This is a genomic window from Treponema pallidum subsp. pallidum str. Nichols (assembly GCF_000410535.2).
GTDB classification, from domain to species: domain Bacteria; phylum Spirochaetota; class Spirochaetia; order Treponematales; family Treponemataceae; genus Treponema; species Treponema pallidum.
Genome location: NC_021490.2, coordinates 340,172 through 397,842, shown reverse-complemented (window position 1 = coordinate 397,842; position 57,671 = coordinate 340,172). Strand labels below are relative to the sequence as shown.

General features: G+C 53.3%; 49 protein-coding genes and 3 tRNA genes (2 of these 52 running past the window's edge). 15 read left to right on the top strand and 37 right to left on the bottom strand.

The genetic code is table 11. The features are described from left to right. From tilS to ispE, 4 genes are all read right to left on the bottom strand, one after another. Nucleotides 1-259: the 5' end (the start) of a tRNA lysidine(34) synthetase TilS gene (gene tilS / locus TPANIC_RS01830; protein WP_010881821.1), read on the bottom strand. It extends 1,175 nt beyond the left edge of the window; the window shows 259 of its 1,434 coding nt (coding positions 1-259); its start codon is at nucleotides 257-259; its stop codon lies off the left edge, out of view. 59 nt (nucleotides 260-318) lie between these two features. Beyond that, nucleotides 319-909: a 50S ribosomal protein L25/general stress protein Ctc gene (locus TPANIC_RS01825; RefSeq protein ID WP_010881820.1), complete on the bottom strand. Its 591-nt coding sequence runs from the start codon at nucleotides 907-909 to the stop codon at nucleotides 319-321. Nucleotides 910-949: 40 nt separating this feature from the next. Beyond that, a tRNA-Gln gene (locus TPANIC_RS01820) sits at nucleotides 950-1,022 on the bottom strand. An 8-nt stretch (nucleotides 1,023-1,030) separates the two neighbouring features. After that, on the bottom strand, nucleotides 1,031-1,906 hold the full coding sequence (ispE, locus tag TPANIC_RS01815; protein ID WP_014342793.1) for a 4-(cytidine 5'-diphospho)-2-C-methyl-D-erythritol kinase: 876 nt from the start codon (nucleotides 1,904-1,906) through the stop codon (nucleotides 1,031-1,033). On the opposite strand from ispE, the gene TPANIC_RS01810 reads away from it, so the two are divergent. Beyond that, nucleotides 1,880-2,296, top strand: coding sequence for a hypothetical protein (locus TPANIC_RS01810; protein WP_010881818.1), 417 nt, complete (start codon nucleotides 1,880-1,882; stop codon nucleotides 2,294-2,296). The two genes, ispE and TPANIC_RS01810, sit on opposite strands and share 27 nt — an antisense overlap. Nucleotides 2,297-2,363: 67 nt before the next feature. Here the strand turns inward: TPANIC_RS01810 and bamD are convergent, their stop codons facing one another. From bamD to rpmB, 8 genes are all read right to left on the bottom strand, one after another. Further along, nucleotides 2,364-3,914 carry an outer membrane protein assembly factor BamD gene (gene bamD / locus TPANIC_RS01805; protein WP_010881817.1) on the bottom strand — a complete coding sequence of 517 codons (1,551 nt, stop codon included), beginning with the start codon at nucleotides 3,912-3,914 and terminating at the stop codon, nucleotides 2,364-2,366. Then, a complete protein-coding gene (locus TPANIC_RS01800; protein WP_010881816.1) occupies nucleotides 3,911-4,246 on the bottom strand; it encodes a hypothetical protein in 336 nt (111 codons plus the stop codon). The genes bamD and TPANIC_RS01800 overlap by 4 nt, the downstream gene beginning before the upstream one ends. Then, a complete protein-coding gene (locus TPANIC_RS01795; protein ID WP_010881815.1) occupies nucleotides 4,246-7,071 on the bottom strand; it encodes a chromosome segregation SMC family protein in 2,826 nt (941 codons plus the stop codon). The genes TPANIC_RS01800 and TPANIC_RS01795 overlap by 1 nt, the downstream gene beginning before the upstream one ends. 303 nt (nucleotides 7,072-7,374) lie before the next feature. Next, entirely contained in the window at nucleotides 7,375-7,809 is a 435-nt protein-coding gene (locus tag TPANIC_RS01785) for a response regulator (RefSeq protein ID WP_010881814.1), read from the bottom strand. Nucleotides 7,810-7,821: 12 nt separating this feature from the next. Next, nucleotides 7,822-8,286 carry a chemotaxis protein CheX gene (locus tag TPANIC_RS01780; RefSeq protein WP_010881813.1) on the bottom strand — a complete coding sequence of 155 codons (465 nt, stop codon included), beginning with the start codon at nucleotides 8,284-8,286 and terminating at the stop codon, nucleotides 7,822-7,824. A 21-nt stretch (nucleotides 8,287-8,307) separates the two neighbouring features. Next, complete coding sequence (locus TPANIC_RS01775; protein ID WP_010881812.1) at nucleotides 8,308-9,675, bottom strand: CheR family methyltransferase; 1,368 nt, start codon at nucleotides 9,673-9,675, stop codon at nucleotides 8,308-8,310. Then, nucleotides 9,669-12,101 (bottom strand): chemotaxis protein CheA, encoded by a 2,433-nt coding sequence (locus tag TPANIC_RS01770; RefSeq protein WP_014505476.1) that lies wholly within the window; start codon nucleotides 12,099-12,101, stop codon nucleotides 9,669-9,671. Before TPANIC_RS01770 ends, TPANIC_RS01775 begins: the two co-directional genes overlap by 7 nt. Nucleotides 12,102-12,598: 497 nt before the next feature. Next, entirely contained in the window at nucleotides 12,599-12,835 is a 237-nt protein-coding gene (rpmB, locus tag TPANIC_RS05265; RefSeq protein ID WP_010881810.1) for a 50S ribosomal protein L28, read from the bottom strand. A 120-nt stretch (nucleotides 12,836-12,955) separates the two neighbouring features. Between rpmB and TPANIC_RS01760 the strand changes: the two genes are divergently transcribed. Further along, a complete protein-coding gene (locus TPANIC_RS01760; RefSeq protein ID WP_014342391.1) occupies nucleotides 12,956-13,759 on the top strand; it encodes a lysophospholipid acyltransferase family protein in 804 nt (267 codons plus the stop codon). Here the strand turns inward: TPANIC_RS01760 and TPANIC_RS05425 are convergent. Beyond that, the gene (locus TPANIC_RS05425) at nucleotides 13,756-13,926 is read right to left on the bottom strand and encodes a hypothetical protein (RefSeq protein ID WP_014342791.1); all 171 of its coding nucleotides are present in this window, start codon (nucleotides 13,924-13,926) and stop codon (nucleotides 13,756-13,758) included. The genes TPANIC_RS01760 and TPANIC_RS05425 overlap by 4 nt on opposite strands. Before the next feature lie 216 nt (nucleotides 13,927-14,142). Here TPANIC_RS05425 and TPANIC_RS01755 point away from each other — a divergent pair, with 216 nt between their 5' ends. Together TPANIC_RS01755 and TPANIC_RS01750 are read left to right on the top strand one after the other, a co-directional pair. Further along, nucleotides 14,143-14,778: a DUF4912 domain-containing protein gene (locus tag TPANIC_RS01755; RefSeq protein WP_010881807.1), complete on the top strand. Its 636-nt coding sequence runs from the start codon at nucleotides 14,143-14,145 to the stop codon at nucleotides 14,776-14,778. Between the two features lie 11 nt (nucleotides 14,779-14,789). After that, nucleotides 14,790-16,370, top strand: a complete 1,581-nt coding sequence (locus tag TPANIC_RS01750; protein ID WP_014505473.1) for a 1,4-alpha-glucan branching protein domain-containing protein — start codon at nucleotides 14,790-14,792, stop codon at nucleotides 16,368-16,370. A gap of 4 nt (nucleotides 16,371-16,374) precedes the next feature. On the opposite strand, the gene TPANIC_RS01745 is transcribed toward TPANIC_RS01750, so the two are convergent. Next, on the bottom strand, nucleotides 16,375-17,034 hold the full coding sequence (locus TPANIC_RS01745; protein ID WP_013945018.1) for a biotin--[acetyl-CoA-carboxylase] ligase: 660 nt from the start codon (nucleotides 17,032-17,034) through the stop codon (nucleotides 16,375-16,377). A gap of 182 nt (nucleotides 17,035-17,216) precedes the next feature. Then, on the bottom strand, nucleotides 17,217-17,486 hold the full coding sequence (locus tag TPANIC_RS01740; protein WP_013945017.1) for an RNA recognition motif domain-containing protein: 270 nt from the start codon (nucleotides 17,484-17,486) through the stop codon (nucleotides 17,217-17,219). Nucleotides 17,487-17,738: 252 nt separating this feature from the next. On the opposite strand from TPANIC_RS01740, the gene TPANIC_RS05260 reads away from it, so the two are divergent. Next, nucleotides 17,739-18,122, top strand: a complete 384-nt coding sequence (locus TPANIC_RS05260) for a hypothetical protein (protein ID WP_010881803.1) — start codon at nucleotides 17,739-17,741, stop codon at nucleotides 18,120-18,122. On the opposite strand, the gene tmk is transcribed toward TPANIC_RS05260, so the two are convergent. Then, a complete protein-coding gene (gene tmk / locus TPANIC_RS01735) occupies nucleotides 18,089-18,715 on the bottom strand; it encodes a dTMP kinase (RefSeq protein WP_010881802.1) in 627 nt (208 codons plus the stop codon). The genes TPANIC_RS05260 and tmk overlap by 34 nt on opposite strands. Before the next feature lie 262 nt (nucleotides 18,716-18,977). Here tmk and rnhA point away from each other — a divergent pair, with 262 nt between their 5' ends. Then, nucleotides 18,978-19,487, top strand: coding sequence for a ribonuclease HI (rnhA, locus tag TPANIC_RS01730; RefSeq protein WP_014342386.1), 510 nt, complete (start codon nucleotides 18,978-18,980; stop codon nucleotides 19,485-19,487). On the opposite strand, the gene TPANIC_RS01725 is transcribed toward rnhA, so the two are convergent. The 3 genes from TPANIC_RS01725 to TPANIC_RS01715 form a co-directional block, all read right to left on the bottom strand. Next, nucleotides 19,484-19,741, bottom strand: a complete 258-nt coding sequence (locus TPANIC_RS01725; protein WP_010881800.1) for a YdbC family protein — start codon at nucleotides 19,739-19,741, stop codon at nucleotides 19,484-19,486. The genes rnhA and TPANIC_RS01725 overlap by 4 nt on opposite strands. A gap of 131 nt (nucleotides 19,742-19,872) precedes the next feature. After that, nucleotides 19,873-20,763, bottom strand: coding sequence for a glutamate 5-kinase (gene proB, locus TPANIC_RS01720; RefSeq protein ID WP_010881799.1), 891 nt, complete (start codon nucleotides 20,761-20,763; stop codon nucleotides 19,873-19,875). After that, a complete protein-coding gene (locus TPANIC_RS01715; RefSeq protein WP_014342789.1) occupies nucleotides 20,760-22,046 on the bottom strand; it encodes a glutamate-5-semialdehyde dehydrogenase in 1,287 nt (428 codons plus the stop codon). Before TPANIC_RS01715 ends, proB begins: the two co-directional genes overlap by 4 nt. 212 nt (nucleotides 22,047-22,258) lie before the next feature. On the opposite strand from TPANIC_RS01715, the gene TPANIC_RS01710 reads away from it, so the two are divergent. Together TPANIC_RS01710 and TPANIC_RS01705 are read left to right on the top strand one after the other, a co-directional pair. Next, entirely contained in the window at nucleotides 22,259-22,789 is a 531-nt protein-coding gene (locus TPANIC_RS01710) for an FKBP-type peptidyl-prolyl cis-trans isomerase (protein ID WP_010881797.1), read from the top strand. Then, the gene (locus TPANIC_RS01705) at nucleotides 22,768-23,883 is read left to right on the top strand and encodes a Gx transporter family protein (RefSeq protein WP_237249930.1); all 1,116 of its coding nucleotides are present in this window, start codon (nucleotides 22,768-22,770) and stop codon (nucleotides 23,881-23,883) included. The genes TPANIC_RS01710 and TPANIC_RS01705 overlap by 22 nt, the downstream gene beginning before the upstream one ends. A 19-nt stretch (nucleotides 23,884-23,902) precedes the next feature. On the opposite strand, the gene TPANIC_RS01700 is transcribed toward TPANIC_RS01705, so the two are convergent. The 3 genes from TPANIC_RS01700 to TPANIC_RS01690 form a co-directional block, all read right to left on the bottom strand. Further along, nucleotides 23,903-24,613: a DUF2715 domain-containing protein gene (locus TPANIC_RS01700; RefSeq protein ID WP_014505469.1), complete on the bottom strand. Its 711-nt coding sequence runs from the start codon at nucleotides 24,611-24,613 to the stop codon at nucleotides 23,903-23,905. Between the two features lie 88 nt (nucleotides 24,614-24,701). Next, nucleotides 24,702-25,403: a DUF2715 domain-containing protein gene (locus tag TPANIC_RS01695; protein ID WP_010881794.1), complete on the bottom strand. Its 702-nt coding sequence runs from the start codon at nucleotides 25,401-25,403 to the stop codon at nucleotides 24,702-24,704. A gap of 156 nt (nucleotides 25,404-25,559) precedes the next feature. Further along, complete coding sequence (locus TPANIC_RS01690; protein WP_010881793.1) at nucleotides 25,560-26,651, bottom strand: phospho-N-acetylmuramoyl-pentapeptide-transferase; 1,092 nt, start codon at nucleotides 26,649-26,651, stop codon at nucleotides 25,560-25,562. Between the two features lie 152 nt (nucleotides 26,652-26,803). Here TPANIC_RS01690 and mfd point away from each other — a divergent pair, with 152 nt between their 5' ends. Continuing rightward, the gene (gene mfd / locus TPANIC_RS01685; protein WP_010881792.1) at nucleotides 26,804-30,226 is read left to right on the top strand and encodes a transcription-repair coupling factor; all 3,423 of its coding nucleotides are present in this window, start codon (nucleotides 26,804-26,806) and stop codon (nucleotides 30,224-30,226) included. A gap of 4 nt (nucleotides 30,227-30,230) precedes the next feature. Here the strand turns inward: mfd and TPANIC_RS01680 are convergent, their stop codons facing one another. The 3 genes from TPANIC_RS01680 to murC all read right to left on the bottom strand — a co-directional run bounded on the left by TPANIC_RS01680 (nucleotide 30,231) and on the right by murC (nucleotide 33,184). Beyond that, a complete protein-coding gene (locus TPANIC_RS01680) occupies nucleotides 30,231-31,064 on the bottom strand; it encodes an HhH-GPD family protein (RefSeq protein ID WP_010881791.1) in 834 nt (277 codons plus the stop codon). Further along, the gene (gene cmk, locus TPANIC_RS01675) at nucleotides 31,058-31,618 is read right to left on the bottom strand and encodes a (d)CMP kinase (protein WP_010881790.1); all 561 of its coding nucleotides are present in this window, start codon (nucleotides 31,616-31,618) and stop codon (nucleotides 31,058-31,060) included. The genes TPANIC_RS01680 and cmk overlap by 7 nt, the downstream gene beginning before the upstream one ends. 120 nt (nucleotides 31,619-31,738) lie before the next feature. After that, nucleotides 31,739-33,184, bottom strand: a complete 1,446-nt coding sequence (murC, locus tag TPANIC_RS01670; protein ID WP_010881789.1) for a UDP-N-acetylmuramate--L-alanine ligase — start codon at nucleotides 33,182-33,184, stop codon at nucleotides 31,739-31,741. A gap of 18 nt (nucleotides 33,185-33,202) precedes the next feature. Here murC and TPANIC_RS01665 point away from each other — a divergent pair, with 18 nt between their 5' ends. Continuing rightward, nucleotides 33,203-34,675 (top strand): folylpolyglutamate synthase/dihydrofolate synthase family protein, encoded by a 1,473-nt coding sequence (locus TPANIC_RS01665; protein ID WP_010881788.1) that lies wholly within the window; start codon nucleotides 33,203-33,205, stop codon nucleotides 34,673-34,675. Here TPANIC_RS01665 and TPANIC_RS01660 read toward each other — a convergent pair. Genes TPANIC_RS01660 through TPANIC_RS01645 form a run of 4 tightly spaced genes read right to left on the bottom strand, consistent with a single transcriptional unit; the run spans nucleotide 34,661 to nucleotide 38,655 of the window. Next, entirely contained in the window at nucleotides 34,661-35,656 is a 996-nt protein-coding gene (locus tag TPANIC_RS01660; protein WP_010881787.1) for an RluA family pseudouridine synthase, read from the bottom strand. The two genes, TPANIC_RS01665 and TPANIC_RS01660, sit on opposite strands and share 15 nt — an antisense overlap. Nucleotides 35,657-35,667: 11 nt before the next feature. After that, nucleotides 35,668-36,156, bottom strand: coding sequence for a hypothetical protein (locus tag TPANIC_RS01655; protein ID WP_010881786.1), 489 nt, complete (start codon nucleotides 36,154-36,156; stop codon nucleotides 35,668-35,670). A 17-nt stretch (nucleotides 36,157-36,173) separates the two neighbouring features. Further along, nucleotides 36,174-37,031 carry a 16S rRNA (adenine(1518)-N(6)/adenine(1519)-N(6))-dimethyltransferase RsmA gene (gene rsmA / locus TPANIC_RS01650; protein ID WP_010881785.1) on the bottom strand — a complete coding sequence of 286 codons (858 nt, stop codon included), beginning with the start codon at nucleotides 37,029-37,031 and terminating at the stop codon, nucleotides 36,174-36,176. Beyond that, complete coding sequence (locus TPANIC_RS01645; RefSeq protein WP_375162270.1) at nucleotides 37,012-38,655, bottom strand: ComEC/Rec2 family competence protein; 1,644 nt, start codon at nucleotides 38,653-38,655, stop codon at nucleotides 37,012-37,014. Before TPANIC_RS01645 ends, rsmA begins: the two co-directional genes overlap by 20 nt. Between TPANIC_RS01645 and TPANIC_RS05580 the strand changes: the two genes are divergently transcribed. After that, nucleotides 38,555-39,097: a CPBP family glutamic-type intramembrane protease gene (locus TPANIC_RS05580; protein WP_010881783.1), complete on the top strand. Its 543-nt coding sequence runs from the start codon at nucleotides 38,555-38,557 to the stop codon at nucleotides 39,095-39,097. The two genes, TPANIC_RS01645 and TPANIC_RS05580, sit on opposite strands and share 101 nt — an antisense overlap. Here TPANIC_RS05580 and TPANIC_RS01635 read toward each other — a convergent pair. Together TPANIC_RS01635 and TPANIC_RS01630 are read right to left on the bottom strand one after the other, a co-directional pair. After that, nucleotides 39,094-40,311 carry a helix-turn-helix domain-containing protein gene (locus tag TPANIC_RS01635; protein ID WP_010881782.1) on the bottom strand — a complete coding sequence of 406 codons (1,218 nt, stop codon included), beginning with the start codon at nucleotides 40,309-40,311 and terminating at the stop codon, nucleotides 39,094-39,096. The two genes, TPANIC_RS05580 and TPANIC_RS01635, sit on opposite strands and share 4 nt — an antisense overlap. Nucleotides 40,312-40,335: 24 nt before the next feature. Then, nucleotides 40,336-41,028, bottom strand: a complete 693-nt coding sequence (locus TPANIC_RS01630; protein WP_010881781.1) for a LolA family protein — start codon at nucleotides 41,026-41,028, stop codon at nucleotides 40,336-40,338. Nucleotides 41,029-41,206: 178 nt separating this feature from the next. On the opposite strand from TPANIC_RS01630, the gene gnd reads away from it, so the two are divergent. The 4 genes from gnd (at nucleotide 41,207) to TPANIC_RS01610 (ending at nucleotide 44,873) form a co-directional block, all read left to right on the top strand. Continuing rightward, nucleotides 41,207-42,673: a decarboxylating NADP(+)-dependent phosphogluconate dehydrogenase gene (gnd, locus tag TPANIC_RS01625; protein ID WP_010881779.1), complete on the top strand. Its 1,467-nt coding sequence runs from the start codon at nucleotides 41,207-41,209 to the stop codon at nucleotides 42,671-42,673. Between the two features lie 93 nt (nucleotides 42,674-42,766). Further along, nucleotides 42,767-42,838 (top strand) — tRNA-Gly (locus TPANIC_RS01620). A gap of 64 nt (nucleotides 42,839-42,902) precedes the next feature. Further along, nucleotides 42,903-44,699, top strand: a complete 1,797-nt coding sequence (locus TPANIC_RS01615) for an ATP-binding protein (protein WP_010881778.1) — start codon at nucleotides 42,903-42,905, stop codon at nucleotides 44,697-44,699. 91 nt (nucleotides 44,700-44,790) lie between these two features. Beyond that, a tRNA-Leu gene (locus tag TPANIC_RS01610) sits at nucleotides 44,791-44,873 on the top strand. Here the strand turns inward: TPANIC_RS01610 and TPANIC_RS05245 are convergent. From TPANIC_RS05245 to TPANIC_RS01580, 6 genes are all read right to left on the bottom strand, one after another. After that, nucleotides 44,855-46,396 carry a glycine hydroxymethyltransferase gene (locus TPANIC_RS05245; protein ID WP_014342373.1) on the bottom strand — a complete coding sequence of 514 codons (1,542 nt, stop codon included), beginning with the start codon at nucleotides 46,394-46,396 and terminating at the stop codon, nucleotides 44,855-44,857. The two genes, TPANIC_RS01610 and TPANIC_RS05245, sit on opposite strands and share 19 nt — an antisense overlap. 117 nt (nucleotides 46,397-46,513) lie before the next feature. Further along, nucleotides 46,514-49,216, bottom strand: a complete 2,703-nt coding sequence (gene mutS, locus TPANIC_RS01600; RefSeq protein ID WP_010881776.1) for a DNA mismatch repair protein MutS — start codon at nucleotides 49,214-49,216, stop codon at nucleotides 46,514-46,516. Nucleotides 49,217-49,271: 55 nt separating this feature from the next. Further along, nucleotides 49,272-49,790, bottom strand: a complete 519-nt coding sequence (locus TPANIC_RS01595) for an OmpH family outer membrane protein (protein WP_010881775.1) — start codon at nucleotides 49,788-49,790, stop codon at nucleotides 49,272-49,274. A 56-nt stretch (nucleotides 49,791-49,846) separates the two neighbouring features. Then, a complete protein-coding gene (bamA, locus tag TPANIC_RS01590; protein ID WP_014342788.1) occupies nucleotides 49,847-52,360 on the bottom strand; it encodes an outer membrane protein assembly factor BamA in 2,514 nt (837 codons plus the stop codon). Nucleotides 52,361-52,389: 29 nt separating this feature from the next. Continuing rightward, nucleotides 52,390-56,796: a translocation/assembly module TamB domain-containing protein gene (locus TPANIC_RS01585; protein WP_014342370.1), complete on the bottom strand. Its 4,407-nt coding sequence runs from the start codon at nucleotides 56,794-56,796 to the stop codon at nucleotides 52,390-52,392. Between the two features lie 103 nt (nucleotides 56,797-56,899). Further along, on the bottom strand, nucleotides 56,900-57,671 hold the 3' portion of the coding sequence (locus tag TPANIC_RS01580; RefSeq protein WP_010881771.1) for an ABC transporter permease. It continues 179 nt past the right edge of the window; 772 of the gene's 951 nt are visible here — the last part of the coding sequence; its start codon lies off the right edge, out of view; the stop codon is at nucleotides 56,900-56,902.

Sequence of the window (57,671 nt, the reverse complement as noted above, 5' to 3'; positions counted from 1 at the left end):
AACGAGCACACAGCGCACGCACAAAACGCGCATCGAGCGCACCTTCCTGAGCGCGCAGACTGTGATCAACCGTGACCGCGCACGCACACACCCCAAAGTCAGGAGCGAGCTCGTGCGCCGCATAAAGAAGCGCAAGCGAATCGGCACCTCCTGAAACCGCCACGAGCAAGCAAGAAGGCTTTCTCGGCACAAGGAAATGCCCAAAGCTACGCGCCACGTGGACGAGCAGCGGGTGAAGCTTCTGCCTAGACTCACTCACCTATAAAGACGGGCACGCTGCACAGTGTGCCGCACCGCGCGCGTTACACCGCGCACCATCTAGCCGGTCCTCGCGCCAGCGGGTGAACCCGCTTCGGAAGCAGAAGAACTGAGTGCCACAATCACCGCATCAGGATCGCTGAGAACCACCACCGACGCGGGCAGAGGAACATCACGCACACGGCGCACGTCGCCGGCCCCGAGCCCACTGATATCAAGCACAACACGGTCGGGCAAGTTGCGCGGCAAAGACTCTACCTCGATATATGAGAGCCCCTTTTCCAAGCGAGCCCCATAGCGCACTCCTTCAGGAGAACCACACAACTGCAGCCGGATTCGCATTCGCAACGGAACACTCTCTTCAACTGCGTAGAAATCCACATGCTCCACACGGTCACTGACCATGTTATGCTGATAGTCCTTAACAAAAACGCAAAAGACCTCGCCACCATCCAGTTCCAAAGACAGAACAGTACTCCTGGTTAAGGCACGAAACAATCTATCGAAGTCTTGCTGCGCAAGTTCAAGGGGAACGGACACGCCCCGATGGTCATACATAACCGCAGGCAAACGCCCTTCCTTTCTGCCACGCACAGCGGCATACTTCCCCAACTGGACGCGCCTTTTCCCCTTCAAACGCCTTTCATCCACAATCCAATCCTCCATGCACAGAAAGCGAACACGCCGCAAACTGGGACGGTAGGATTCGAACCTACGGAATGACGGTACCAAAAACCGTTGGCTTACCACTTGCCGACGTCCCAAAGATATCCTACCCACATAACCGGACACGCACACACCAACACCACCGCTTTGCAAGCAGCTTATGCGCGCGCCGAAGCTCCTCCTCATCCCGATACAGACCAAAAACCGCGCTCCCGCTTCCACTCATCGCTGTAAAGCACGCACCCGCACGGGCCAGATCCCAACGCGCAAGGGCGACTACAGGGTACCGACGCTGTACAGGGGCATCTAAGCTATTAAAAAACCGCCACCGCGCACAATCCTGTGCATAGTGCGCAGAAAGCGCGGTAGCCCCACGCAGAGAGTACTGCTCGCCGTCGGCAGCATGTACGCCGCACGCACGCAACCTGTCCAAATCCTCATAGGCCTGTGCAGAACCGCTGTGCAATCCCGGCCAGACCAAAAGCCCCAGATAGCCAGTCTTTGGAACAAGGGGAACGAGCTGCTCACCACCACCTAGCACGCACGCAGCCTGGGAAGCCAGGAAAAAAGGGACATCACTGCCGACACTATACGCCACTTCTCGTAGAACCCGAGCAGAAAGGGTCGTCCCAAACAACGTATCAAGGCCACACAAAAGCGCGGCAGCATCAGCAGACCCCCCACCAAGTCCAGACCCTGCAGGGATACGCTTCACTACGCGCACGCGCACACCATCGTGAACGCCAGTTACCTGACAAAACCGCGCATACGCACGGGTCAGCGTGTTTTCTCGAGGCAGAGCCATATAAGGCGAACACACCTCACACCGGCCAGGGATATCCAGGCGCGAAAGAGACAAAGAATCCGCAAGCGTAATGCGCTGCATTACACTCTCAATCGAGTGAAGACCATCGGCCCGACGTGCACCAACCCACAGATGCATGTTCACCTTTGCGTGAGCGCGCAAACTCAGCGACTGCACCCGCCATTCTATGACAAGCGGACACAGCGTGTCAATTCCCCCTTCTCTCTACCTGCACCCAAAACACAAGAGAAAAAATACCTGTGCCTATTAGGCACAGTTGACAGCGTGTGCGCTCCCCTCTACGATCCACCCCTAGCTTTCACCATACCACAAGCAGAGGTCAGCCATATGAACGAGAGAAACAAGTTACTCGCACGCGCCCTGTATTCCTGCGTTCCACACGTCCAAGGCTCGGACGACTACGAGGACGACTTTGAAGACAGCGACTTCCAGGACGGGGATTTCGATGATTTTGAAGACGAGGATGGCTTTGACGATGACGATGACTTTGAAGACGACGATTTTGAATATGAAGATGAGGACAATGACCTAGACTTTGACGAATAGGACGCACGCGCGGGTGTGGTTGTCGAGGCGACATGATCGCATTCCTGTTGCCTGTGATGCGAGACTGCTAAGAAATCTTAATAAAAAAGTTTTTGATAAAGCGTGCGCGTTCGTCTGCCTTTTTCCAGTATGGGCTGTGGGGGAAGCGTTCCAGTATTGTCTTGTATGCTTCGAGCGCGAGGCGTACGTTTCTCTGTGCGCCGTTGATCTCATAGGCTTGTCCACGCAGGAACCACGCTTCGTCCATTCGTTCGTGAGAAGGGAACTGCGCAAAGAAATCGCCGAGCGAAGCGAGGGCATCTCGCGCGTTTCCCTGTGCACAAAACTGGCGCGCTTCTGCTAGGTGATCGCGTTTTTCTTGACCCTCTTTGTGAGCAGATGCCGGGACATGCGCCTCAATAGGCGCAGCTGAGGGAGCAGAAGGTTGAGACGCTGGTGAAATCTTCCGCGGAGAGTACCGCTCCGACACACCCTGTGCTACTGCATCCGACGGCACAGGGTCACGTCCTCCTACGGTGGGTTCCCGATCTTTTTTTTCATCAGGACGGGGCGTACCGTGCTGAGCTTTCTCTGCAACAGCAGTATCCGTCTGATCCTGCCGGACAGGCGCTCCAGTATGGGCAGCGGCGCGCTGAGAACCAGAAGTTCCACTCTCTTCTGCTCTGCGCTCGGTACCCGTTCCCGCAGGAGATAACTCAGAAACGACAGTATCAGGAGGAGACGACACCGTACGCCGGTACTCAGGCGCACGCACCACACGCGCGAGCCCTTCCCGCTTCGGTACCACCTTGACCGCAAGTGCGTCGGAGACAAAATCACCCCGAAACACATCAAAATAGGAGAACGCTAAGACAAAATCACCCTCTCGCTCAGCACTAAAGGTAAAAAGCGAATGCGACTCCTCCAACTTGCGCTGGTGATAGCGCAAACCAGGCTGCGCAGTATGCTCGCCCACGTACACCCAACCTTCGCCCGGATACAAAACCTCAAGTTTTTGCCCCACTGCAAGCTGTACCGCGCGCGAAACGCGCGGCACCTCATCCTCAGGCGGTTCTTCAGGCACCATCGCGCGTGGAGAATCCTCTGCCGGCTCAGGCTCAGCCTGCACCTCCGCCTCACGAGGAGGCTCTGATGCAGGGGGCGGAGAAGGAGGTACAGCGCGCTGCTTTGGTTTGGATGCAGAAGGCGATACAGGCGGAGGGGAGGGACGATGCGGCCGGGGAGCTGTCGGCGCAGGGGGTGCCGGCGGCGCAACGTGCGGCGACGACACTTCAGGTACTGGAAGAACATCAGGTACACTCCCAGCCTCGCGAGGCTTCACCGGAGAGGCAAGCGACACCGGCTCTACCACCTGAGGCTTCGAAGACTCAGGTTTCTGTTCCCGCTCCTGTGAGGACTCAGGAACGCGCTCAGGTGCAGCGGCAGGTGCAGGAGGGAGGCGACCGGCGATTTCTTCCTCCACAGGGGACGGAAGAGGAACTGCTTCTGGAATCGCAGGGCGCGGCGCAGAATCCAACGCTGGAGGCGGCTCCTTTGAAACGATGAGGGCACGAGGCGGAGGCACGTGCGTACACGAAACACACATTCCCAGCAAGGCGAGCGCCACCCACACACTCACGGTACTGCCTCTAGCATCTGCTGTATACGTTTCTCGTTTGCGTGCTCTAATGCCTGCACCGCCTTTTCCGTCGGATACTCAAGCTGTCGGAGGCACTCCTGCTCACTCCACGCCGACATCCGCTCACGGGAACGCTCGATAGGGGGAAGCGTCAACGGTTCATCAGCTGCCTCCATCTGTGCAGGATCTATGTGCAACAACACTGGCTCGCGAGCCACAGCCGCCCCACGGTCCCCTTTTTTTGGATAGAACACCCACCAGACGCCCATCAGCCCCAACGCCACAAGCACTACCGCACCCAACAGGGCACCTGCCACCCCACGCAGACGCATCAAATGGCTCCTCCTGCCTCGCCGTTAGCCGGTCGCTCAGAAGCAGATTCAAGTGCAATCGAAACCACTTTCGATACCCCCGGCTCTTCCATTGTTACCCCAAGCATGGTGCGTGCACCCAAAACCGTCCGCCGATTGTGCGTGATTACGATATATTGACTGACGTCAGAAAACTCATCAAGCATCCCAACAAAACGAGCTACATTATGCTCATCCAACGCTGCGTCGATTTCATCCAAAAGACAAAACGGCGCAGGCTTCACCATATACGTTGCAAAGAGCAACGCTACTGCAGTCATTGCCTTTTCTCCACCAGAAAGGAGGCCAATATGCTCGAGCTTCTTCCCCGGTGGCTGCGCGAGGATTTCAATTCCACACGAGAGCACCGCTGCAGGATCTGAAAGACGTATCTCTGCGCGACCTCCCCCAAACAGACGACGGAATACCTCGTGAAAATTCTTACGAATCCGTCGGTATGTTGCCAAGAAAAGTTCTGCAGATTCAGCCTTAATTTTATCGGTTACCCGCTGCAGATCTGCGCGCGCCTTTTCAAGGTCCGCAACCTGCGCAACGAGAAACTCGTAGCGCTCCTTTACCTCCTGAAACTCCTCCACCGCCATAAAGTTCACCGCCCCGATTTCCTTCACTCGAGCCTGAAGCTCCCCACGCTCTTGGCGCAGATCACTTGCCGTTTTTTCAATCCCCGGTATTAAATCCTCAAACTCACTCAGATCGCGGGTGTGCTGTTCTCGAAAATGTTCACGTAAATTGCGAATCTCAGTTTCGCACTGCATCAACTCCCGATGTGCCTGCTCAAGCTGCCGCCCCACCTGTGCAAGTTCCACGCGCGCTTCCTGGAGCGCATGTTCTTCAGATGTTACTGCGGCATTCCGCACACGGATCTCTCCTTCGCAGTTCTCAAGACTTTTGGTGAGCAAAACACCGCGCTGTTCTAGCTGTCCTATTTCCCCTTCAACCTCTAGTAAGCGCTCTTCGAGCGCCGCCACCCGCTCCCCCTCGGTAAACAACTCCCCTTCGAGCTCTTTAATCACTGCGCGCTGACGTGCCACCTCCCCTCTGGTTCCTGCAGCCTGTTTTTGTCCTGCCTCAGCTTCAGCACGCAGACGCGCCTGATCCACACGCAGGGATTCAAGCGTTTTGCGACAGGCTTCTATCTTCCCAACAAGGAGCTTGTTCTCTTCCTGCAGTGTGCGCTGACGCGCAGCATGCCGCTCAAGCTGTGCACGGTGCTGTTCAAGCTGTCGCTCAAATTCACGTTTCTTGGTCATAATCCCCTGAGGAGCAACAAACTCATCGATAAACCGGGCAGAAACACGCGCATATTCTGCTATGTCTGACTCAACGCAGTGCACTATCTTTACCGCCTCATTGAACGCGTCCACAACTGTAGTCAGCATCCGGCACAGCTCCCCTTCAGTGTGGGTATCTACCACCAGAAAGTCTGAAACAATACGTGCTCTCCCCTCCACGAAGGTTCGCAGGCGCTGTACCCCCGCTACCAACGTACGCTCAGCCTCTGCCCGATTGCGCGCAGAGTACCCGGCTGCACTCAGGCGCGTGTCAAGCTCTGCGGCAATATCTTCTGCCACGTCACGTAGGGACGCTTCAAGTTCAACACACGCGGCACTTATCTCTTGCATCTGTCCCTGTATGTCGCGAAGCGTTTGATCATTCTCTGAGACGTGCTCACTTGCAACGTGCAAGCTCCGCGCAAACGATTCAATATGCTCTTCAACAGAGGATAGAGCACTGCCTAACTGATACACGTGTGCGTCTTGCTCTGCTACTTCTTCTTCCAAATTCTGCACGCGACTTTCTACACCAATCTTGCGCATTTCTATCTGACCAATCGACTCTTTCAGTTCAGAAAGATGCTTACGATGTAGCGATGCCTCGTTTTGCTTCGCTTTCTGTTCAATTGCAAGGCCATAGATTTCCTTTTGGAGCGCGTCAACGCGCTTTTCCATATCATTGATCTCGCCTATGCGAGCAGAAAGCGTCTGCTGTGCTTCCTCCACCTGTGTTTGCAACGCGTCGCGCCGCGCGCGATTGCGCTGGAGTGCTCCATCCGCTCGGGCTTGGTTTTCTAAAAACCCACGCAGACGCAACAGACCAAGATCGCGATCTCGCGCAAAAATCTCCTCTTTGAGCATGCGGTAACGTTGCGTCTGGGCAGCTTGGAGCTTTGAACTCTCGTAGCTCTTCTCTACTTCTTGCAGAATAACCTCAAGATGACGCAAATTCTCCGCCGTTTTCTCCAATTTCCGTGCTGCTTCCGCGCCACGAACTTTAAAGCGCGTCACCCCTGCTGCTTCTTCAAAAAGGTAGCGACGTTCCTCCGGTTTATTTGAGAGAATCTGGTCTATTTTCCCCTGCTCCATAACGGAGTACGCAACCTTCCCTATTCCCGTATCCCAAAAGAGCTCGCGGATCTCCTTTAGACGGACGGCATTCCCGTTAAGAAAGTACTCACTTTCCCCGGAACGATAGAGTCTGCGTTTAATTAAAATCTCTGGCACATCGAGCGAAAGGATACCAGCTTCATCGCAAACGGTAAGAGAGGCTTCTGCAACGTTCAACGAACGACGCGACTCGGTCCCGTTGAATATAACGTCTTCCATTCTGTCGGCACGCAAGGCCCTAGAGGACTGCTCTCCGAGGACCCACTTTATGGCGTCAACGACATTGCTTTTGCCACAGCCGTTTGGGCCCAACAGCGCAGTGACGCCATCTGCAAACTCAACGCGAACGCGATCTGCAAACGACTTAAAGCCAAATACCTCAAGCGTTTTCAGGAAGAGCACACACCGCTCCCTCTTTCATGCGCACAATACAACGTGTGCACCTCTTCAAAATCGAACCGAACCCTTTCCAACCAAACCAACTAGGAACTACGAAGGAGTATAGAAACTACACCGCAGGAAAGGCACCACAGGGCCCCGAGCAAAGGGCTGAGGGAGACACCACTTCTCCTCTTGCGGCACACACACAGAAAACACGCACGCAGAGAGACGGGCACTCCGCGCGCGAAGGCAAAAACCTCAAGAAACCATCCACACACGCAAGCGGGCAAACCGTACGAGACAGCCCGCAGGACACATCCGCCCTCACTTTAGTACGCTTGCAATTCGCTCCAACACCTTTTTCCTATCGAGCGGCTTGACAATATAGTTCTTCGCGCCCAGTAACAGTGCCTTCTTCACCAATTCCTCTTTCCCCAACGCCGAAATGATAACTACCTTTGCATTCTTATCAAACTCAAGAATCTTCTCAAGCGCAGTAATCCCGTCCATCTTGGGCATCGTGATATCCATCGTCACCAAATCAACGCCCGGACTCATCGCCTTATACTTTTCAACCCCATCAACGCCGTCCACCGCAGTATCTGCAACCTCGTAGCCTTCACTTGTCAAGATTTGACCAATCTGCTTTGAAACGAACATGGAGTCGTCCACCACCAACACACGATAGGGCGCCCCATTCGGTTTTTGTCCTGCGGGAACCCGATCGTTGATCGTGGGAAAATCCTGCTTGGAAATCATACTTCCTCCCTCTTATACTTTGTCGCGGATGGCAACATTAATTTCCACCTTACCCTGAGGCGTCTCCATGGGCACGATAAGCGCTTCAATATCACTACTAGATATTTCCATGTTGTCCCCAGTAAACAGCGCCGGAGGGGTAAGATCGAACTTAAATCCGAGCTCGTGCAACGTAGTAACCGCCTTTGCGGTGATCAGATTGGCGAGCTCGGTGATCGTCGCACGCGCAAGCTCATCAAACGCCGCTAACTTCTCCTCGTTCATCGAAGAGGCAATCTTCAGCGCCGTATCGAGCGTCATGTCAAATACCACACGCCCCTCTACATCCCCTGCAAGGCCAACGATAGCCGCAACACCCATCACCGGCATGCACGTAGACTTCAAATACAAGTCCCCCCGCTTGGTTTCCCCTGCTAAAACCTCAGACAGAACCACGTACGCCGCCTCACTGAACGGGTTGATATACTCTACACGCATACACCACTCCTCATGCGCTAATTATTCCTTGCTGAACACCGCAACGGTGCCTTCAATCTGCCGCAACCATCCTGTATCCTTAGGCATCACCTCGTTCTGACCGAGCAGAACAACTCCTGTTGCCTTCAACTTCTCAGAAAACTCCTTCAACAGGGTGTGCTGCACTGGAACCGCAAGAGATGACAGTACGTCCCGCGCCACGATAAGATCGACGTCTGGAAGCGCACTCGGATGCGTACAATCGTGGTACTCAAACAGGACCATCTCCTTAATTTCCTGGGAGAAGGTGTATGAACCACTCACCCCCTTCACCACATAGGGCTTATACCAATCACCGATCACATGCTCAGGAACAGTGAGCATGGGAGCATTGGAAATGGAGAAGAGATCCGAATCGCTTGCGTGCACCCGAACCACCGCGTCGGGGAAGGTTTTTCTGAGAAGCACCGCAAGACTGTAACTTTCGTGACCCGCACCGCAACCGATATTCCACACCGTCACCACCTTTCCCACCTGCATCCGAGAAAGAACAGATCCCACACTCGCCGCATACTCCCCCGACCAAAACACACCTGTGTCCGGGGAAGGAAATGTACTCAAGAACTCGGCGACATCCTCCTCATGCTGAAGCTGTACCTCAGCTCCAGAGCGCACGTCACGCCACACAAGATACCGGCTGCGCAACCAACCCTCATTCACTGCACTGGTAAAGAAACGGCCAAACGCGGCCAACGTATCGCTAATGAAACCAACATTTAAATTTTCTTCATCCCCCGGCGGCACAGATACGGCAGGAGGTGAAGGAGACGGCACAACACCACGATCGACAACTGCCGTCCGTTCCTCCTCCCCAAGACGGAAGGAAAAAATCCGGTGCACATCAAGTAGGATGTACAGCTTTCCCGCCTCCTCAACCACCCCCCGGATATACTTTATGTTGATGTCCCCAAAGATAGGGTGTGGCGGCTGAATAGTTGTTTTTGACACCCCAATTACCTTATCGATGCCATCTACTACAACCCCGAATGTCTGATCTTCCACTGTGACGATCACCATATTCTCGATCGCCTGCCGGGACTTGCGCGGAGCGGGAATATTAAAAAATCTCCTTAAATCAATTATGGGAATAATATCCCCCCGTAAGTTATACACCCCCAGAACAAACGGAGACGTATTGGGCACATAGGTAAAGCTCCCAGCCTTTGCAATTTCCTTCACCTGCATGATATCTACCGCGTAGTCCTTCCCCGCGAGGGAAAAGGTAACCATCTTGAAGTCTATGACCGCAAGCGGCTCACGTACGCCCCCGTCGAAACTTTCCCGAATGCCGATCTCTGCTTCCATATGCTCTATCATAGTCCCCAATCCGTGCCCCAGATCGCCTACCACACCGTGGCTTCTCGACGCTCACGCGCCAATATTTCCCGCTTCAACCCAAGCTCAAGCAGCTGCCCCACATCGATAATCAACGACACCGAACCGTCACCCAGGATAGATGCCCCTGCAATACCAGGGGAACTAGTGAATTGATCCCGCAGTGGCTTGATGACTACGTCCTCCTCACCAATCAGCGCATCCACCATGAGCCCCACCTTTTTCTCTGCCGCACCAACTATAACCACATAGTGATACTGACCGGTCACCTCATCATCGCAGCTGATACCGAACAGCCTATCGAGACGCAGCAAGCTAATGACCTCGTTCCGCACATTGAACACCTCGTAGTTATCAATCCGGTTAATCTCTTCACTCTTGATACGATGGCTTTCGATGACCGAAGCTATCGGTATCGAGTACACCTCCTGCCCCACCCGTATCAAGAGCCCCTGAATAATTGCCAGTGTAAGCGGCAGCTTTATGACAAAGCGCGTTCCCTTCTGCACTTCCGAAAAGACGGAGACAGTGCCATTGAGCCTCTCAATGTGAGTCTTCACCACATCAAGCCCCACACCCCGACCAGAAACATTAGAAACCGACCGAGAGGTTGAAAAACCGGGAGCAAAAATAAGTTGGAACGCCTCAACCTCAGTGAGGTTCTTGCCTGGGTGCAACACACCTCGCTCAACTGCTTTCGTCTTCACTGCCTCCACGTCGATGCCACGCCCGTCATCGGCAACCTCAATAACGATCATATTTCCTTCGTTGCTTGCGCGCAGGAGAAGCGTACCTTGCGCCGGTTTTCCAGAGCGCGCGCGAACTTCAGGCGCTTCTATGCCGTGGTCGAGAGAATTACGCACGCAGTGCATAATGGGATCGAGCAAATCTTCAACCACAGACTTATCAAGCTCCGTCTCCTCTCCTTCAATGACCAACCGCACCTCTTTACGCAAGTCCCGCGAGAGATCGCGCACCACACGCGGATAACGACTGAAAATCTGGCTAATAGGCACCATGCGGATTTTCATCACACCTTCTTGAAGCTCACCAGAAATACGCCCCAAATTCTGAGCAGAAGACCGAAACTTAGTGACGGACTGTTTCAGTCCATTCTCAAACGAAGAAAAAATGTCAAAGACACCGACAGCCTCTGCTATCATCCCCTTGCGCACCGCATCTGCGTCCTGACCGTTCTTTACCTTTTCTAAGTAAGCGGGAACCCTATCAAAAAACTTACGCAAACGCTCCTTGTACGCGCCATTAGCGTTTTGGAATAGGGTGTACACCTCCCCAAATTCAAGCGCACTCTGATTGAGCGAGGCCTTGATAATCACCGTCTCACTTACCAAATTCAGAAGATAATCGATGCGTTTCGCATCTACGCGCAACACGGACCCCGAGCCGTAGCCGCTTGAGGTAGCCTTTGATGAGTCCTTTGCAGAAGGCACCGCGCACCCGGCAACCTGTTTCGGCAGGGAGTTAGGAACGCGTTCCCCTCCGCTGCGCACGGCAGCGCCGCTCCCTTCGGACACACCACCTGTCCCCGCGTCTGCGCAAACACCCAGCTCCCCATGTTCAGAGAGGGGAGTACACAGATCTGCAAGCGCAACTTCCGCTACACTCACCGAAAGCGTAACGTCCGGAATCGAAGCAACCTGCGACACACATACTGAATCCTGCACAGTGGAAACGAAGTACACAACATACTCATGGAACATGTCCTGATACAGTGCGTCGAAATCAGGAACCGTCTTGAGCACGCTTGCGCAGGACTTCAACGCTGTAAACACCTGGATACCGCCGACCGTGTTCATCAGATTACTCTCATCAAAACGCACCGTAAGCGCGTAGACAGAGTGCTCAGGCGGAACGATCTCGCGCAATTCCAACCGATCGTATTCAGAAAGAAGAGACAGCGGCGGCACTCGCCCTACCTGAGGGGCTTCCGTCCCATCTTCACCTACCGCGGTCCCCTTTGCAGCTTCGGCTGCATTTGGCGAAGACACCGACAATCCACGCGCCGCCCCCGGCACAGTCCCAGACGCAGGCAGATACGAGCGCAGACGCGCAACGAGATCCGAGACATCCTCCGCGTAGGGACCACCGCCCGCACGGGACTCGAGCATCGCCTTAATTACATCCAACGACGTCAGGAGCAAGTCCACAACCGCCCCGTCAACAGTTACCTTCTCTGAGCGAATCCCATCCAGCAGATCCTCCACCGCATGCGTGAAGCCGGACAACTCGTGCATCTCAACAGTCGCAGCACCCCCCTTAAGGGTGTGCGCCGCACGGAAAATCTCGTCTACAGCGTCCCGATTGGTGGGATCCTGCTCAATGACGAGTATATTGCTTTCGAGCTGCTCAACCTGTTGCTCCGCCTCGCTGAAAAAATCCTTCAGCAACTCTTCGTTGCCCGCGTCGAGGTAATCGCTCATGGGCACAATCTTCCCGCATTCTCAGCCTTTGGTCAAGGCAACGTCCAAAAGACCCCGCCACCCGCTGCATCCCTTGACACTTCCATCAGCCGAGAATAGACTCCGCCATGGCCCGCGCGCAGGTACGTTTGTCAGGTCGGTTTCTCGCCCTCGGTGGTTACTCCTTGTATGCCGCGGGACTGGTCCTACTCCTCTACCGAGCGGTGGGGGTCTACGTTTGGATCCACTTTTATCAAAACCAGACCCTCTCGCAGCTTTCTACCCACGCGCGGTCGTCTTGGGTATCGATTGGCGGACACGCCAGCCTCTTCCTCGGCGCGGTGCTCTTGACCGTTCGGGACGTGCGCACCTTCAGAGACGACAGCACGATGTGGATAGCCCCCGTCGTTCTCTGGTCCGCGGCGACCTACTCCAGCATGGGAGCCTGCGGCTTCTCTCTCAGGGCCGTAGCCAGCGGCGCATGCGGCGTGCTTCTCTTCGCCGTTTGGTCGCTCGCGTCAGAGCTTGGGCGCCGCCGCCCTTAGCGGCGCGTTCGCCCGCGGCTGAGCCTTTTTCATAAGAGGGTTGCTGCGTAGGCAGCGCGCGCAAATCCGCATGTTCAGCGCAGAGCCATCTACAACTACTCTCACTGCGAGCAGGTTCGGTTTCCACACCCGCTTGCAGTGGTGCATCGATTTACTCACGGCGCACCCGCTGATCGTCCCCTTTCCACACAGTCCACATCTTCTTGCCATCGTTCATGTCTCCGCCGCCGATGATAAAGAAAAGGTCCGCCAGAGTAAAGGCGCGCACGCGCGCTTTATGGCATAATGCTCCCCTGTGCGGTGGTCAACCAACGCAGAAGGAGCGCCCTCATGTGCGGAATTCTCTCCATCGTCGTAAGTATCGCTGTTCTTGCACCGCTGGCAGTTGCAAACACCCTCTGCTACGCACTGTACCGCCCGGGATGCAGATGGGTTAATCACGCGGTATCCACCTGGGGTGCACGGACTATCTTTGCCGTTCTACATACCTACGGAAGACTTAAGTTTTACAGCGACTACACCCACGCTGAGCACCTGCCCACGCAGTACCTTGTAGTCTCAAATCATCAAAGTGTGCTAGACACCCCTGCACTCATGCGTTACTTTGGCTATATTGATGCGCCGAGGTTGCGCTTCGTAGCAAAGCGAGAGCTCGCGCGCTTCGTCCCCCTTGTGTCCACCATGCTCAAAAGCGGTCGGCACTGCCTGGTAGACCGGCATCAGTCAGGAGCACAGGCGATGCAAGCGCTCGAAACGTTTACACACCACGTCATGCGAGAGCGATGGCTCCCTGTGATCTTCCCTGAAGGGACACGATCAAGAAACGGCGCCCTGCGCATCTTCCACGCCGCAGGCTTCCGTGCGCTCACGGCACGGCTCCCACTCCCCGTAGTTGTATGCGCGTTGGACGGAGGGTGGAACCTACGCCCGTTGCTGAAAATAGGACAGAAGCTTAAAGGAAGCGCTTACCGCGTCAAAGTGCTCGGCGTTTACCCCGCACCCCACAACAAAGACGAACAGCTCTCCCTCCTACGCGAGGCAAAAGCGCTCATTCAAGCGCAGCTAGACGTCTGGCGCTCGGAGACCACCTGTCCTCAAGACGAGTGCCTCACGCGCGCCTCCAAAGACTCCTAGTTAAAGTCACGCGGCCGACGCTCAACACGCCTGCACTTAGGACACTCAGCGATGTTCTTCACCTTTCCGTTATCAACAATAGACCTCAGCACCACCTCTCCCCCGCACGGACAGTTAAAGCGCTGCGTCGCCGCCGCAGTACGCGAATTTTTGCTGGCACCAGCCATTTTCATACCTCCTAGTAGCTCGCTCGCCAGGCTGCATCACATTGTCCTTTTGGTCAAGCGTATGGCGAATTCTAGGGGGAAGACACGACACTCGCCCCGCCTACCGGCGGTACGTACTCTCTGCATCGCGATATAGAACCGTGGAATGAGAAAAAATGGCCTCATATTGACAGAGATTTTTCCTGTTCCCATAATGGCACCCTGGGTGGGGTAGGCGTGGCGCTCACTAAGTCGTTTTTGGAGTCAAGATCAACCGGGGAGCTGTTTGCGCTTGCAGATGAGCTCGGTCTTTGCTTGCCTGAGGATCTTAATCGAAGACTTGTCATTGGCGAGATCCTTGATTGTTACCACAGCGCTCTTGATTTGAACCCTCCGTGCGCTCCCCAGTCCCTTGAATCAAAGGGGACTTCGTGTGCCTACAATACCACCGAAATCCATATCCTTGCCCGTGACCCGCTTTGGTTCTTTGTCTTTTGGGATATCCACGAGCAACTCTTTTGCACACTCACCCAGAGTCCTCAATTTAGGTCGTTCTTTCTGCGCGTGCACTCCCTCGGTGGTCATGGCTGGCACACCTCGCTCGACCACTTCGATATTGATGTACCCCTCAAAGACAGAAAGCGTTACGTGCACCTGTCCTTGGCCGACGATGCTAATCGCATAGATCTTTGCTGCAAAATGCTCCAACGCGAACGCATCCTTGCTCAATCCAGAGTTGTCACGCTCCAGCGCAGCGTCATAGAACGGAGTCTTAACCCCGAGGATCCAACCGGCGCAGAAGTTCTCAGCCTCTGTGGGCTTCCCCTGCTTGAGGAAACCTACCCAAGCACGTCTCTTCCTGTGTGCTCATAAGTGGGACCTTCATGAAGAAAATGCCAGTGCACTCTCTTGCATTTGTTCTCGATTGTAATCTTCCCTTCGTCCGAGGGGCCGGCGCATCTTCTCTCCTCGCTGAATCCCGTTTTTTTCTCGAGATTTCCTATACCTACCTCCCCCTACTCCGCTTATGCGAAACACTCGAACGTGAGCGTGTTCCTTTTAACATCTCCCTCGCTATCGGGCCCGTTCTGTGCGAAATGCTCGCTAACCGCGTGCTTATGGACCGATACCGGCGTGCACTCGACGCACTCATCGAATTCGGAGAACGGGAAGCCATTCGCCTGAGGAACAGTCTCCAAGAGCGCGTGCAAGCTGAAGCAGTGCTTCGGTCTCTTCGCTCTCACCGGGATTATTTTGATCACTGCGATGGGGCACTCCTTGAACGCATCAATCACTTTTTCCGCACAGGTTCCATTGAATTACTCGCAACAACGGCAGTTAATTGTTTCTTACCCTTCTACCAAGACATGCCCGAATCTATATCCGCCCAAATCGAAATGGGGCTTATTAATTACCGCAAACATTTTTCCTCAATTCCCCGCGGTTTTTATTTACCTGAACTTGGCTATGCACCAGCGCTTGAGCGCACTATAAAATCATACGGATTCTCGTACACCATATTGGAAACACATAGTTTCCTGTTTGGCACTCGCGTACCCCGACGTGGCATCTTTGAGCCTGCACAGACGTCCAATGGCTTGTGGTGCTTAGGAAAGGACCGTGTCGCCACTGCAGAAGTGCATGGCGCCACGCATTCCTTCTGTACACAGGCGGTGTACGGAAATACAGAACAAGATGCTGGGTTTATACTGCCTGAGGAGGCTCTGTACCCTTTATTTGAACCACACAAGGAACGCATGGCTACTGGGTATCTGTACCAGGCCCGTTCAGGCACGCCGTATGAGCAAGAAAAAGCGCAACGCACGTGTGTCGCTGATGCGCGGGCGTTCGTGCGTAATCGGACAGAAATATTTGAAAAAGTAGTCCACGCAACCGCTCCCTTCGAGGCTATGTCGGTGTGCGTATTCCCTGCATCACTATTTGGAGTTGCATGGGCAGAGGGGATGGATTGGCTTGAAGCCGTATTTCGCACCGTTGCAGAAAGCGCGCAAATGCGCGTGTCCTGTACGGCGGCGCTCACCTGCCCCGCAGTGGGGGTGTCAATCATTGAACCCTTTTTTGGATCTTCACTGGGGGGAGGTTATGCGGATGAGCTTATTAATAGCGCAAACGACTGGATGCATCCTGCAATACAAAAAACCACAGAACGCATGATCGACCTCACAGAGCGCTTTGCACACGACACCGGCTTTCGCGAACGCCTACTGAACATGGCAGCACGTGATGTGCTTTTGTGTCAGTCGCTGTTCTGGCCCCTTTTAGGGAACCATTGTCGCTACCCCGAGTACGCCGCTAGCGAGTGCGCCGACCACCTCAAGGCCTTTACGAGGGTATACGAGGCGCTCGGCTCCGGAGAGGTAAGTGCACAGTGGCTAATGCGGCGCGAACGCGAGCTACCACTGTTCTCTGAAATTAACTTTCGCTTTTTCAGTAAAAAGAAATGACACCTCACCAAAAGGCGATCTCCCCAGAGTAATACGATCGCATCGACCCAGCGCTATCTATGCACAGCGCGCCGTCCGCGGCCAATCCGACAACACGACCCAGAATCGGAGGACGTGTTCCCGCACATTCGCGGAAACAGACGTACTCACCCTGCTTCCACAGACACGACTCAAGCACGCCGATACTCGGCGGCGCCATGACACAGGCATACAGCCGATCCAACAGCACAGGAAGGAAAGCAAACGGATCAGGGCACCGCTCGCCTCCGACAATCTGCGCGAGAGAGCAGGCATGCGACAACTCGGGCGGAAACTTCACCTGCAGGAGGTTACACCCAATACCCACGAGAAGCGCTCCCGCGCGCACCTGGCAGAGCACCCCGGCGATCTTACGATCGCACACCAGGACGTCGTTGGGCCACTTAATGCGCGGTGCGCACACACCTCCGAGGAAGGCCATGTATGCAAGAGCGACCGCATATCCAACACAGAGCGAAAACGCAGGGAAAGCAACACGCCGCAAAACGACAGTACACAAAAGATTCTTTCCCGGCTCCGATTGCCACTTTCTCTGGTCACCACGACCACGTCCAGCAACCTGCTCACCAGCGCAAAAGACGGCACCCTCCTCGCAACCCTGGGCGCGAGACGCAGCCTCATCCATAGTACTAGCAGTCTTGGGAGCAAAATAGACAGAAGCCCCGAAGGGGTTCCTAACAGGAACCAAACACACCGCGACGCACACAAACGGGGAGAACCAAAAGACGACGAGAAATGAGATAACGCACGCGAAAGCACCTTACGCCAAAAACATGCGCCACGATGGAAAGTCCTCCCCATCCTCCACTAATTCTTAAAGGGAAAACGCGGCTTCTCCTCCGCATAGTTAACGCGAAGCCTACGCCCTTCAAACTCCTTCTCATTCAACTCGTTAATAACCAACTCGGCTGATTCTGCGCTTTCCATCTCAACAAAACCAAAGCCCTTCGACCGCTGCGTAAGCTTATCCTTGATTACAGCCACGGACAGCACTTCCCCAAACTGAGAAAAAAGGGAGGCCAATCCAGCCTCAGTGGTGGCATAATTTAAATTACCGACGTAAATCTTTGCGGACATAACACAGAACCTTCGCCGTTCCACGGCAATTGGATTACCCCTCTCCATACGGAGGAGGTTTCGCGAGACTCTTAACGGTGCTATGGGAGTGTCTTATGCATCACACGCGGCCAGAAAAGAATAGTCACGCTTGGTGGATCCTAACATGGCAACCAGACCCCGTCAAGCATCTATCTATATGGCCCGTTCACGCGCCGTACACGCAACAGTGAAGACACACAGACGAAAGGAAGCGTCAATAGCCTGTACCCCGTGCAGGGGTCAGTGCAGATACAAAAGGGGAATATATCTTCCTCTTACACACCAGAGAAACACCCGTCACACCCAACGTCTGCCAACGGCAGCATGTCCCCGAAAAGAATATGTGAGTTGAGAAAGGAAGACCCGTCCAGTCTACATAAACAGTTATTGAAAAACAGCCTAGAAAAAGGCACTGAGCACTGTGACCGGACGACAAAAACCTATGGACAAATTTTCCAATTATTTTGCTTATGCTGCGCCGGTGCAGCACCGTTTTACCGAGCACGCGCCTTCCGCTTGCAAAGCACGTTCCTGATATATACTCTCCACTGCTCCTCAGATAGTGTATCTACGTCCACACACTATTTTAGACGCCTGTATTCGCGCAGATGGTGAAGAATACGCTCATGCACAACTTCAATTTCCTCGCGCGCGTCTATTTCAATCACTTTCATTGCAGGGTACAAATGACGGCACTTGCGAAATATAGTTTCATACCCCTTGCGCGCCTTTTCTTGAAAAGACGTGTACTCATACAGTTCCGTTTGCAGCCCACGTGCGGTGATACGCTCAACACATACTTCGATAGGCGCGTCAAAATAGAACACAACTTCAGGAAGCGGAAACTCTTTATTTAATTCATACGCGAAACTACCCGACACCGCCATGCCTTGGTACACCAAACTGGAAAAAACATACCGATCGCAGAGCACTATCTTTCCTTCTGCAAGACAATCGTTAATGCCTCCTGCACCTTCCAAGTGCTCGTGTCTATCTGCGGCAAAGAGCAATCCCAATGCCTTAGAGCTCATGATCACACGCTTTTGCAGCACATCCCGAATGAGAGTGCCAATCTCCCCTCCGGTAGGCTCTTGAGTAAAGACCATGTCCTTACGGGCCTGAAAATGGCGTTCGAGCGCACGCAACTGTGTACTCGTGCCTGTGCCATCAATACCTTCGAATACAACAAAGTTATGCAGAATATTCATCTGTGCCCTCTCCGTGTTAGCTTTCCTCTAAAAACAGTGCAGCATGTACACCCGAGGAGAAAGTGCAACGCGCACGTGTACACCGCCTTGCAGAATAAGACAGCGTACCGCAAAAACCAAACCGTCGTCCCGCGTACCAAAGTTCCTGCACAATCCGTGCGCGCCTCATTCTCCCTCCTTGCGAAAATATCTTCGCTCCATCACCAACTGTCGGACCAATACATTGTCCCCACGGCGCAAAACTGTTACCGTAGGCGCGACTATGAACGCGCACGCTGCACTTACCCTGTACACTGACGGCGCCTGTCTGGGAAACCCGGGTCCGGGCGGGTGGGCGTTTGCTCTGGTGCCCTCAGACGTACCCTTTCTAGAAACCGGACAAACCGCACCAGAAGCTGCCGCATTCACTAGAAGCGGCAGCGCCTACCCGAGCACAAACAATCGCATGGAACTGTGCGCGGTCATCAACGCACTGCAAGAGGCACACGGACGCGCTGCAGAGGCGGTGGTAGTGGTCACCGACTCCCAATACGTACGCAAAGGCATCACCCAGTGGATCCATACCTGGAAACACAACGGCTGGAAAACGGCTGCCAAACAACCGGTCAAGAACAAGGATTTGTGGGAAGCGCTCAGCGCACTCGCCGACGCCCTATCCGTCGAGTGGCGCTGGGTAAAAGGACATGCAGGAGACCCGTACAACGAACTGTGCGACCGGCTAGCCACCGACGCTGCGCGCCGCGCTGCACAAAGCACTGCAGACTGTCCCTAGTACGGGTCCAGGGACATACTGTTTAGTAAATCGCGCAGGGCTACAATCTCTGCACGCGTAAGCGTTACCCCCTTTCCCATCTTGCTCTTGTCTGGGGACCACGCGCGGATATCATATTTCTCTGGCCGGCCATTCCAAGAAATAGACTTCAGTTCGAGGGACCAGCCATTCCCCGATGTGGAAAGCGTGCCCCAGTTGCGCGTCACTTCATAGTGAAAATCGTCGTTCACCACACCTCCTTCCTTTTCTCGCATCGAAACACACCACCGAATTAACAGACAGACGGAGACGTCGCCCCACCGAGAAAAATTACACGTCAGAAATTGACCGCACGCCGCGCATTATAGGGCACAATGCGTGCACTTGCGCATACCCACGTCGCTCTCTAAGAAACAGGCACGAAAAGTGTCCCCCGCGCATCCCCGCGCATAAGGCTCAGGATCGGATCCAGATGGCGCCCGTTTGCCAGCACCAGAGGAATTCCCGCCCTCGTGACAAGACGCGCAGCATCCAGCTTTGTAGCAATCCCACCCGTACCAAAGACATTGGAAGAACCCATGCTCGTTTTACCCACAAGCGCTGACACGTCCGTCACCAGAGGAACGTGCTGCGCATCTGTGTGTGCCTTTGGGTCTTTGTCATACACGCCGTCAATGTCACTCAACAAAAGCAAAAGATCTGCCTGCCACAACAGCGCTACAAACGCGGACAGACTGTCATTATCTCCAATCCTTTTTTGAGGTGATAGGGACACCCGCCGGTCGGCGGGTACAGAGGGGACGTCGCTGCAACAGAGCGCGTCATTTTCATTAAGGATAGGTACTACCCTGCGCTCGAGCAAAAAGGACAACGTGTAGCGTACCTGCGCCGCGCGGTCCGAGTCAGTAAAATCCTCCTTCGTACACAGAAACTGGCCCACGCACTGCTGGTGCGCTGCAAACGCAGAACGCCAACGACTTATCAACTCCGCCTGACCCACCGCACACAACGCCTGTTTGCAGGACGCACCATCACCCGGAATAACGCCGCGCGATTCGTGACGCTCTAAACCCGCCCCCTGAGGAGGAGATGAAAGGCAATGGAGCGCAGAAATCCCTGCAACCTGAGCGCCAGACGACACCACAACTATCTGCTTGCCGTCACGCATCAGCGCCGCACAGGCGCGAGCACACTCCGCCAAAAACTCCTCATCAGGAGTACCATCTGCCTGCGCAAGCGTATTTGACCCAATCTTTATCACAATTTTTTTTGCCGCAGCAAAAAGCGCACGGATCACGGACGCACCTGCCCCTCTCCATCAATCAGATATTTTGAAGTAGTCAGTGCACACAAACCCATCGGACCGCGCGCGTGCAATTTTTGCGTACTGACCCCAATCTCTGCTCCCATGCCAAACTGCCCTCCATCGGTAAACCTACTTGAAGCATTGACATATACACAGGCAGCATCTACTTCCTGATGAAAACGACGCGCACGGGCACGATCGCGCGTGACAATAACCTCTGAGTGTTTCGTAGAATGACGAGCAATGTGCCTGAGTGCTTCTTCAAGGTTTGGCACCACCCGCACGGATACCTGATAGTCCAGGTATTCCCGATCCCAGGTCTCTGCCTGTGCATGAAAAACATTTTTTCTCGCGCCCCTTTCTGTGAGAAGGGAGAAAGACTCAGCATCACAAAAAAAATCCACACCACCGGGCTTGCGCGTAGTCTCCTCACAGGTGGCAAAAATCTCCTGTACACGGTGCAAAAAAGGACGCGCAACCGCACGATGCACCAACAGCGTTTCGACTGAATTGCATGCGGCCGGTTTTTGCAACTTCGCGTTTTCTGCAATCTGCAGCGCCACATCGATATTCGCACTCTCATCTACGTATAGGTGGCACACGCCGCATCCGGTTTCAATAACTGGCACGTGGGCGCCTTCCACGACGCGCCGGATAAGCGCCGCCCCCCCACGAGGAAATACCGCATCGATAAAGCCGCGCGCGCGGAGGATATGATCCACATCACCATATTTTTCCTCCAAAACGGGAGGAACAGCCACCGCGTCCACGACACCATGCGCTTTCTTCAAACCCACGTGAATTGCGCGCAAAAGCGCGGCATTTGAATAACTCGCTGCAGAACCTGCGCGCAGGAGCACCGCATTGCCGCTTTTGTACGCAAGTGCAAACGCATCTACGGTCACGTTGGGCCGAGACTCGTAGATGACAGCCACCACCCCCAGAGGAACACGTACCTTCCGGATTTCCAGTCCATTCGCAAGAGTGTACCCTTCTATAATTTCCCCGATAGGATCCCGCTGAAGCGAAAGAACAGTCAAAGACCGCAACATGTCCTCAAGAAGGTGTTCACTCAGCGCGAGCCGGGCGACAAGCGGTGCGGCAAGACCCGCCTCACGCGCCCGCGCAAGATCCTGCGCATTTGCACGCAGGATATCCTCCCGCTGCGCATGTAGCGCATCGCGCACAGCGCGCAGGGCACCGTCCTTCTCCGCAGCGCTACAGACCGCCAACCGAGCAACAGCAGCGCGCAACCGCGCGTAGACCTCTACCATAATGGGGTATCTCACTTAAGGCTTAAGAGAAAATTTTACTCGAACGCGACGCCCCCTCTTTTACCGCACAGCACCGCGCAAGAGGCAAGAAGTGGACCACACGCTCCCAACACCTCGCCCGGCTTATCCCCTATAACGGCGATTCTGTCAAGGGCACACGGCACAGAAACTGCCCTTGCCGTGAGTATCTTGCCTGTGCTAGCATGCCGCGCATGAAAATCGCAAATGAGTGTGTGGTGAACATCGAGTACACCCTGCGAGATGACACGGGGGAGATCATCGATTCTTCCGACGTGATGGGTGCGCTCGAGTATGTTCAGGGGCACGGCATGATCATTCCTGGCCTCGAGACCGCCTTAATTAACCGAGAAGAGGGGGAGGAGTTTTCAGTAACCATTCCTCCGGTAGGAGCGTATGGAGAGGTGCAGGAGGACTTGCGCATGACAGTGGGGCGAGATCAGTTTCCTCCAAACGTGCCAATAGAGGTGGGCATGCGGTTTGATGCAGGAAGCGGGGGTGACAGTCGACCGGTGACCGTCACTGACGTGCAAGGTGAAACGATTATTGTAGATGGAAATCATCCCCTCGCGGGGAAGACGCTCCACTTTGAGGTGGCTGTGCGCTCTGTGCGAGAGGCGACGGACGATGACTTAGCTGCACTTCTGTTTCGGGAAAGCACCAGCGGCGGTGGCTGTGGGAGCGGCGCGGGAGGGTGCGGCTCGTGCGGAGCAGGCTGCCACTAGACGTACGCGATGAGTTAGTGTCGCTTTTAGGCGGCATGTGTTTCTTTCTCTCTACGGTTGAACACGTCATTCCAAAGCCGCTGCCTTTCTTTCGCGTGGGGCTTGCGAATTTGCCGCTGTTGATCTCGCCGGATCTGCTCCCTTTCTGTGCGTACGCGCGTTTAGTATTCCTGAAGGTAATAGGGCAGGCTCTGGTGAGTGGGACGCTCTTTTCTTATGTATTTGTCCTCTCGCTTGCAGGGAGCACCGCTTCGGGTGCGCTCATGTATGCGCTGCGGTTCGTCCCGTGCCGGTACCTTTCGTGCGTGGGGATAAGCGTGATGGGTGCGTTCTGTTCAAACGTGATACAGCTTACGCTTGCTCGGGTGCTCGTTTTTGGCGCGGGGGTGTGGTACGTACTCCCGCTATTTTGCGCGCTGGGGGCAGTGAGCAGTACCTTACTCGGAGCGCTAACCGGCCATTTTCTCTCCCACTCCCAGTGGTACGCGCACCTGCAGAACGCGGCATGCGGACAACAAGACACCGCACCGCCTGCGTCTCTTTTTTTTCCGGTACAGGCGGGGTGTGAATGCACGGCGCCGTGTTCGGAACACGGGCTTAGGCCGCGTGTGCTGCGTTATGTACGGATGGGGACAGGACTCCTGCTCCTGTTGATACTGCTGTGTGTGCCGCGGCTGAGCGTGCAGGCGTCCGTGTGCGGGATCGCACTGCTGCTCTATGCGGCAACGGGGGGACGCATCCGCTGGATGACCTTGGCAGGGCTGTGGGTGGGAACGCTCGCCTGCTACCTTAGACCGCCGGTTGGACGCGTGTGGGCAACGGTGCTTGGGGTCCCCCTGACGAGCGGTGCGCTTTCGGCAGGAGCGCGCCAGGCCTGCATGGCCTCGGGGATGGTATACCTTTCAAAGTGGATACTGCGCGTGCCGCCGCACCTGCCGGGAAAGTTCGGGCAGACAGTCGTCCACGCGCTTTCGCTCATGCACCGGCTGAGCTCGTTCAAGCTGCGCGGCGCACGACGGAACGCTACACAAGAAATCGACCGCATTCTTCTCGCGCTCTGGGCAACTCGACAGCGGACGCCAACGCGCCGCTAAATCCGCCCCCCCCCGCACGCTATATTCGAAAGGTAGGACCGGCCCGCAGCGTGACCGGGAGAATGAGACAACGCGTGGTGTCGCTCAAAAAGTAATTCACCGCCTTCTGCGCAATCCAAGCGCTCTGCGACACAATCCAACTGAATCCCTCGGCAACAACGGTCAGAGCGAAGGTAATAAACCAGCCCAAATCCAATGCCTTGATAATCCCTTCGCTAATAAGCTTTTGCCGCAGCGCAACGAGCGCCACGCGCTGCACCGTTTCTGCAGGCAGCTTACCTGCTAAAAAGCGGGTGTTAGGGTTGAGCGGAAAGTCCACCCCGCCGCTCACACTCAAGGCAAAGCCCCACCACTCAGAAATCAAATGCTGGAACGACACTTGCGCGGCAACACCAAACGCGTGGTCGCTCGACACAATCACATCCATCCCAAGCAAGGGGATGAGGCTGAACGCTCCCCACCGAAAGGCATAGCCAAAGAGCGCCTGAGTTTTCAGCATTATACGGGTCAGGGCTGCGTCCACCGTGCAGGCGAAGGCAAACCCGCTGTCTGCCACCACACATACGCCGCCGCCAATGCTTGGAACGTGCATGTGCTGCCCCTCAATGTCTTTCCCCACGGCGTAGAAACGCCCATACCCCAGATGCGAGGAGAAGAACACGTCCGCGCAAAAACAGCGCGCGGCACAGACCACCACGACAATGCCCAGAAACACACGCTTTCCGTTCATCTGTTCGCACCCCCCCCCCCCCGTCCGGAGAAAGAGACAGAGCCCACTCCATTTCATTTCCGCACACGCCCCCCGAATGCCAACTCCCTCACACCTTGTATACCGCCCCCAGGCGAACAACCACTGGGACCAACATGCTGTACTGTGAGCCTTTCAGCAGATAATTTGCTATCAAACGCGCTACAAATCCAGCCACTTTTCCCGCGGTATTCCCGACCCACGAAGAAAGAGAATTCCACCAGTGGGGACCTGATATCCAGCGATTAGCCAGTCCATGCGTCACTGTATGCGTGATGAGAATCTTCGCTAACTCCGGCGTCCCCACCCGCATCAGGTAACGCAGGTTACTGTTCACCGGAACATCCACCCCCGCGCCTATGTTCAGGTCCAACCCGACCCAATCATTAAAGAAATACTGAAAGTCAAGCGACAGAGCCACCCCTGCGGCGTGGTCGTGCGACGCAAGGAAACTGCCGCCAATGGCAGGTGTAAAGCGGAACCTGCCAACCTCAAACGCGTACCCCAGCAGCGCCTGCGCGCGAAACATGAGCTGCGTCAACGCAGTCTCCACATTGAACACCATCGCAACGCCTGAAGACGTTACCACGTCAACCCCTAGTCCCGTCATCGGAACATGTTTGTAGTAGGAGTCCTTTATCTCGTTCCCATATATCCCAAAGCGCCCATACCCGATCCGAGAAGAGATAAACGCTTGAACGCAAAAACACGGCCCGGCACACGCCGTCACCGCACACACCGCTATGAACCTTCTCACCGGCACCATACACACCCCACGCCTTCCGCCCTGTCTCCTCTACCATCATTCCGGAAACGGAAAGCAATTAGGGGCAGGCTAGCAAAAGAAATAAACGCACGTCAAGGCGCCGGATACTCCGCACCGTCGCCCTCGCTCGGCCCGGCGTGCCCCGCAAGGGGTGCCCTCCCTCTACCGCAGTTTGAACAAAACCCCCAAAAGACCAATCGTGAGCAGTCCCTGTAAAATCATAAACCTCAGCAATACCTGCGCCGTAGACCAGTGCCAATTCTCACGCATGTGATCATGGAGCGGAAAGCGCACCCGGCTCAGGATCCGCACATGAAAAAAACGCAACAACACCACTTTTAGAAGCCCCGTACCCCCATTCACCAAAATAACACCGCTTGTCATCAACAGCAAAAATGGATTGCCCGAGATCAACACCAACACCCCAATGAAAAACCCCAGCGCACGGGAGCCTGCGTCTCCCATCAACACCGTACTAGGGTGTGCATTACGCCACACATACCCCATCAGCGCCCCGGCAAGTGCAAAACTCATCAGTGCCCATTGCGCACCATCCACTACAAACGGCACCAGTAGGTACTGCGCCGCACGCACATTTCCCAACAAAAAGTAAAAAATCGTACCCATCGAAAGAAGCGCCATCAACACCAACGCTCCCGAAAGCCCGTCAACCCCGTCTGTGCAATTGGTTGCGTTAATTGACATCCACAAAATCACCACCGAACCGGCAAAAAATAAAAAAGGAGAGACGAACACCGGATCTGAAAAAAAAGGAAACCACCAGAACACCTGATCGTGAAAATAAAAATGACCCAACAGCGCTGCTGTCAGCACCGCAAACAAAAAGTCCAACGCGCCTTTGCGATACTCCCCCCAGCACACCTGCGCGCAATCGTCTAAGTATCCGGTGAGCATCACCCCCCACGTCAGCAGCAATATAAGCGCATGCACAAAACTCGGACGCATAAGCAGGTACACTAACAACACAAAGACGGACACAAAAATCACTCCTGCCCCTGTGGGTTTACCCGCTGCTTCCTGTGCACACGGCGCAAACGCACGCCCCCTGTCTTGGGGCAAAAAGCGATACGCACTGGGCAACACCCCATACGTAAAAAAGAATCCCGCATACAGGGCAATCCCCATCAACACCGCATAAGATTGCAACAGACGAAACGGCCCAAAGTACACGTGAAGATACGACAACACCGACAACATATAGCAGCGATCATAACGGAAAAAAATTAACCCCATCAACTACTACCGGTGCTCCTTCCTGTTCTCCTCCCTTGCCCTCTCCTGCTGCATCCTTCTCGCTCAGGGACTAGCACAAGGCACAGTGCTCCGTTACACTCGGCCGTGTGTCAACACGCGCTCAAGAAATGCACGCTCGTACCCAGGAGCCTGTGCGTGGCATACTCCATTCTTGGAATGAGCTCCAGCATGCGCTGCGCTCGCTGCGTGCCGCACGCTTTCCCTACCGCGTTGAAGGGTGCACCGGTGGACTGCGGTCCTACTTTTTTGGCGAATACGTGCGCACGTGTTGCGCACACATAGTGCTCGTAGTCCCTACCGAACAGGACGTCGCCGCCGTCTGCACCGACCTTGCACATGCAGCAGTTCCTACGCGCGTGCTGCCCTGGTGGGGGTCGCTGCCCTACCGCCCTGTCTCACCTAACGCACACGTGTTCTCTCACCGGGTAGAGGCGCTGTGCGCACTCGCACAGCGCGATGCAACCGCGCCATGCGCGTTCGTTTTCACCCAGCGTGCACTGCTCACCCCCGTTCCTCCCCTCGATTATGTGCGTACCCTCAAACGCTCCTTCCGTGTGGGAGAGCACATCGAGATCCACACGCTCGCTGCCCAGCTTATGCAATGGGGATATGCACGTGTCGACCACGTCAGCGCTTGCGCAGAGTTTTCTCTCCGGGGAGAAATTCTCGATATCGCTGCCGCAGCGCAGGCTGCTGACAACACACAAGCGTACCGAATCGTGTGTGATTTTAACACCATAGAACGTATCCATATACTGGCGGTGTCCACGTGTGCCGTCCTGCAAGAGGTATCTGCGTGCACACTGTACGCTGCAAAAGAAATTCTTTGGAGTGAGGAGCGTATAGCGTTCCTCCACCAAAATCTCCAAAAACTGTCCGAATGTCCTGCCCACTGCGTCCCGTGTATCGAAGAACTCACCCACAGAAAAACGTATGAAGGGGAGGAAATGTTCTATCCACTGTGCTTTGAACGTCCCACCTGCGTTCTCGAATATTTTCGCCACAGCCCTTCACCCCCAAGCGTCTTTTATCTTGACTACGAACGCCAGCACAACGGTGCACGCGCGCTCCAAGACGAGTGTCGGAACCTCTACCATAAAATGCAACTCGCGCACGAACATGTACCTGCGCGCTGGTATCCTCAACCAGAACACATAGTGCTCGATTTTTCCGCTGTCTGCGCGCTCCACCTGCACACGGTGTATTTCACTCACTTTTTTCCACAGCTGCCAGCGTGCGAAAGTATATGCTTGGCAAGCGATCCTGCACGCAGCTTCTTCGGTAACATTCCTTACTTCAAAGAAGAGCTACTCCGTCTTTCAAAAGACGGATGGCACGTTTTCGTCTTTGCAGAAAGTGAGCAGCAGGCACTGCGCATCAGAGCACTAGTCAAAGGTTGCGACGTCACTGTGCTACCTTGCGCGCTTTCTGCAGGATTTAGCATTCCTGCTCTCAAAATACTGATCGTTCAAGAAGGCGAAATCTTCGGTCGCCGCAGAAAAACTCCTCAATCAGTGCAACGCGCACGGAGCACGCCTATCGACACATTTGTGGAATTAAATCCCGGGGATTACGTGGTGCATGCGCAGTACGGCATCGGTTTATTTAAGGGAATAGAGCGCATAAAAACAGCACAGTCAGAACGTGATTACGTAAACCTCCTCTATGCACAGGAAGAAACGATCCTTATCCCTATTGAGCAGGCACATCTGGTGCAACGTTACATTGGAAATGAAGGGAACAAACCTCACTTAGATAGCCTTGGGTCAAAGTCATGGGAAACGAGAAAAGCACGTGTCAAAAAATCTGTTGAAAACATCGCGCAAAAACTAGTGGAACTCTACTCTCTGCGAAAAACTACGCGCGGCCACGCCTTCCCAAAAGATGACGAATGGCAGTATGCGTTTGAAGCAGCATTCCCCTACGAAGAAACAGACGATCAGCGCATATGCATTGAAGAAGTCAAACAGGATATGCAAGAAGCCGTCCCCATGGATCGGCTGGTGTGCGGAGATGTCGGATACGGAAAAACAGAGATTGCAATGCGCGCGGCATTTAAGGCGGTAATGGGAGGAAAACAAGTGGTGTTCCTCACCCCTACCACCTTACTAGTGGAACAACACTTTCGCACAATCTGCAATCGGTTTAAACACTTTCCCGTCAGAATCGAGAAGCTCTCACGCTTTGTTCCTAAATCTGAACAAAAGGACATACTCGCCAAACTCGCGCATGGAGATATCGATCTTATTGTGGGTACCCACCGGCTTATCCAAAAGGACGTGTCCTTCAAGGATCTTGGGTTGATGATCCTCGATGAGGAACAACGTTTCGGTGTGCAGGATAAAGAAAAATTAAAGCAGATGAAAACTAATGTAGATTGTCTCTCCCTCAGTGCAACGCCCATTCCCCGAACGCTTCACATGGGTATGCTCAAAATCAGAGACATGAGCTTGCTCACCACCCCTCCTGAAGGCCGCCTACCTATAGAAACGGTTATCCAGCAGTTTGATCCAAACCTTGTTGCCACTGCAATCAGAAAAGAGCTAGATCGTGAGGGGCAGATTTTTTACCTACATAACAGAATCGAAAACTTAGAATCCGTAAAGTGTATGCTCCAAAAACTCGTGCCTGAGCTATCCATATGCGTTGCCCACAGTCTCATGGGGTCAGAAGAACTGGAAGACATTTTTGAAAGGTTTTATCAAAAAACGTTCCAGCTCCTGCTTTCTACCACCATTATTGAAAATGGTATCGACGTTCCCAATGCAAATACTATCATCATAGATAGAGCTGATATGTACGGGGTTTCCCAGCTCTACCAACTCAGGGGACGCGTTGGTCGGTCTGACAAAAAAGCATATGCGTATCTGCTGTACTATCACGACGTGGCACTTTCAGACCTTGCAATAAAACGTTTACAGGTGATCTCTGACTTTACTGACCTTGGGGCGGGTTTCAAAGTCGCCTTAAAAGATATGGAGATTCGCGGGGTAGGAAATCTATTAGGCAAAGAACAATCAGGAGATATCTATTCAGTCGGATTCGACCTGTATGTACAGCTGTTAGAAGAGGCAATAGAACGCCTCCAACATGCTCCAAACGAGCAAAGGATAGAAACCGTCATCGATCTTAATTACCGAGGGTTCATCCCCCATACGTACATTGCCGCAGATGAAATTAAAATGGAACTGTATAAAAAAATCGCTGCAGCTCATACGCATGAGGAGCTTGAGCGCATACGCACGGAAACTATCACCCGGTTCGGTCCTATCCCTGAGGAAGCAGCTGGGTTGTTTACCGTGGCAGAAATCAAAGTGCGGTGCGAAAAGCTCGCCATTCTCTCACTCAAAGAAACACACGAAAGCTTATTGATTGAGTTTGACAAGGTCTGCGACACTGCCTTCAAAAAGATACTGCGCCTGGTACAGACCTCCAACGATCGCGTTCGCCTTGACGCAAAGCAGCCCAACATGCTGATCCTCACATCAGATGCCATTGAAATAAAAGAGAAAGGCATCTTTATTTGTGAAATACTCAAGCGTCTTGAGTCATAAAGAATCAATCAGCGATGGAATACCCAGCCTCTGTTTTTACTACCAGTCCCTCGCTTACCAGCGAGTCTAGAGCGCGGCTCAATCTTTCGTGCTCAAAGGACAGCTTTGCGAAAAGCGTTTTCTCGCGCACCGCGTGTTGCATGCCGCTTATCTCTCTTAAAACCGCTCCACGCACCTGCCTCAGAGAACCTTCAAACGGTGACTGCTTCACGTAATGCTTGCTGCGACGATTAGGATTTGTAATCTTCCTTTTTAGAACTGCCCCATAATCCATCAGTGCGTAGTACCAACGCCGAGGATTTTCCTCATACAGGGTGCACCGGACCAGCGAGAGCAACTCCCGATCACTGACCTGGTGCGTATCGGGAAAGAAAAAGCGTATAAACACTGCACGGATGTTTGTTTCTAAAAACACGGTGGCCTTATTGTACGCAAAGCAAGCAACTGCAGCGGCAGTATAGTCACCGACACCGGGGAGCTTCTTTAGTTCACTCGGGTCATCAGGAACTACTGCACAATACCTTTCAACAATGAGTTTTGCCGACTGATGCAAAAAACGAGCGCGCCTGTTGTATCCTAATCCAATCCACGCTTGGAGCACGTGCGCAAATGGAGCGCACGCAAGAGACTCCAAAGAAGGAAAACGATGAAGCCATTCTGCATACTTCGGACACACCCGCTCCGTCTGTGTCTGTTGTAACATAAACTCAGACACCAGTATCGCATACGCGTCGCAAGTACTTCTCCACGGAAAATCCCTGCCCTGCTGTGCATAAAAATCCAATATGGCGTTTTGAAACTTTTCTATATCACCCGCAGATTGGCTCAGCCCTACCAAGCTATCCCTCTAGCGCGTAACATTTCAATAATAATACTCACCACTGTTTCTTGATCGCACCCTTCTGTGTTTAGAACAAGATCTGCAAAACTGTAATTCGTGTTATCAATACGATACAACTTTTTGTAGCGACTCATATCTTCAGCGTCACGCATAGACGTGAATCGCTCAACATCCTGTACGTCCCCTCCCTCCCTTTGGAGAACACGTTTCACCCGCTCTTTTAATGAAGCCAAAAGATATACCTTCAGCGCGGCATCTTTCACCAACCAAATGGCCAGGCGCGACCCTACCACGCAGGAAGAACGCATCGCAAGACAGAGCTGCCGCGCATCAACTGCTTTATCAAAATGATTATCCGTCCGCGCACGCTCGAGCACCTCACTAAGAGAGATACCCAACTCCCGGGCAATATTCCTAAACGTATAATTCACTAGGGGAAGTCCCAGTCTTTCCGCAAGCAATGCAGACACGGTGGTATTACCACACCCTGACGCGCCTGAAACTGCTATGCGTACCGCCTTATTTCCAGACACATCGCACCGATTACTCACGCACCCCTCCGCACTCCGCTCTTTGCATCACCATCCATTCGCAGCCTGTCTCACTTCACCCTATATCCACCAGATCCACAGCCGGCACCACCACCATGTTGGCGAAACCGCAACCGAACTTTACACCTCCTCTTTAAAATAATTGAACAACACCTCACCCAATTTGCAATTGTCTCCAGCGCCGAGCGTAACGAACAGGTCGCCCTCTTTCAATTCAGCCTGCAAAAAAGGCACTGCCTGCATGACAGCCTCGTAATAATACACCCGCCGGTGCTTCCGTTTAGTTAATTCAAAAAGATGTTCACCGTTCACCTCGCCCTGATACACTTCCCGAGCAGAGGCGTAAATCTCATGCAAAATAACTACATCCGCATCCTGAAAAGACTCAGCAAATTCGGTGAGGAGGGCTGCGGTACGCGAATATGTATGGGACATAAAATCGACGACAATTCTTCTTTCCGGAAAGAACGTTTTTAACCCGCGGAGCGTCTTTTTAATTGCAGTCGGATGATGTCCATAATCGTCCATGAACAAAATACCGCGCACTTCCCCAAGAACTTCACTCCTTCGCCGGCATCCCTGAAAAAGAGCGAGTACCTTCCGCAGAGCGGTGAGGTGCTCAACGGTAACCTCTCCATACTGCTTCTTCACTAAACTCAGTGCTAATGCGAGCGCACCGGTTGCATTCAAAACACTATGCTCACCGGGGAGCGCAACATAAAACTCACCTGCAAAACCCCGCAATGAGAAGCTTATCTTCCGGTCTTGAACACCGTGAATACTGACCCCATAATCGCCCCACGCACGTTCCCCATAAGGAACATACACCAGGTCCGGTCTACTGAAAAACGCAAGCTGCACTACCTCCCGCACGCCCTGGTCATCCACGCAATAAAATAACTCACCAAATTGAGGAAGCCTATCTATGTAATGAAAGTATGCCGCGAGTATATCCTCGTACGAGGAGTAATAATCCTGGTGATCGTGCTCAACACTGGTGAGGACAATCTTTTGAGGATGAAAATGCAGGAAATGCCGACGGTACTCGCACGTTTCTGCGATAAAAAAGGTATCTCCGTTAAGAACCACACAAGAATCATTGTTTCCCGAAACAGCGCTCCCCACAAGGACGGACGCATCAAGGCGCAGCTCCTTTACCATTTGAGCAATCATCGCGGTCGTGGTCGTCTTTCCATGAACACCTGCAATACCACACGAAAACCGCGCACAGGAAATGTCCCCCAGCGCTTCTGGGTAGGTAAGGGTAGGAATACCCCGCCGGTACGCCTCTGCCAACTCGTCGTTTTCTTCAGGCACATAGGCTGCAGAGTGGATAACCACATCGGGAGCGTCAGCAAGGTTCTGGCAAGAAAAGGGAGTACGCACGGGAACACCCAAACGGGCGAGAATCCTATCCGTGTAAAACACATCTGCAACATCACTACCTGACACACGGGCACCCCGTGCACACAGTAGCTCTGCAAGCGCAGACATGCCAGTGCCCTTGATACCAATCATGTGAATCTTGATACCTGACACATCTTTTGGTAGAGTCCCCCGCTTCATGGGCGGATTTTAGCTCAAATGTCAGACCTTAGCAATGTACATCAGTTCTCTTTCCCGGCAAGGATTGCTGCCTCTTCCGTACCGCATATTATAGTGCGACCGAGCGCACACGGAGTTTCACATATACCGGTGCATTCTTTTCAAGATTTTTACGCCTGGGTTGAGCGCATTCGCACGCTTGAGAAAATGCCCCCAAGCGGCACACCACCTCTGCACAGGATGACTGCACTTGCACGCGCGCTTTGTAATCCACACAACGCATATCAGAGCATCCATGTTGCGGGCACGAAGGGAAAAGGTTCCAGCGCACGTATGCTTGCAGCGATACTCAATGAAATTGGATTCAACACCGGGCTATACGCTTCTCCTCACGTTATGGATCCGAGAGAGAGAATAACACGCGCGGGTGTGTTTTTTTCACCTGCCGAGTATGCAAGCGCGTGCACACACGTATACCACACGGTGAAAAAAACAGAGAATCTGCGCGACTACGGCCAGGCGACGTGGTTTGAGCTTATAACGCTACTGGCGTTCATGCTATTTGCACAACAACGCATGGAATGGTCCGTTTTTGAAGTAGGACTTGGAGGAAGACTAGATGCAACAAACATCATTTGTCCTAGTATCTGTCTCCTTCTCCCCATAGAACAAGAACACACGCGCATATTAGGAACACGTATAAAAAGTATTGCAAAAGAAAAGGGCGGCATTATCAAACCCTATACGCCTATTTTTTGTTTTGATCAGCCAGAAGATGCATTGCACGTTTTTAAACATATCGCGCGAGAAAAACATGCTCCCTTCTTTTACTTACCAGATATGGTCACACATATTGAAAGTTCAATAAAACACTTCACACACACTGCAACTCTCAGTTTTAACGCCGCGCATCCTGTTGGCAGATTATTCGCTCGAAATATACACTGCACACTCGCGTTATGCGATATTGTTCAGGCAAAAAATGCAGCACTGGCTGCGTGCGCGGCAAAATATTTATTTCCTACCGTGAGCGAAACGTTAATCGAGCGGGGACTGTCCCGTGCATACGTGCCAGCACGCTTTGAAATTATGCAGGAAGATCCACTCATAGTGATTGACGGTGCGCACACTACGCAGAGTATACGGTGCGCATGTCGTACGTTCTCTTCTTTACTACCTTCTGCACAATACATTTTACTCTTTGCGTGCGCGGCGGACAAAGCAGTGTCCCAGTTCCCCCCTCTTTTTTCACATGCCGCCAGCGAAATTTTTTTAACCATACCGGGCACATCTAAACATGCAGATATACAAAAAACATACCACGCGTTTCGTACGACATTTCACCAAACAGTCCCAATTTTTTGGAGCGAAGACTTTGCGTCAATTATTTCCCGTGCACTGTATGCCAGTTTTGCGCAACGTAAAGCGCTCCTTGCCATCGGTTCTTTCTATTTAGCTGCTGAAGTAAAACGCATATACGCACGCACCTGCCACACCCTACCTAACCGATAATCGGTGTATCAGTCGAACAAAACGAAGCGGTATGGGCGCTACCAGCGTTATGCGTTTTTTCGTTCTCGGAAGAACAAACCGTACTGCGTACGCATGAAGCATGAGTGTTGTGGGTATGCCACAGATATTCCGGGAACCATACAACGGATCTCCTACAACGGGACATCCTAGGTATCGCGCGTGCACACGTATCTGATGGGTACGACCAGTATCCAATAGAAACTGGACAAAAGCGCACGCCCCACATATTTTCATCACCTTGTATCGCGTACGTGCGTACTTTCCTTTTGAAAAATCTTCAGACGCAACAAACCGCGTGCGTCGTCTTCTATCTCGCACGATTGTTGTTTCAATCACCCCAACCCCGCGTGCAGGAACACCCTGCAATAACGCAAGATATACTTTTCTTACTTGTCTTTTTTTAAACGAACGTACAAGTGCCTCATGAGCATGCATGTTGCGCGAAGTGAGGAGTACGCCCGATGTATCTTTATCCAAACGGTGCACAATACCCTGACGCAGGGTACTGAAAAAATCGGGAAATCCTTTCTGAAATTGACGAGAAAACTCATCCTCAAAACGTGCACGATACACCCGGTAGAAACTGAGCGCCTGAACAAGTGTTCCCGTCCAGTGGCCTGCCCCAGGATGTACTATCATGCCCTGCGCTTTGTTCACCGCAATAATGTCTTCGTTTTCAAACAGAATAGAAAGCGATATATTCTCAGGAATGAGCGCCGGGGGCACTGAGCGTACCCACTCAAAAGACACCCGATCGCGCACGTGAAGAGGTCTTGAAAACTTTGCCGTATGCCCATTCACACACAATGCACGCACGATCCTCTTGAGCTGAGATCGTGCACAAAAAAAAACATGTTCTGCGCAGAACACATCACACCGACACGTCGCGCCCGGTATTCTAAAAACGGAAAAATGAACACTGCACACCGACGTGCTTTCTGCACTGCAAGAATACGACACCCTGTGCACCTTCACGTGCTATCGTCAGTCCCCTCAACAAAAGAATCAAGTGGCACCAGTTCTATCGGGTCTGGTACTAACTGCGAACGCTCAAGACTACGCCGGTGTATTGCACGCTTCACTGCACGATACGTCACGTCAATTAATCCAATCGTCACAGAAATCCCCACTGCCACACCAAAAACTATCGCGCGCTCCTTCGTACTCAGTGGCGGTAGCTCCGCGCCAGGAATAATCAGCGCCCACCATGTCGGAGGCTTTGTCGACCATTGCTGAATAAGACGTATGATGTCATACGTGATAAAAGAGAGCAGCGTTACTATCGGGAATGCACCGATGGACAGCGCTTCAAAACGATACAATTCTTTCTGCCATAAGGAAAATTCTGTGTCCTCATAGGGCACAGGCGCATCGCTAGGTTCCACATCGCGCGCGGCGTCTTCAGAAAAGAGCGGAAAAACAAAAAACACACTGAAAAAAAGAATATAGACACGCGCCATTCAACACCCACACCGGACTACAGTAGCGCGCGCAGCGTATCAGAAAGCGTAATAAAATCATAGATGCTCAGTTGCTCTGCACGCGCACGCGCGTCAATACCTGCACGTGCGCAGAGTTCTTCTACACACACAGCTGCACCGCCTGGCATCCTTTTTTGCCACGTGAGTAAATTATTTCTTACCGTTTTACGCCGCGCAGAAAACAAAGTTTTCGTCACGTGCAGAAAAAGCGCAGGATCCACACAAGAAGGCACCGCATTACGCTTGGTGAGTACCAATGCTTGAGAAACTACATGAGGACGCGGCCAAAAACAGACAGGCGCAACGTTACGAATCACACGCACTTCATACTGCCACTGACAGAGTACTGAAAAGTATGAATACCATTTTTGTGCAGGGAGCGCAGTCATTCTCAACCCGATTTCTTTTTGAACGGTCACCACCATACGCTTAAAAATATAGCCTGATTCGATCGTGTTTCCAATAAAACGGGCAGCAATATTGTAGGGTAAATTTCCTAGAACACACGCAGGTTGTTCCTGTGCTGCTGCAGCATGCCACTGTTGCAACACATCCCCTTCTATCACACGGACGTGTGCATCAAAAAGTTTGCGCAATGTCTGCACAAAGCCGCGATCAATTTCAAACACTGTTAAAAAATCACTGTTTTGCACCAAAAGTGCGGTCATCGCACCAATGCCTGCACCAATTTCCCATACACGTTCCCCACGCTCCGGCGCCAATATCTTAACAAGCTGCGTACGTAACACCGGATCGAGCAGAAAATTCTGCCCCCACTTTTTATGCATCCGCAAACCGCGCTCCGTCAAAAACTGTGCAAGTGCACGCGCCGAATTATAATTCGGGCAACACATATGTATCCTTGTGAACACGCACGCGACGCGCCGCCTCTAGTAGTCCCCCACCGAGTAAAAAAGAAAATAATGCAGCACACACATGTCCGCAGGCACTCTGTACATACACAAGCGGCGCACACGCAAAAAAACGCACAACCGCACAGAGTCCTTCACCAAAAAAGTACACACCCCAACTTAAAAAAGGCGCAACAGCAGGCACTGCCAAAGAGCAGCACAGCGCCACGCTCCCCCCTATCAAAAATAAGGCGATAAGCGGACTAACCACACACGAGGCAAGTACCCCAATGGGGGCAAAATATCCAATGACCGAAAGCACTATCGGTGCTGTAAAAAACTGCGCACTACAGGACGTTCCAAGCAGCGATGCAAGTGGCCGAGGAATCAAACCCGACATCATTTCAGTAATCTCAGAGCCAAGCAACACAATACCTGCAAGCGCTCCGTATGACAACATGAAACTTAACGTCTGTACATCATGCGGCGCAATGAGCATATGTATGCTAAGTACAGCACACAGTACAGAAAAAAGTCCTACGCGCACGTATGCCATCTGTCCTCCCATCAGCACTAAAGTCATACCAAGTGCACGCGCAAGGGAAGGCGATATACCTGCAAACCACACAAAGACAAGCATCGCAAAAAACGCCCCCTGCATACCTCTGTGCCTTGTGCCGATGAAACGGCCCAAAAACGTTGCACTCGCCCCTACCAAAGACAAGTGCATGCCAGAGAGTGCCAACACGTGAGCAAGTCCTGCATGGCGAAACGCGACACGCATTTCATCCGAAAGAAAAACACTATCTGCAGAAAGGAGCGCGAGTAACAATCCCCCTGCACGCCCCCATGGAGATAAAAACCTCATGAGTGCAACCCGCATCTGTGCGCGCATCTGTGCAAAATAGGAACTCCAGCCAACAAAGCGTGGTGGTGTAGAACTACTGATAAAAAGCTTCGGTGCAGAAGATGCAAAGCGCCCACGAATCTGACAGCGCAACCCACGCGCGTAATACTGACAGACGCGGGCATCCGCGTCGTCCGTCATATCGGTAGCGTACTGCTGCAAAATTACCTCTGCAGGAAATAATACAGTGCACACCCCACGTGCAGAAAAGGAAGCACCGTCTATGTAACCTGCACCCAATACGCGCGCCCGAACACGAAAGCGCGTGCCTGCAGGCTTTGGCTCTTGCAAAAGGTGTATAGTCAAAACGCGTAGTTTTTGGGGTTGTGCAAGTGTTTGCAACGGAGCTTGTTGTACCATGAGGGAGGTTCGCGCAACGCAGGCAACACACAGACCACAGAACACGAAAAAAAGCGTATTACAACACCGACATACGCTGGTGTATGCGATTCCCCACCTCCTCCAGATACGGACAGCACCCCAACGAGAAAAGAACCGCACACCACTGCGGACCAACAAACACCCAATACACAGCACACACGCCTGTACTGCACCAAAGAATGCATACGGAAACGGTACCTCATACACGTGAGTCCCATAAAAACCTCCCACCGCAGCAATGGCCATCACCACTGCAGGGGATATATGCGCTCTGTACCCCCTCTGCCCGATTCTGTTACACTGTTCCACGCTGATGCACCTCTCCCCTTTGCGCAACACGCCACACGTACTGCACGCTGCGGCGGCTGTTACCGAATACGCGTTCGTACTCAGCACGCTAGTATTTCCTTCCTTCTGTTTTTCTCTTCCCTCACCGTTTCCCTTCCCAGAAGGGGAAGGGGGAGCTTTTTATGTACGGCTTTTTTTAAATGCTCTGAGCGAAGAAGTGCTCTTTCGCGCCTATATACCTGAGCGTCTGTGCCACCATGCCACTTCCTGCACTGCACGCGCCTGTGGCGAGGTACTGTCAGTCCTTCTCTTTGCTCTTGCACACCGGCCCGCAGGCAGCGCCACGCTGTTTGCAGGAGCTGCGGGCGCAGCGCTACGGGTACTTTTTGTAAGAGAGAAAAAAAGAAGCGGCTCCCGCGCGCGCGCAAGCGCACTGTGCACTGCAGTCCACGCGCTCTGGAACGCGTACGCGATTGCTGCCGCCGCGCGCTAGTCTACTTCCATGACCACGAACTTGAACCGCCCGGCGTCCTCATCTTTGATCCATTTGATGTCTTTGACCAGCACTTCCCCCGGACGGCTGAGGCCTACATCCACCGTCTTACCGCCTGCGACAATTTGCAGCTGCACCACATTCCCGTTAGATGCCCACACCCGAATCCCGTTGTTTGCTTGCACCGTCAGCTGCTCGCCCTTTTGGTAATACCGCTCCTCCCGCCGCGTGCGATCTGCTTCGTACCGGAACAAACAGTACGAGCGAAACGTTGCGTTCATTGTCACCGGGTACGCAACACCGCCTTCAAACAAAACTTGATATCGCGCGCCGGCAGCGACTCCCGTCTGACCAGAGACATTTACCCCACTTGTAGGCACAAAGCTCTGAGCACTGCGATCACGGAGCGTCTGCACCAGACTACCTGTAAACACGCGAACACGCGCGCCCCCGTCCGCCTGATGTGCTTCAATGTCTTCCACACTTATTTCTACGTCCGGCTGCACATCTGTATTCAAATCCATCACTAGGCGCTGACCAAGAGAGATCACCTGTGTACCAATGGGCGTGTCCAGATACAGGTGCGGCGTAGTGCGGCTGACGGTTAGCTCGTACGCATTCCCCCCGGAACTGATAACCAACACATCTCCTGGAAAGACCGTGTGTTCAAACTTTTCCTCAGCAAGCGTATAGCGAGATGCGCTCGAACGCGTGCGTCGCGCACGCTCCTCATGTTGTGCAGAAGACAGCGACACTGTTTCGCGCACCGCCCCCGTTGCATCGGGGGGAGACAGCTCCCTTGGGGTACGCTGTGCTCTGCCAAAGAACACAATACGGGATAGAAAACCCAGCGCGCGGTGCCGCGCGTAATACACACCCAGCACCCCACCCAGGAAGAGCACACAGGCAACTCCCTTTAACAGGGGAAATGAACCCCACCGTTTACTCGGTAGGAGGGTCTCCGTTGGCAGCGACATTTCTTGAATTTTTAAATGTTTATAGCGAGCGATGCACTGCTCCGTATCCAGCTGGAGGTACTCGCAGTAATTGCGCAAAAAGCCAAGGATGTAGGGTTCGCCGGGAAAAACATCATACTCATCGTTCTCGAGCGCCTCCAGGTAACGGCGTGCGATACTCGTCTCGTGCGCAGCCTGTTCGAGACTGAGGTGTTTGCGTTCGCGCGTCGTCTTTAGCAGCTCTCCAATATCTGGCATCGTCACGTCCTTTGGGGGCAGCGGTCAATCAGCAAAGAGAAAATTGTGCACCACATTTGCGGTTGGGGGCACATCGTAGAGGAACCGTGTGTCTGGAATACCGACGTTCAAACGATAGTGGCTGAAATCAAATGTTATTTTTTCCCCCGAAAGAGGCCACGCTTCAATGCGACGGATAAGCTTGGTATGTGCCGAGACAAGCACGCGCAAAGATTTAAATGTTTCTGCTGCAGACTTACGATTGAGCACCAGTGCAACGACCATCTCCCCACTGTCCGGACCCAGGGGAACAGGAGAAGAACTCGTCTCGTAGGCTATCGTGTAGAACCGCTTCATAAGCGCAAGACCATGAGGCGAAGCTAGAGAAGCAGCACTTACTGTGTCATCTTTTGCTACCGATTGTACAAGCGCGACGCGGGAGGTGGGCAAGTAGATGGTCAGGCTATCTCCCGTGAAGACAATAGTTTGTTCAGCAGGGCTTGAGAAATCCAAACGCAGACGGTCTGGATATTTAAAAATAACCTTTGCGCGCATAAGGTGCGCGCGGGTTCCTGACCCGGTGCTCATGGCCAAATCAGCAGCGTAATCCTTTAACCGGGCATAATGCTCAGAAACTGAGGCGAAAAAGACAGAAGCGGTTGTAATCGTCTGAGGGAAAAGAGGAAGAAGGTGCACAGCACACGCGCAAAGAGTGAGAAAGCGCCTCCGTCTTCTCATAGGGGGCAAGCAGAGCACAACGTGCAATAAAAGTCAATTAAAGACTGCAGGAACCCCTCTGTACAGGCTCTAGAAAGACACAAAGAACGCGGATGTACACTGACAGCACCAGGTCCCCATCTCCTTTCAAAAAGTATCTAAACGCGCTACACTCGGCCCGCACGCAGAGGAGGCACGCATGGGCGCAGACATTGGGTTCATTGGACTTGCTGTCATGGGAGAGAATCTGGTTCTCAACATTGAGCGCAACGGTTTTTCCGTCGCAGTTTTCAATCGCACCACCACGGTGGTCGACCGATTTCTTGCAGGGCGCGCTCATGGCAAGCGAATCACCGGCGCCCACTCCATTGCAGAACTTGTTTCACTTTTGGCACGTCCACGCAAAATCATGCTCATGGTCAAAGCAGGCAGCGCAGTCGATGCGGTCATTGACCAGATACTGCCCCTTCTAGAAAAGGGGGACCTCGTTATCGACGGTGGCAACTCTCATTACCAGGATACCATCCGGCGCATGCATGCGCTAGAGGCCGCAGGTATTCATTTCATTGGCACAGGAGTTTCGGGGGGAGAAGAGGGGGCCCTCCGTGGACCGTCCCTCATGCCTGGAGGCTCTGCTCAGGCTTGGCCGTTGGTTTCTCCCATTTTCTGTGCCATTGCCGCCAAAGCCGACGATGGCACCCCGTGCTGCGACTGGGTCGGCAGTGATGGCGCCGGGCACTACGTGAAAATGATTCACAACGGCATTGAGTACGGCGACATGCAGATAATCGCCGAGGGCTACTGGTTTATGAAGCATGCGCTGGGCATGAGCTATGAGCACATGCACCATACGTTTACCCGCTGGAACACGGGCCGCTTACACTCGTACCTGATTGAGATTACCGCGGCTATTCTGGCACATCAGGACACAGACGGCACACCACTTTTAGAGAAAATTCTAGATGCCGCTGGACAGAAGGGGACGGGCAGGTGGACGTGTGTTGCAGCGCTCGAAGAAGGCAGCCCGCTTACACTGATCACAGAGTCAGTGATGGCGCGTAGTCTTTCTGCGCAAAAGCAAGCGCGCTGCAAGGCACATCGCGTTTTTGGTTCTCCCGTGAAAGTCTCCAAAGCAGAAACGCTAAGTGCACAGCAGCGCGAAGAACTGGTGTCTGCACTGGAAGACGCGCTGTATTGCGCGAAAATAGTCTCGTATGCGCAGGGTTTTGAGCTGTTATCGCATACGGCAAAGCGCCGAGGATGGACACTGGATTTTTCCCGGATTGCATCGCTGTGGCGTGGCGGGTGTATTATTCGTTCAGGATTCCTGTCCAAGATCAGTGCGGCGTTTGCTCAGCAGCACGATCTAGAGAATTTGGTACTTGCTCCCTTTTTCGCAGAGGAATTAAAGCGTGCGTGTCCAGGCTGGCGCACCATAGTGGCAGAATCGGTACGGCAGGCGTTGCCAGTTCCGGCCCTCTCTGCTGCGTTAGCCTGGTTTGATGGGTTCACCGGTGCTGCTTTGCCGGCCAACCTCCTTCAGGCACAGCGAGATTATTTTGGTGCGCACACCTACGAGCGCACAGATGCGCCGAGAGGAGAGTTTTTTCACACAAACTGGACAGGCACCGGCGGTGATACCATTGCAGGAACCTACTCAATATAGGGGATCCTCCCGTCGCTTGCCTTTCGTTCTATATTTATATTCCCAGGTGATCTTGACACCACCTCGGGTGCTGCGCTAGCATGCGCCCGTCCGGCGGATGTTGTATAACGGCTATTACCCCAGCCTTCCAAGCTGGAGACGTGGGTTCGACTCCCATCATCCGCTTTCCTCCCTACCTCGTTGATTTTTCTGTTCTATACGCGCTACACTCGCCCCTCGGAGGGGTAGGGTGCATTCGGGGCAGCAATTACTTGAAAAGAACAGTATTATTATCAGCGGTCTTCCCCCCTGGGCGCAGGAGTTGTCCAAGAAGTATTGCTCTAAAACGGTCAATCTGTACTTCGTACATGGCAATATCCGTGACTTCCTCCCCCATCGCGATATTCAGGGCAGCTTCTCCTTCGTTCGCATTAATGACTACATATCTGAGGTTATCTTCGGTAACCGGGATATCATCGTCTTCTATGACAAATCTGCAGGGCTCACATTTTGTCTACAAGAAATGCTGAGCGCTTACTTAGAGCGTATGCATGCCCAGTATCCTACTGAGGCACTTGCTGACTTTCTTTCGCGTGATCCGGTGAAAGCTTTTGCGTACCTTGAGCGCTACTTTATTATGAACATGAAACAGAATAAGCGTATGGTCCTCATCATCGACTATTCTGAATCTCTCGTTCCCTCAGAAGATATTGCAAACTTAAGCGAAACAGATCGCTATTGCTTCGTCACCCTCAATCGCTGGGCAAATGATCCGGTGTTCACAAACGAAGACATATCCGTTGTGATGCTCACGGAGAATATCACTGACATCAACAGTCGGTTCACCGCTTCTCCTTCCACCGTTAAGATTCACATACCCCTGCCAAATGAAGAAACACGGATACGCTTTCTTGAATATCTCAAAACCCAGGAGGAGATTTTAGTACTTGAACGTGGGTTGAATACGGAGAAAATTGGCAAACTCACTTCCGGTTTGAATTTAGTGAACCTCCACCAGCTTGCGGCAGAGACGTACCAAACGATCGATGCAAATGGGAAGCCAGAGGACAATATCAGTAGACTTTCCCATACGGACTCTGCAACCTTACAATTTCTAAAAAGGAAGAAACAGGAAATTATTGAGCACGAAGCAGGCGGTTTGTTGGAATTTGTCGACACATCCTGCGACCTTTCATACGTTGCAGGAAATGTCTTTGTAAAAAAGAGATTGTATAACGCAGTGCGCGCCATTAAGCAAGGAAGAGCAGATGTGTTGCCAATGGGATACCTTATCTCAGGGCCGATTGGGACAGGCAAATCATTTATGGTTTCCGCATTTGCGGGGGAAATTGGGATTCCCATGGTGCGTTTGTGTAATTTCCAGGCAACGCAGCCTGGCATTACACAGTCGAACCTAGAAAAAACGCTCAACATCCTCAAAGCGCTTACCCCGGTAGCGGTGATGGTGGACGAAGCTGATGCGGTGTTTGGTAGGCGTAACGCGCCGGCAGGTGAATCGCGTATTTTTGCACAAATTGCAGGGTTTATGGGTAACACCCAACACCGGGGCAATATTATTTGGTTCCTGATTACTTCGCGCCCAGACTTGCTACCAATAGATCTGAAACGACAGGGACGCGCAGAAGAGCATCTTGCGCTCTTCTACCCTGAAACCACAAAAGAAAAAACGGAAATTTTTGAAGCACTCAAAAAAAAATTACGTATCAAGCTCAAAGATGTACACGTACCGGCAATCATTCGCAGAATAAAATTCGCTGTTTCCGGTTCGGACTTAGAAGCCATTTTAGTACGCGCCCAGCTAACTGCTGCGATGGAAAATCGCACGATGGTAACCACACAGGACATCACCCGCACCATTGAAGACTTTATCCCTCCTGCTTATCCGCACGAAATTGAACTGCAAAATTTAGTGGCAGTACTCGAATGCACAGGAAAGGAAATGCTCCCTGCGCGTTATCAGCATTTAGATCGCTCTAAACTGGTGGCAGATATTCGGGAACTAAAACTCCTCATGGGAGAAAAATAACGGCTCCCTCAATGGGAGACACGGGGCCTCACGCAAGAAGACTACATGAACAGCTGTACCTTTTGTTCCTCGTGTGATAGGCTGCGCGCGGGCCGACGTGGTGAAACTGGCAGACACGACAGACTCAAAATCTGTTGGGGTAACCCCGTAAGGGTTCAAGTCCCTTCGTCGGCAGGTGTTTTGTCCGCAGGGCGACGCGTAAAGTGTGCGCGCAAGAAGGGTTCGTCGAGTTCAGGGTACAACGTGAAGCGTGCGAGCAGCTCCCGCACTTCCGAGCAGACTGAGCTTCTAACCTCGCCGGGCACCTCGGCCGCCGATTTGCTTAGCGCACCTGTCTTTGTCCGCACAGGCGTTGCAGCGCCGAGCACGCGCGCGATCAGGCGCGCTATTCTTTTCATTTCCTCAGGCCCCATTCCAAGGCTCGTTACCGCGGGGGTTCCGATGCGCAGTCCGCTGGTGAGCCATGCGCCGTTTGGGTCAAAGGGGAGCGAGTTACGGTTGAGCGTCACTCCGCAGTCTATCAGCGCGCGCTCTGCCTGACGACCTGTCAGTCCAAACGGACGCACGTCAAGCAATAGCAGATGGTTATCCGTCCCCCCTGTCTGCAGCTGCATCCCCTGTTGTATGCAGGCATCTGCCAGCGCACGCGCATTATCACGGACTGCGTGCGCATAGGTTTTAAAAGCAGCATTTCGAGCTTCACGAAACGCAACCGCCTTTGCTGCCATCACATGTGGCAGCGGGCCGCCGAGCACAAGCGGACAGCCCTTATCCACCGCCTCTGCAAATTCTTTTTTACACAAAATAAAGGCACCGCGTGGCCCGCGCAACGTTTTGTGTGTGGTACTGGTCACGATATGAGACCAGCGCACTGGATCCTCGTCTCCCGTAAAAACACCGCCTGCAACCAGTCCAGCAAAGTGAGCCATATCAGCCATGAGTACTGCGCCCACTTTGTCTGCAATTTCCCGAAAGATGCGGAAATTAATGGAACGAGGATACGCGCTGTATCCGGCAAGTAAAATAAGTGGTCTTTCCCGCTTTGCCTGTGCCTCGATTGCAGCGTAATCGAGCAGTCCTGTGTCTCGGTCCACCGCGTAGGACACCACACGAAACATTCGTCCTGAAACATTTTGGCGGTACCCGTGGGTCAGGTGACCGCCTGAAAAATAATCTAACCCCATAAGTTTTTGATTACCCATTTTCTGGCGCAGTACTTCCCACTGTTCCTCACTCAGATGCGTAGCGGCGGTGACACCAAGAGAAGAAAGGGTTGGCATTTCAATTTGCCGCGAAAGGATAGCCCAGAATGCAACAAGATTCGCATCTGCACCGGAGTGCGGCTGGACATATGCGTGCTCAGCACCAAAGAGCGCGCATGCTTCTGCAGCGGCGGCAGACTCAATAGAATCAACATTCTGACACCCGCCATAGTAGCGATGATGGGGGAACCCTTCTGCGTATTTATCAGTCAACAAGTTAGCCATCGCCGCTTGCACCGCAAGAGAGCTGTAATTCTCACTTGCGATTAACTTTACATACGACCGCTGATCTATCAGCTCCTGCACAATATCAGAAGCAATCTGCGGAAACTGGTGCGCAACTAAATCAAGATTGGCCAAATACGCAACAAAAGCACTATGTATCTGGTCAGGAGCACGCGTACTCAGGTACGCACGGAGTGCGGAATTATTCACGTTTTTCTCTCCTCAGGTAGGCAGAATATTGTTCGCTCTGTTTCTAGCGCAAAGAATGGACAAAACGCCGCGCGCCGCATGCCCGATACCCGTCGTGCGTAACAGGGGAACATACCATTACCCCTTCCGTTTTGTCATGGCGCTGCTCTGCTGCGTTGCAGAACCGCGGAGGCTGCGTTTCCACCGCGCGATGAGTGTCAGCGCTTCAAGCGGTGTAATGGCGTCTGGATTCAACGATGCAATCTCTGCGCCTATTAACTCTTCTTGAGTAAATAGATCTGCCGACACACGCTGCGCGCACGGTTTAGACGCTGCCTTGTGCGCGTGTACTGCTTCTGTTTGAGCCACTGCATCTGCTTCGTGCGCAGCAGACGCACGTGGAGCAGATCCTGCCCGCTGCTGCAGTTGTTTCAAAAGCTCACACGCGCGTGCCAGTACCGATTCAGGGAGCCCCGCCAGACGCGCAACGTAAATGCCGTACGAACTGCCGCAAGAACCGGGCGTCACTTTTTTCAGAAATACAATGGTATTGTCAGTTTCTAGAACATCAAGCTTGAGGTGTTCTAACTGCGGGTGGGCAAGACGGGACAGTTCATGGTAATGTGTTGCAAACAGCGTTTTTGCACGCACATGATGCAACAAATATTCACTGACTGCCTGCGCTATGGATAAACCGTCTTCAGTTGCCGTTCCCCGTCCTACTTCGTCCATGATAACAAGGCTGTCGCGGGTTGCTGCACGCAGGATGTGTGCTGTTTCACTCATTTCTACCAAGAAGGTAGATTCCCCGCGCGCAAGGTTATCGGCCGCTCCTACCCGACAAAAAATACGATCGACGGGGGTGAGCTCTGCCTTTTCTGCAGGGACAAAGGAGCCAACCTGCGCAATCAGGCAAATGAGCGCAGTCTGACGCAAAAAAGTACTTTTTCCTGCCATATTCGGTCCGGTGATGAGCGCAAAGCGCGGCAACACCGCATGTTCACTTGAAGAAAGTGTCAGATCATTGGGTACAAACTCCCCGGAGGGGAGATGAAGTTCCACCACCGGATGTCTGCCCCCCGTAATACGAAGTGCACCGTCTTTGATAAAGACCGGTTGACTCCAGCCATGCTGGAGCGCAGCGTGCGCAAAAGATTGGAGCACATCCAGCTGTGCCACCCGTGCAGCGTTCGTGCGCAGCAGCTGGGTATGAGAACATACGGTACGGCGGATATCTGCAAAGAGTTCTTGTTCAAAGGAAACGAGGCCCTCACGGGCGCGGGCAAGTTTTGCTTCCAATTCTGACAACTGTTCGGTGGTAAAGCGATCGGCATTGCTCAGTGAACGGCGACGAATAAAGTGCGCAGGGACAGCAGAAAGATGCCCTTTGGATACCTCCAGAAAGTGACCGAGCATGCGATTGTACTTCATTTTTAATGTACCGATACCCGTGCGCTCACGCTCCTCTGCCAAATATTGTTTTAGAATTTCATTTGCATTGTCACGCACGCGGTGCAGTTCATCTAAGGACGCAGAAAAACCACGCTTGATAAGGTTCCCATCGCTTAGCGTTACGGGGCAATCTTCTTTGATAGACTGTTCTAAAAGACCATACAGTTCCTGCAGCACCGGGGTATCCCCTTCTGAGGGAAGAAGGTCTGGGGGAAAGGGACTTTCGCGCTCGAGGCTGCGGAAGGTAAGGATTGCCCTGAGACTTTCTTTTAAGGCGAGCAAGTCACGTCCGTGCGCCTTTTCTAACGCCACGCGGGCGACTAGGCGCTCCACATCCCGAACACACGAGAGTGTTGCACGCAGTGTCTTGAGGATGTGGGGACGGTGATGAAAAAAGACCACTGCACTGAGGCGTTTTTGAATTTCCTCCTGGGAGCGCAAGGGGTGGTGCAGCCAATAGCGCAGGAGCCTGGTACCCATGGCGGTGTGTGTATAGTTGAGTGTTTCAAAAAGAGAATGCGCATGGGTGCTGTCGTGGAGATTTTGAAGTATCTCTAGATTTTTGCGCGTAGCGTCATCGATTTCTACAAAGTCATGGATATGGTAGCGGGTGATGGCACTGACGTGGGAGAGCGGGTGTCGCGTGGTTTCTTCCAAATACGCAATCAGCGCCCCGGCGGCAGCGAGGTCTGGCGAATGGGGCAGGAGGGTGAGGCAATCCAAGTTGCGTGTGCGAAAGCAATGGTGCAGGCGGTTTTTAGTGTGCTCGGGATTAAAAAGCGCATCTGCGCCGGTGGTACGAACGAGCCGGGGGTAGAGACTGAGGATAGCGGCAAGTTCAGGCAGTGAACGGAGCACTGAAGCAGACAGGAGAACCTCAGACGGCTGGACACGTCCGAACTCTTTTTGCAATGCGTCCGCTGCTTCGGCGCGGGGAAAGCTGGTGATGAAGAAGGCGCCGGTGCTGACTTCTAGGTAAGAAAAGGCGACGGTGGCGTCTGAGGCACAGACGGTGGCTAAGTATTGGGAAAATCCCTGACTGAGAAAGTCATCTTCCACTGCGGTCCCGGGGGAGATAATCTCAATTACCTTGCGCTGTGTGAGTTCTCCGGGGACAGGATGAGAAACCTGCTCGCACAAGGCAACTTTTTTACCGTGCTTAAGCAGGCGTGCTATGTGCGTGCGCGCGGTATGGACGGGCACCCCGCACATGGGTGTTCCATTTCGTTTTGTAAGGGTGAGCCCCAAGAGGGTACTCACGTGGAGCGCGTCGGAATCGAACATTTCGTAGAAATCGCCCAAGCGAAAGAACAGGACCGCATCCGGATGCTGTGCCCGAATGGCGTGGTACTGACGCATGAGAGGGGTATCTGACGCGAGGGACCTCACGTGGACGCTCCTGGGCCAACACGTAGGAGGCAGGAGACGCGGTGCTCACGGTGCATCACGAGCTGCTCAGCTCCCGCAGGACGTCTTCGGTAATATCGACCGAGTGGCTGTACCAGAGTATTCCGGCGTTTTTTTGCAGATCTAAGACGATGCTGTAGCCTTCACTTTCTGCAATTCGCCTAATAGCGGCGTAGAGTTTTGCATAGAATGCGTCATCTGCGATGAGCGTTTTGCGCAGCGCGGTGAGCTCGTCGTTGGACGTTTTAGAATACTCCAACAGGAGCGCGGTTTTTGACGCAATGAGCACCTCGTACTTTTGGACTGACGCGATGTTTTGCTGCATCTGCGCGTCAACTTTTTTTTGCCGGAGCTCTACGAGCTCATCAGACATTTTCTGAATTTCACCCTGGTGCCGTGCTTTTTTAGATTCATAATCGCGCAGGACGCGCGAATCGCGCCAAAAGGTTGAGTAAATGCGGGCCGCATCTATGACGGCAAAGCGCGTGATGTGTTGCGACTGACCCTGCAGCAGCGACGTAAGGAGCATAAAGACAAAGGTAAGCGTCGCTTTCATATCACTCCTTGCCTGGTGGACGCAGCCCCGGACCGTTTCAAAACGGGCACGGAACGCTACAAATTATTTACCGTGAACGACAACACAAAATTCCAATTTTTCTTTGTTTTTGGGATGCCGCCGGGTGACGTGAAGGTGTTTGCGAACGCCAATTTTAACGGAAATTGCGGCAATGTAAAGCGCAGCCCCGGACCGTAGCTCATTTTGTACAGTCCTTCAGAGCTGGTGGTTCTACTGCTACTACTACTGCTGCTGCTGGAGCTGCTGGCGGACGATGACCCGTTTGGGGACTGACTTTCGATGTTGTACACCATTGCCGCATCAAAGAAAAAGTCAAAGGACACAATGCCGTGCGCCAGCGGCCAGCGGAACTCAATCCAGTGGTGGAGCAGCAGGTCTCCGGTGTTTTTCTTTGCGTCTTCGCTCCACCCGCGCCCTACCAGCACGCCGTCTATTACCAGCGCGCCGGACCGCACCCCGTTGCCCTTTCCGTTTTCGCTTTTCCTCCGTCCATAATACGTTTGAACGGACACACCGGTGTAGAAAGCCAAGACAAACTTTAAGTTCCACACGGCAGAGACCGGATAATTGAGCAGGGTAACGTAGAACTCGGCCTTGGTGTCGGAGCGAAACGAATGCTCTTTTTCGAGAAAGGGAACGAGCCCGTTGAACGTACAGCGCTGTCCTAAAAACCAGCCGCTGGACGGGTCGTACGCAAAGTCACGCCCGTCAAACGAAACGCTCGTCCAAAACGAATTGATACTGGTCCAGTTCAGCTGCTCTTTTACGGTCAGGTCGAAGGGCTGATTGTTATCCTTATCGTAAAAATTCTTTACAACCCGAAAGTCCACCCCCCCGTTCACCCTAATGACCGCATAGCGCGGATACCACTGGTACCCGGTGTGCGCGCCGATGGCGGACTCAAAGCGCGAATACTTGAGGCGAAACGATTCTGCCAGCCCAGGGGAACTAGCCCACTGCTCCCTGCTCGTGTACGGGTGCGGCAGCCCGTTGCCGTATGAACCCGCGCGGTACACAAAGAGATTTTTGTGCGTAAGTTCAAAGTCAAAGCCCACCGTCAGCGGAGAGCCCAGAAACCAGCGCTCCACATACCCGAGCTTCAGGCTCTGCGCCTCAGACCCCAAGGTTGCATTTACTGAAATTTCATTCCCTTTTCCCAAAAAATTCTTTTCTTCCCACTGACAAAAGAGCGAAAGCGGGAACGTGCCTGCCTCCCCCACCCCAGAAAACGTCACCCCAAACTGCACGTTTGCCGTCGACTGCTCCTCCACATTCAGGATAATGTCCACCAGGTCCTGCTCAGAGCCGGGCCGCACATCCGGCACCAGCGACGAGAAATAGCGCAGGTTGAACAGATTGCGCAAGCTATCCGTAAACTTTGACTTAGAGAACACATCCCCCGGTTTCAGCAGCATTTCACGCAGGATAACCTCGTCTTTTGTATTCTTCGTTCCCTTAATGATAATGTGCTCGACGTGGCTGCGCTCGCGCTCCACCACCGTGATCTTAAACGAAAGCGTTTTCTCCGCCGTGTCCCGGTGTTCTTCTTTGTTCAGGTAATTTGACGTGTATCCGTTTTCAAAATACGCATCCGCCAGCGCCTGAAAGCCCTGCTCAAAGGCCACCATATTCATGATGGCCCCGCGCTTGAGCCTAATTTTTGCCTGCAGCTCCTCGGTGCTAAAAATCTGGTTACCCACAATGGTAACCCCGCCGTAGCGGTACTGCTCACCTTCCACCACAGTGTACGTAAGCGTAACCAGATTGCGACTGGCGTCAGTTTTTTTATCAACCGTCTTTGCCACGCCTTCTACCCGCGCGTCAATGTATCCCCTCTCTGCATAGTATGAGTGGACTGCCGCCTTATCCGCTTCCAGCGCATTCTCCTTGAACACCCCACTGGTCAAAAAACGCGCCTCCTGCGTGGAAAGCACCTTCTTGAGCACCGACTCGGTAAACGCCTTATTTCCCTTAAACTGTATCCGCGAGACAACAGTCTGCTTACCTTCCTGGATGGTAAACTGTACCACCACGCCCCCCGCCTCAGTTTTTGCCTCGCAGGATATCTTAACCGCCGCATAGCCCTGGTCCAGGTAATGACGCCTGAGCGACTCTTGGTCCACCTTCATCTTTACTTCATTGTAAATGTCTCCCTTTTTCAGGAGGATTTTAGACAAAAGGTCCCCACTGCGGATTTGGCTGTTCCCTACCATCTTGATGCCCTTCACCGAAGGACGCTCCTTTACCGTGAACTGTAGCATCACATACTGATACTCCGGATCGGTGGGCACCGCCTTAGGCGAAACTTCAGAAAAGTACTCAAGGTCATAGACCTTTTGCAGTATCTCCAGGTACAGCTCATAGGTCCACTTTTGTCCCTTGTATTGAGAAAAAATCGTGTCCAACTGGCCGCGAGCAATATATTCGAGCCCCTCAAAACTAATCGCAGAGATAGGCTTTCCCTCGTACCAATTGTCGTTTGCCTGTGCCCACGCCAGCGACATCACACAACAACTTGCAATTAGGAAGGCACTGGCTTTTTTGAGCATTCCTTTCTCCTTACGAGCTGCCTTGAGCCTCAATACGCAAAACTCCACGACACCCGCATTGAAGTATCAGAGACAAACAGTGAATCAAGACGTGTCGGCGTCGACGCCCACCGCAACGAAAAAAAGGGCGTTGCAAACTCTAGCCCCAGCTCCGGCCGGAACAGCAAACTCCCTGCCGCAGGCTTTTTAATCCCCAAATTATTTGGCGCAAGCGGATCATACTGAGACAAGTGAAGCAGCGCATCCGCGTACACCGCCCGGCCAAGACGACGCCCTACGTAGAGGGAGGTATTGTCAAAATAGTTACCCACTGTCAGCGGCTTGCTGCGGTCCTTATTGAACAAATTCCCAAAAATCGCGTTCTGCAGAACATAGGTGCGGAACGAAAACGCGTCCAAATCCAAAAATGAGCGGATTTTATCCTCCACCCGCTTCATAATCCCCCACTGCGTAAGAATATCTGAAGCGATACTCGCCACGTTCTGCTCAATATTCTCCTCTGTCAAATCCCCCAGCACCACCTGTCCTAAAATTTTCGCCAGTTCTTGCTCAGAAACCGGCGGATCACACCTGAGCTTTGGCGCAAGCTTAGAAAACACCTGGTCCTCAGCGGACAAAATCAAGCTCACCGGCCTCCCCTGCGTGTCCCTGTCCTTCAGCTCCGCACGAAACGAAATACGCGGATCGGCCGTTTGGGTATCGCGTGCAAAGTGAATCGTCCCCTCCCGGAGGTAAAAGTTTCGTTTTATCCAAAAAAACTCTCCCCCCTTAAGATGAGCAAACCCGCGAACATAAAATGACCCGGAAACCGGATCGGCTATGAACTCAAACGGTTCCTGCGCGTGCAGCAGCGTCCGCAAAATAGGAAAATCAGAGCGCGGCCAACGAAACTCCACTTTATTTCCCGCAGACAGCAAAAGATTCATCTGAAAATTCTGCGCACTGTCCGCGTATTTTGTGTAAAACTCTTCAATCCCTGAGAAATTCAGTAAAAAATACCCGCGGTCAAAGCGCGCCTTTCCGTTTATCGATAACAACTGCGGCGTTATACGAAGCTCCAGATCGCAGCCGGCTGACCCGTCCATCGCAAAAAGCAGGTTATCCGTCTGAATCGCACCCAGCGCGTCTCCTACCGTCCCGCATTTGATAACCACCTCATCCGGGTAAAATCCATTCAGCTGTGCAACACACTCACCCCAAAGACGGGCCGTCGGACCGGGAAACTCTGTATACGGCACTATGAGCGTGCTGCCGTGTGCTACTATATCGATAGAACCTGGCCCAAAGCGCTCAGGTGCATACCCAGGCGCGCTGGCAACTACCTCCTTTCCCCGTAACTTTCCTTCAAACACCGGGCGCGCACGCGTTCCAGATACCGTCACGTTTCCTACCGCAACTCCTTCGTGCACGCGCACATGCCGTATGCCCGTAAACGCCCATACGCGCGCCAAATCAACAAAGATATCCTGAATCTGCACGTCTACCTGCTGTGCACTCAACGACCCGTTCAAGAAAAAATGAACAGGCAAACTCTGCGCCACCTGCAACGACACTGAACCATCATCCAGCATAAATCCGGTAATTTCGTCGTGCTCACCGGCGTACAGCGCCCATACGCCCGGATCGCGCACTACCAGTATGCGGTTCTTTTCACCCTCGTATGTGGCGATGCGCCAGTGCTCAAACTCCGCAGAAATCGTGTATTGACTGTGCGTCTGCAAAAATGGCGTGAGAAACGACGTGCGCAGTGCAGATGTCGCCTTACCCGAATCCACAGGGGATCCGGCAAGGGTGAGCGTACAGGTGGCATGTGTCGGCTGCCCTTCAAACGCGCCTGAGTACGTGGTGCGCACCCACGCACGCGCCTGACCCGGCACCCATTCTCCTGCAAGGTCAGCAAACTGATGTGACCCCCACGTCACCTGGGTGGGCAAAAGCGCAAGCGTACCGTCATCAAGTGCACATCCTCCCCGCAGGTGAAAGGGCACTCCCTTGGCGATCAGCTCGAGTGAATCTACCTGCACCTGTCCAGACATATCCTGCATCGTACCCAGCACAGTCCACGACCCGGTGACGCGACTGCGCTCCCCCTGCCCTGCAACAAAACGCCCCACGTCTACGTTATCTATTCGCCCTGAGCTATCCACATAGACGTGTTCCCCCACGGTTACCTGCGCGTTAAGCTGCACCTGCTCCTGCGCATCTTCAGATGCAAGGCGCACGGCCGTTTCATACCGCGCCTGCTCGTGCTGCCCTGTTCTCGGCACAACGGCAAAGCTCGCCGTTCCAGCCAAGTACCGATCGCGAGAACCAAAAAACACCTGATCAAACAGAGCACCGGCCTGGTTCGCCACGCCAGCAAGGCGCAAGACCGTTTCTATTTGCTCCGATCCACCTGCGGCGACCGCCCCAGAACGGAGGTGCAGGTGATGAAAGCGCACCTCCCACGAGTGGGCACTACGCATTGCAAAAGAACTGTCACAATCAAAAAGACTCTGAGAGAGAGGAACCGGCAGATTCTGCACCTGAAACGTGCCGGTAACCCCTGCGCGCTCGTCAAACGATGCCACCACCGAAAAATCATAGTCGCCATACACCGTCAGCGTACGGTCGGCATATACTCCCCTGGTACGATACGGAACCGAATTGATGGATAGGACACTTTCAAAGAGGGCGTCTCCCCCGTGTTCAAAATTCGCCATCACGTTCCCCTGTACCTCAAGTCCCTTACACAGCAGCGAAATATCCGTGACCGAAAAGGAAGCTGCCGTCCCCTGCACTGACAGCAGGGCGTACAGGTCAGCGATTTCATCCGATGCGAGCACCAAACGAACACAATTGTACGAAATATCACGAAAATCACTTGAAACGTAAAAATCTGCTGTTGACTGTAACGGCACCAGTGCGCGCGTCACGAGCGTGGAAGCGCCCTGCGGTGACGTACAGGCAGCAACCATTTGGTACAGCGCACCGACATTCACCGATTCAAACGCCACGTGTGCCTCAAGAAAGCGAGACTGCCCCGCATTCGCGGCAAGGTATGATCCGTCACACTCGTAGCGCCCCGTGCTGTCTGCAGCCACCAGGCGGAAATCCGTTTTTGCCGGATCCACACGTACTGAGAGCGCCACGTCCTCCAGAAACGCTTCCCCCACCTGTATCCGCGGGACGGTGCACACAAAACCAACCCCCTGTGGGCGAAAACGCACCTGCGCTGAAAGGTATGCCCCCGAAAGAAGCGGCAGCCTGTGCACCGTAAGCACCCCTGAAGGGATCCAGCGGTCCAGCGTGAGCTCGAACGCACCGTCCACATCAAGATTACTACCTCGTGCGCATATCTTTTCTACCTGAATCCGTGCAGGATCACCGTGCGCCTGTAACGTTGCGACAACGTCTTCCAGCTGATACCCCGGCGCAAGCACTACATACGGGGTGTGCGCGTGCACATCCGCACTCCACCGCCACTGTTCTATGGGGGTATACCCAACCTGAACGTTCCCGCTCACAGACAATTCCTGCATACCCTGTGCTGGCACGTGGGTGTCGCGGAGCCGCGCCCACTTAAGGGGACGAAAATTTTCACAGCGCACGGAAGCTTCACAAGCGCCGGTTGCAGTATTCCATTGCCCAGAAACTTCCATAGGGTAGATGCCCCGCGCCGTGTGAAACTTAAACAGGTCATCTGCGTAAATTGCCACGAGAGTAAGCGTCGGCACACTGAAAAAAGAGCCGCTCGGGGGTGCAAGCTCGAGGGTGGCGGAACCTGACGTAAACGACGTTTCAAACACGCCTGAGGCGTCCAGGTGTGTGTACAGCGGTCCCCAGGAAGAGGAACGGGTGTCGACATACTCAGCTTCGCAAGAAAGAGCGAACGAGGCGCCAGTTTCCGCAAAAGAAAACCTACCCTGCGGCACAGAAAGGTGCGCGCGTCTGGAATCGCTGCGCACCGTAACTGCAGTGTTATGGACGCGCACGTCTATTTCGCGCAAATCGGCAAAGAACGAAGCCATTTCCCCGTCTTTCGAGAACAGTTTTTGTAACTTTTCTTTCACATGACGGTGACGGTACAGGTCGACGTCCACTGCTCCGTCATGAACATGAAGAGCCCGAATACCCCGCACAGGGTTGGAACCAAAAAGCGAGAAAATATTGTACGCAACGACTATTTTTGAAAAGACGGCAACCTGCTCACCGCGAACTGCTTCCCGAACACGAACATTTCTCAGCGTAACTGCGCGGAGAACAGAAGGGGAGAGAGAATCATACTGAAAACGTAAACCTGAATACTCCTCAACTAAGCCAAGCCAGACGCGCTGCACACCGGCCAACTTTTGCTGCACAAAGCCAGAAAGCGGATCGAAGACGGCCAGAGCGCAGAGCACGAGCACCACAAACAGTGAGCACTCAAACCTACGCACCGAAGGAAGCACAGCCACAGCCCGCTAAGTGTAGCAAAAAACGCGCCCGGAATACAGAACCCCCTACCCGGGTGCTCATTGCAAAGAATAGGTGCCACCCAACTCACCCTTCTTCCAAAAATTAATACCTCCGCGCACGGTCATAGGGCTGACCGATGGCACGCGGTGCCTCCCCACGGCCGCCAAACAATAGCAGCACCACAACCGTCAGCGCGTACGGAAGCGCGCTAAACAGCTCGATAGGCAAATGTTTCAACAACTCAACACTCGTGGCATACACGTTCAAAATCTGTGAAAAGCCAAAAAGAACGCTTGTCACCAGTACCCCGAAAGGATGCCACCGTCCTGAAATCAAGGCTGCAAGTGCGATAAACCCCGTCCCATGCGTGCTGTAGACGGTGTATTGGATATCCTGCGTCAGTATCAGCACCCCGCCGCCAAGTCCCGCACAGAGTCCTGAAATTACCACCGCCGCAGACCGCAGACGAAACACACTCAAGCCCGCACCGTCTACTGCATACGGCTGATCCCCTGTGGCACGCACGTGCACACCGAAAGGCGTGCGATACAGTACGTACCACGCCAATGCTACTAGCACAAAACCTAGATATACTGTCGGGTACGTATGGGTGAAAACCATCGGGCCAAGCACCGGAATGCGACTGAAAAAACCGTAACTAGTCTTAACTAACCCACGAGAGTACGCCTGCGTTCCCTGCTGCCCAAAAATAACCTGTGCGAAAAAAACCGTCATTCCTGTTGCACACAAATTGATCGCAGTGCCTGCGATGATCTGATCACTGCACAAGCGCACACTCAAATATGCGTAAAACAACGCCACCGACGCGGCAACTGCCATGCCAACTCCCAGTGCAATCCACGGAGCAGCTATC

Excerpts from the sequence above, each read along its gene's own strand:
- TPANIC_RS01800 (WP_010881816.1), bottom strand. The coding sequence starts at position 4,246 with ATGCGTCTGCGTGGGGTGGCAGGTGCCCTGTTGGGTGCGGTAGTGCTT.
- TPANIC_RS01785 (WP_010881814.1), bottom strand. The coding sequence starts at position 7,809 with ATGATTTCCAAGCAGGATTTTCCCACGATCAACGATCGGGTTCCCGCA.
- TPANIC_RS01780 (WP_010881813.1), bottom strand. The coding sequence starts at position 8,286 with ATGCGTGTAGAGTATATCAACCCGTTCAGTGAGGCGGCGTACGTGGTT.
- TPANIC_RS01770 (WP_014505476.1), bottom strand. The coding sequence starts at position 12,101 with ATGAGCGATTACCTCGACGCGGGCAACGAAGAGTTGCTGAAGGATTTT.
- rpmB (WP_010881810.1), bottom strand. The coding sequence starts at position 12,835 with ATGGCAAGAAGATGTGGACTGTGTGGAAAGGGGACGATCAGCGGGTGC.
- TPANIC_RS01760 (WP_014342391.1), top strand. The coding sequence starts at position 12,956 with ATGTGCGGAATTCTCTCCATCGTCGTAAGTATCGCTGTTCTTGCACCG.
- TPANIC_RS05425 (WP_014342791.1), bottom strand. The coding sequence starts at position 13,926 with ATGGCTGGTGCCAGCAAAAATTCGCGTACTGCGGCGGCGACGCAGCGC.
- TPANIC_RS01750 (WP_014505473.1), top strand. The coding sequence starts at position 14,790 with ATGAAGAAAATGCCAGTGCACTCTCTTGCATTTGTTCTCGATTGTAAT.
- TPANIC_RS01745 (WP_013945018.1), bottom strand. The coding sequence starts at position 17,034 with ATGGATGAGGCTGCGTCTCGCGCCCAGGGTTGCGAGGAGGGTGCCGTC.
- TPANIC_RS01740 (WP_013945017.1), bottom strand. The coding sequence starts at position 17,486 with ATGTCCGCAAAGATTTACGTCGGTAATTTAAATTATGCCACCACTGAG.
- tmk (WP_010881802.1), bottom strand. The coding sequence starts at position 18,715 with ATGAATATTCTGCATAACTTTGTTGTATTCGAAGGTATTGATGGCACA.
- rnhA (WP_014342386.1), top strand. The coding sequence starts at position 18,978 with ATGAACGCGCACGCTGCACTTACCCTGTACACTGACGGCGCCTGTCTG.
- TPANIC_RS01725 (WP_010881800.1), bottom strand. The coding sequence starts at position 19,741 with ATGCGAGAAAAGGAAGGAGGTGTGGTGAACGACGATTTTCACTATGAA.
- TPANIC_RS01715 (WP_014342789.1), bottom strand. The coding sequence starts at position 22,046 with ATGGTAGAGGTCTACGCGCGGTTGCGCGCTGCTGTTGCTCGGTTGGCG.
- TPANIC_RS01710 (WP_010881797.1), top strand. The coding sequence starts at position 22,259 with ATGAAAATCGCAAATGAGTGTGTGGTGAACATCGAGTACACCCTGCGA.
- TPANIC_RS01700 (WP_014505469.1), bottom strand. The coding sequence starts at position 24,613 with ATGAACGGAAAGCGTGTGTTTCTGGGCATTGTCGTGGTGGTCTGTGCC.
- TPANIC_RS01690 (WP_010881793.1), bottom strand. The coding sequence starts at position 26,651 with ATGGGGTTAATTTTTTTCCGTTATGATCGCTGCTATATGTTGTCGGTG.
- murC (WP_010881789.1), bottom strand. The coding sequence starts at position 33,184 with ATGAAGCGGGGGACTCTACCAAAAGATGTGTCAGGTATCAAGATTCAC.
- TPANIC_RS01665 (WP_010881788.1), top strand. The coding sequence starts at position 33,203 with ATGTCAGACCTTAGCAATGTACATCAGTTCTCTTTCCCGGCAAGGATT.
- TPANIC_RS01655 (WP_010881786.1), bottom strand. The coding sequence starts at position 36,156 with ATGGCGCGTGTCTATATTCTTTTTTTCAGTGTGTTTTTTGTTTTTCCG.
- rsmA (WP_010881785.1), bottom strand. The coding sequence starts at position 37,031 with ATGTGTTGCCCGAATTATAATTCGGCGCGTGCACTTGCACAGTTTTTG.
- TPANIC_RS05580 (WP_010881783.1), top strand. The coding sequence starts at position 38,555 with ATGGCCATCACCACTGCAGGGGATATATGCGCTCTGTACCCCCTCTGC.
- TPANIC_RS01635 (WP_010881782.1), bottom strand. The coding sequence starts at position 40,311 with ATGCCAGATATTGGAGAGCTGCTAAAGACGACGCGCGAACGCAAACAC.
- TPANIC_RS01630 (WP_010881781.1), bottom strand. The coding sequence starts at position 41,028 with ATGAGAAGACGGAGGCGCTTTCTCACTCTTTGCGCGTGTGCTGTGCAC.
- gnd (WP_010881779.1), top strand. The coding sequence starts at position 41,207 with ATGGGCGCAGACATTGGGTTCATTGGACTTGCTGTCATGGGAGAGAAT.
- TPANIC_RS01595 (WP_010881775.1), bottom strand. The coding sequence starts at position 49,790 with ATGAAAGCGACGCTTACCTTTGTCTTTATGCTCCTTACGTCGCTGCTG.
- bamA (WP_014342788.1), bottom strand. The coding sequence starts at position 52,360 with ATGCTCAAAAAAGCCAGTGCCTTCCTAATTGCAAGTTGTTGTGTGATG.